The sequence below is a fragment of the Nocardia shimofusensis NBRC 100134 genome (genome assembly GCF_001613125.1).
Taxonomy (GTDB): Bacteria; Actinomycetota; Actinomycetes; order Mycobacteriales; family Mycobacteriaceae; genus Nocardia; species Nocardia shimofusensis.
Genome location: NZ_BDBT01000002.1, coordinates 225,614 through 283,284, shown reverse-complemented (window position 1 = coordinate 283,284; position 57,671 = coordinate 225,614). Strand labels below are relative to the sequence as shown.

Genomic DNA, 57,671 nt, shown 5'->3' with positions numbered 1-57,671 from the left:
CTCCGCCTCCGACGGCGCGTAGGCGGCCCGGATCACCTCGACCTGGCTGGGGTGGATGGCGACCTTGATGTCGAAGCCGGAGGCCACCGCGTCCTCGGATTCGGCGCGCAGGCCGTCGAGATCGCGGATGTTCAGGTAGACCGAGTCCAGGGCCAGCGTGCCGTGGGCCTTGGCGGCCAGCAGTGTGGTGGAACGGACGTGCTTGGCGACGTCGCGGTAGGTGCCGTCGGGGTGCCTGCTGCTGGTACCGCCCAATCCGGCGACGAGGTCCTCCGCGCCCCACATGACGCCGATGGCATTGCCGGCCCGCACCACCTGGTTCACCGCGAGCGCACCCAGGGGTGACTCGACCAGGGCGATGACCTCGAAATCGGCCAGGCCGGCGATCTGCTCGGCCGACTCGGCCTTGGGCAGCATGAGCCTGCGGTAGCGGGTACCGGCCAGGGCGAGCAGGTCCAGGGCGTGCTCGTCGGTGCCCGCGGCGTTCACCCGGATCACGGTGCGCTCGGGGTCCAGCGGCGTGTCCACCAGAGCCGCACGGGCGGCGGCCTTGTCGGCGGGCGCCACCCCGTCCTCGAGATCGAGGATCACCACATCGGCCACATCGGCCGCCTTCGCGAACCGCTCCGGACGGTCGGCGGGGCAGAACAGCCACGCCGGACCCGGCATCTCCCAGGTGCTTCCCGTACCCGACATCTACTACTCCGTTCCCGACCGGTCCGGCCGCAGCCGCACCAGGGTCTTGCGGGTGGCCGTCGCGACCACCTCGCCGTGCTGATTACGCGCTGTGTGCGCGAAGGTGACCACACCCTCGCCCGGCCGCGACGCGGATTCGCGTTTGCCGATCACCACGGTCTCGGCGTACATGGTGTCCCCGTGGAACAGGGGCTTGGGGAAGGCGATCTCGGAGAACCCGAGGTTGGCCACGATGGTGCCCTGGGTGAGCTGGGCGACCGACAGGCCGATCAGCGTCGAGAGCGTGAACATCGAATTCACCAGACGCTGGTTGAACGGCGGCAGCGCGTCGCTGAACGCGGCGTCCAGGTGCAGCGCCTGGGTGTTCATCGTCAGCGTGGTGAACAGGACGTTGTCGGCCTCGGTGATGGTGCGGCCCGGCTTGTGCTCGTAGACCACATCGGTCTCGAACTCCTCGAACCACAAGCCGCGCTGGACGATACGGCGCGGCTGCGCTGCCTCCTTCGGCCCCTGACCGCTCACAGGCTGTGTCTTCTGGGCCTGTGGCGGGGGGCCTGCGTGGTGATGCTGCGCTGCCTCCTCCGGCCCCTGACCGCTCACAGGCCGAGCTCCCGGCCGATCAGCATCAACTGCACCTCTGTCGTCCCCTCGCCGATTTCCAGGATCTTGCTGTCGCGGTAGTGCCTGGCGACAGCGTATTCGTTCATGAAGCCGTTGCCGCCGAAGATCTGGGTGGCATCGCGGGCATTGTCCATCGCGGCCTCGCTGGCGACCAGTTTGGCGATGGAGGCCTGCTTCTTGAACGGCTTGCCCGACAGCATGAGCGCGGCGGCGTCGTAGTAAGCGGCGCGGGCGGCGTGCGCGCGGGCCTCCATCCGGGCGATCTTGAAGGCGATGGCCTGGTAGGTGCCGATCGGCTTGCCGAAGGCCAGGCGCTCCTTGGCGTAGCGGACGCTCTCGTCCACGCAACCCTGCGCGGCGCCGACCGACAGCGCGGCGATGGCGATGCGCCCCTCGTCGAGGATGCGCAGGAAATTGGCATAGCCGCGACCGCGTTCACCGAGCAGGTTCTCCTGCGGTACCCGCACGTCGGTGAACGTGAGCGGGTGGGTGTCGGAGGCGTTCCAGCCGACCTTGTTGTAAGCGGGTTCGGCGACGAAACCGGGGGTGTCGGTGGGCACCAGGATGGTGGAGATCTCCTTCTTGCCCTCGGTCGTGCCGGTCACCGCGGTCACCGTCACCAGGGTGGTGATGTCGGTGCCGGAATTGGTGATGAACTGCTTGCGGCCGTTGATGACCCAGTCGTCGCCGTCCGGCACGGCGGTGGTTCTGGTGCCGCCCGCGTCGCTGCCCGCGTCCGGTTCGGTGAGGCCGAAGCCGGCCAGAGCACGACCGCTGGTGAGTTCGGGCAGCCAGCGCTGCTTCTGCTCCTCGTTGCCGAACCGGTAGATGGGCATGGCGCCGAGCGAGACACCTGCCTCCAGCGTGATCGCCACGCTCTGATCGACTTTGCCCAGTTCCTCCAGCGCGAGGCACAGCGCGAAGTAGTCGCCGCCCATGCCGCCGTACTCCTCCGGGAAGGGCAGGCCGAACAGGCCCATCTCGGCCATGCCCGCCACCACCTCGTAAGGGAAGGTGTGCGCGGCGTCGTGCTCGGCCGCGACCGGCGCGACCACCGACTGCGCGAAATCCCGCACGGTCAGGGCGAGATCGCGGTAGTCCTCGGGCAAGGTGCCGGTGGACAGGAAGTCGGTCATGCGGAAAGTCCTTCTCGATCGGCGGATTCGGAGGGGGGTGCGGTGGCGCTCTCGGGCGCCGCGACGATGCGGGCCAGCGGTTCGTCCAGGCGCACCTGGGCGCCCGCCTCGACGAGCACCTCGACGATGCCGCCAACGGGTGCGGTGAGCGTGTGCTCCATCTTCATGGCCTCCACGACGACGACCGGGGCGCCCGCGGCGACCCGTGTGCCGGAGGCGACCGGCACCGCGATCACCGACCCCGGCATGGGGCTGCGGATCTCGGCGTCGCCCACGTGCGCGTCGTCGCCGCGCACGCTGACCTCGGGGACCGCGCGCAGCGTCGTCACGCCGCCGCCGCAGACCCACAGCGTGTCGGCCTGTTCGGCGACCCGATAGGTGCGGCGTATCCCGTCGATGGTCAGCGCGAGCACACCGCGAGCACCCGGAGACCCGGCGGCCGGGCCGGACTCGGCGAACTCGAATTCGGCCCGCACCGTGTGGCTCTCGCCCTCACCGATCCGGACGACGGCGTCTTCCGGCACGCCGGTCAGGTACACGTGCTCGACGCGCTCACCGGCGGCCAAGCGGATGGGGGTCGGCGCGTGCGTACCCACTCGCCATCCGGAGGGCACATCCCACAGCGACCGCGATGCCCCGATACCCGGCTGTCCGGGTTCGCGGCGCAACCAGTGGTAGGCGGCGGCCACCACGAAATCGTCGTCGGAGGCGACGGCGGGCACGAAGTCGTCGACCCGCCGGTCCAGCAGTCCGGTGTCGAGCCTGCCCGCGCGGACATCCGGGTCGGCGAGCAGGAAGCGCAGGAATTCGATATTGCTGGTCACGCCGAGCACGGCGGTATCGGCCAGCGCGCGGTCCAGCCCCGCCAGCGCGGTGGCACGGTCGTCGGCGTGCACGATGACCTTCGACAGCATCGGGTCGTAGTCGCTGCCGACCACGGTGCCCACTCGCAGGCCCGAATCCACCCGCACGCCGGTGCCTTCGGGCTCGGACAGGTCCAGCACGGCTCCGCCGGTCGGCAGGAAGCCGCGACCGGGATCCTCGGCGTAGACGCGCGCTTCCACGGCGTGGCCGGTCAGCCGGATGTCGTTCTGCGTCAGGCCGAGTTCCTCGCCCGCGGCGATGCGCACCTGCGCCTCGACCAGGTCGACGCCGGTGACCATCTCGGTGACCGGGTGCTCGACCTGCAGGCGGGTGTTCATCTCCATGAAGAAGAACTCGTCGGGGCGGTCGGCGGAGACGATGAATTCGACGGTGCCCGCGCCCACGTAGTCGACGCTGCGGGCGGTGTCGCGGGCGGCGGCGCCGATCCTGGCGCGAGTCTCGGCGTCGAGCAGCGGTGAAGGGGCTTCCTCGATCACCTTCTGATGCCTGCGCTGCAGGCTGCACTCCCGCTCGCCCAGATGCACGACGGCGCCGTGGGTGTCGGCGAGGATCTGCACCTCGATGTGGCGGGGGCGGGTGACGAAACGTTCCAGGAACAGCGTGTCGTCACCGAAGGCCGAGCCGGCCTCCCGGCGCGCGCTGACCAGGGCGGCGGGCAGGTCGGCGGGATCGTCGACGCGGCGCATGCCCTTGCCGCCGCCGCCTGCCGAGGGCTTGACCAGCACCGGGTAGCCGATGTCGGCGGCGGCCGCGATCAGTTCGGCGTCGGTGAGCCCGGGCCGGGCGATGCCGGGGACGACGGGCACGCCGAAGGCCGAGACCGTGGTCTTGGCGGCGATCTTGTCGCCCATGATCTCGATGGCGCAGGCGGGCGGGCCGATGAAGACGATGCCCGCCTTCTCCAGCGCGGCGGCGAAGGCGGCGTTCTCGGACAGGAATCCGTAGCCGGGGTGTACGGCCCGGGCGCCGGTGCGCCGCGCGGCGTCGACCACCTTGTCGATGTCGAGGTAGCTCTGCCGGGCCGGGGCGGGACCGAGGCGGACGGCGACATCGGCCTCGCGCACATGGCGGGCGCCTGCGTCGGCATCGCTGTAGACGGCGACCGAGCGGATGCCCAGGGCGCGCAGGGTGCGGATGACGCGCACCGCGATCTCGCCGCGATTGGCGACGAGCACGGTGTCGAAGGTGCGGTTGTGTTCGGTCACTGCTCTCACATCCGGAAGACGCCGTAGGAGACCGGTTCCAGCGGCGCCTGTCCGCACACCGACAGAGCCAGGCCGAGCACGGTCCTGGTGTCGGCCGGATCGATCACGCCGTCGTCCCACAGTCGTGCGGTCGAGTAGTAGGGATTGCCCTGGTGTTCGTACTGCTCGCGGATCGGGGCCTTGAAGGCTTCCTCGTCCTCGGGCGACCAGGGGTTGCCCGCGCTGTCGAGCTGGTCGCCGCGCACGGTGGCCAGCACCGAGGCCGCCTGTTCGCCGCCCATCACCGAGATCCGGGCATTGGGCCACATCCACAGGAATCGCGGTGAATACGCGCGCCCGCACATGGAGTAGTTGCCCGCGCCGTAGGAGCCGCCGATCACCACGGTCAGCTTCGGCACCCGCGCGCACGCGACCGCGGTCACCATCTTCGCGCCGTGCTTGGCGATACCGCCCGCCTCGTAGTCGCGACCGACCATGAAGCCGGTGATGTTCTGCAGGAACAGCAGCGGGATCTCGCGCTTGTCGCACAACTCGATGAAATGCGCGCCCTTCATGGCCGATTCGGCGAACAGCACGCCGTTGTTGGCGACGATGCCGACCGGGTGCCCGTGGATACGCGCGAACCCGGTGACCAGGGTCGTGCCGTATTCGGCCTTGAACTCGTGGAAGCCCCCGCCGTCGTGAACCCCGCCGGGATGCCCGTCGACGAGCCGGTGGATCACCTCGCGGACGTCGTAGGGGGTGCGCGCGTCGACCGGCACCACGTCGTAGAGCTCCTCGGTGGGCAGGGCGGGCGCGACGGTCTCGCGGACCTCCCACGGTGAGCTCGGGCGCGGGCCGAGGGTGTCGACGATGCGGCGCACGATGCGCAGCGCGTCGCGGTCGTCCTCGGCGAGATGGTCGGTGACCCCGGAGGTGCGCGAATGCAGTGCGCCGCCGCCCAGTTCCTCGGCCGTCACGACCTCGCCGGTCGCGGCCTTCACCAGCGGCGGGCCGCCGAGGAAGATGGTGCCCTGATCGCGGACGATCACCGCCTCGTCGCTCATCGCGGGCACGTACGCCCCGCCCGCGGTGCAGGAACCGAGCACAGCCGCGATCTGTGCGATGCCCTTGGCGCTCATCGTCGCCTGGTTGTAGAAGATGCGGCCGAAGTGCTCGCGATCGGGGAAGACCTCGTCCTGGCGGGGCAGGAACGCACCGCCCGAATCCACCAGGTAGACGCACGGCAGGTTGTTCTGCAGCGCGACTTCCTGCGCGCGCAGGTGCTTCTTCACCGTGATCGGGTAGTAGGTGCCGCCCTTGACCGTGGCGTCGTTGGCGACGATCACGCATTCGCGCCCGGAGACCCGGCCGATGCCGGTGATGATTCCCGCGCCGGGGCACTGGTCGTCGTACATCCCGTCGGCCGCCAGCGGGGAGAGCTCCAGGAACGGGCTGCCCGGATCGAGCAGCTGGTCGACCCGCTCGCGGGGCAGCAGCTTGCCGCGCGCCACATGTCGCTCGCGCGCCTTCGCCGGCCCGCCGAGCGCGGCGGTCGCCAATCGCTCGCGCAGCTGCGCGGTGAGCGCCTGGTGCGCCGCGCGGTTGCCGACGTCGCGGTTGATCGTCATCCCGCCTCGCTTCTCGGAAGATACGTGGAGAGCCCCGGCCGGGCCGTTCCAGTTAGTCGCTGATAACTGGAACTCAGGTTAAACTCGATTAACTGAGTTGTCCAGAGTGGGAGCGAGGACGTGGTCGAAACCGAGCCTGCCGTCGAAACCGAAGCCGCCGTCGGAACCCGTCGGGAGCAGCTGAAGGCCGAACGGCGCAGGCAGCTGCTCGACGCGGGCGCGCGCCTGATCGCCGACCGCGGTTTCCTCGGTGTCCGGCTGGACGATCTCGGCGCGGCCGTCGGCATCAGCGGACCAGCCGTGTACCGGCACTTCGCCAGCAAGGAAGCGCTGCTCGTCGAGCTGCTGGTCGGGATCAGTCGGCGACTGCTCGCGGGCGGGCGCGCGGTTTTCGACGAGTACCTCGATTCCTCCGATGAGGCCGAGCCGCACGACGGCGGGCGGGTCGACGGCGGGCGGGTCGACGGCGGGCGGGGCGACGTCGCCTTCGGGGGCAGCCCGGCAGGCGGAGCCGGTCGTGGGGAGGACGGCGGCGGCCGGATGGACGTCGCCTTCCGTGGGGACCACGGCCGGGACGACGGCCGGGATGACGGTGGTGCGCGGGCGCATGCCGAGACCGCGCTCGCCGCGCTGGTGGACTTCCACCTCGACTTCGCGCTCGGCGAGCCGGAACTCATCCGCATCCAGGATCGTGACCTCGACAATCTGCCCGCCTCCGCCCGGCGGCAGGTGCGCAGGACCCAGCGCGAGTACGTCGAGATCTGGGTGGACGTGCTGCGCCGGTTGCTGCCCGCGCTGCCGGAGGAACAGGCCAGGGTGCGCGCGCACGCGGTGTTCGGTCTGCTGAACTCGACCCCGCACAGCGCCACCACGGCGACCGCCGCGCGCGCCAGACCGGTACTGCGCGACATGGCGTTGTCCGCGCTCGCGGTTGCGCCCCGGTGAGATCGGCGGGGCCGGGCCGGCGGGGCTAGGGTGAGATCCATGGCCTCGCTCTCGGATGATCGGGTTCGCGAATTCCTCACCTACGGCACCAGGACGGGCAAGCTCGCCTTCGTCGCCTCGGACGGGCGCCCGGTGGTCGTGCCGATCTGGTTCTTGGTCGAGGGCGAGGAGATCGTCTTCACCACCGGCGCGGACACCGCCAAGGCGAAGGCCTTCGCGCGTGACCCGCGAGCGGCGCTGTGCGTGGACCTCGAGGATCCGCCCTACGCCTTCGTGCAGATCCAGGGCACGGTGACGACCTCGGAAGAGCCCGGCGAGCTGTTGCGCACCGCGACCGCGCTCGGCGCTCGCTACATGGGTCCCGACCGCGCCGAGGAATTCGGCCGCCGCAACGGCGTGCCCGGCGAACTGGTCGTGCGGCTGCGCCCGGCCAAGGTGATGGCCGCCTTCGATGTGACGGCCTGAACCCCGGGTCGCCGTCCCGCATGCCGGACTCCCGGGCGTGCCGGACTGGTGACGGCGACGAAACCGCCGCCGTGCCAGACTCACGTCCATGACCGTGCACTTCATCGGGGCCGGACCGGGCGCCGCCGACCTGCTGACCGTGCGCGCGGTCGCGCTGCTGCGCGACTCGCCCGTGTGTCTCTACGCGGGCACCTATCTCGATCCCGAGGTGCTGGCGCACTGCGCGCCCGGCACGCAGTTGATCGACACCCAGCACCTCGATCTGGACGAGATCACCGCGCACCTGGTCGCCGCGCATCGCGAAGGCAAGGACGTCGCGAGGCTGTGCTCGGGCGACCCGTCCCTCTATTCGGCCCTCACCGAGCAGACCCGCCGCCTCGACGCGCACGACATCCCGTGGGACGTCACGCCCGGCGTGCCCGCCTATGCCGCGGCCGCCGCGCTGCTGGGAACCGAGCTCACCGTCCCCGAGGTCGTCCAGTCCGTCGTGCTGACCCGCACGCGCAAGCGTTCCACCGCCATGCCGGAGTCGGAGTCCTTGAGTGAGTTCGCCCGCACCGGGGCGACGCTGGTCCTGCACCTGGCGATCACTCGCGCTCGCGTCCTCGCCGAGGAGCTGGCGGCCCACTACGGCCCGGACTGCCCGGTCGCCGTCGTCCACCGCGCCTCGCAGCCCGATCAGCTCGTCCTGCGCGGCACCCTGGCCGATATCGCCGATCAGGTGGAGGCCGCCGAGCTGCGTCAGGCGGCCGTGATCCTCGTCGGCCGGGCCCTCGCTCCGGCCGTCACCTGCACCACCTCGCACCTCTACGATCCGGCCCGCGACCGGCGCCCGCAGCAGCCATCCGGTGTCTGACCGGGGATGTCACGGTGTGATGTCCGCAACACCGGATCTCGAGTCGGACATGCCCGATGCTGCCAGGCGTAATGCTCTCCGGCTATGGGGCTTGGTTGGTCGGGTGGCCGCCGCGACGGTAGATTGTTCCGGTGATCAGCAACGAACGTCTCGGCTCGGCCGGTCGGTGGGCAGATGGCACGGTCGGGCCGATGTAACGACGTCGGCTGAAGACAGATAGTGCCAGTGAACTTCTTTGCCCGAGGTCTTCACCGAGCACGGCAAGGATTCGAGAACTACAAGCATGGGACGCAGGCGCCACGACTCGCAGACGTGGGGTCGGCGTCCGGGTGTCGTCTGGGAGCGCTCAGTGTGGTGCTCCGGAAGCGAGGTTACGGTTGGACCGGCGGGATTTCGGCGCGAACGGCGAAGCACGTGGCGAGTACTTCCCACTGTCGCCCGCGCAGCTGGGTATCTGGTACGCCCAGCACGTCGATCCGCAGGTGCCGATCAATATCGCACAGTACGTCGACATCCGGGGCGAACTGGATCTCGACGCGCTGCAGCGTGCCAGCGCGGCCGCCGGCCTGGAGATGGGCTCGGGCTTCCTCCGGATCGTCGAGCGCGACGGTGAGCCGCTGCAGATCGTCGATCCCGGGCTGGACGCCACTCTCGAATACGTCGATCTGCGCGACGCCGACGACCCGGAGGCCGCGGCCGCCGAGTGGATGCGCGCGGAGTACAGCCGCCCGCTCGACATCGTCGAAGACCGTCTGATCCGCGCCGCCGCGCTGCGGCTGGCCGAGGACCGCTGGTACTGGTACTCGCGCGCCCATCACATCGTGCTCGACGGCTTCGCCGCGATGACCTTCCAGAACCGGATCGCCGAGCACTACACGGCCATGATGGCCGGCGCCGAGGCGAGCCCGTCCAAGGCCACCGATCTGCGCGCGCTCTACGAGTCGGAGCTGGCCTACCGCGACAGCTCTCGGTTCCGGAGCGACAAGGAGTACTGGGCCGAGCGGGTCGCGGGCCTGGAGGAAGGCTCCAGCCTCGCCGGCCGCTCCGCACCGCCGGCCTCGGTCAACGGCGTCACCAGCGCCGCGCTGAGCCCCGAGCAGGACGCCAGGCTGACCGAGGCGATCGCCCGCCACGACAACTCCCCGGCCGGACTGCTGATCGCCGCCTTCGCCGGTTACCTGGCGCAGATGACCGGCGTCGAGGACGTCATCCTGAGCCTGCCGGTCACCGCACGCACCACCGCGGCCATGCGTCGTTCCGGCGGCGCGGTGTCCAACATCGTGCCGCTGCGCCTGCGCGTGGCCCACGACACGACCGTGGCCGACCTGCTCGAGCAGGTGCGTCTGGCCGTTTCCGGCGCGCTGCGCCACCAGCGTTACCGCCACGAGGACATCCGCCGCGACGCCGCGGGCGACGGCGTGGTGACCACGGAATTCTTCGGTCCGTGGGTCAACATCATGCTGTTCCACAGCGAGGTGACCCTGGGACGCACCGAGGGGCAGCTCAACGTGCTGTCCACCGGCAGCATCGAGGATCTGGGCGTCAACTTCTACCAGTCGGTGGCGGGCAGCCGTTCGCACATCGACTTCGAGACCAACCCGAACCTCTACTCCGATGCCGAGGCCGCCGCCCACCACGGCCGCTTCCTGGAATTCTTCGATCGCTTCCTGGCCGCCGACGCCGACGCCGTCGTGTGGGATCTGCCGGTCGTCGGCGAGGCGGAGCGCGAACGCGCGCTGGTGGAGTGGAACGACTCCGCCGCCGAGGTGCCGGAGACCACCCTCACCGCGCTGCTGGACGCGCAGGCGCTGCGCACTCCCGACCGGATCGCGCTGGACTTCGAGGGCGAGACGCTGACCTACGGCGCGTTCGCCGCGCGGGTCAACCGGCTGGCCAGGTACCTGATCGACGACGGCGTGGGGCCGGAGTCGCTGGTGGCGCTCGGTATGCGCCGGTCGCTGGATCTGGTGATCGGCATGCACGCGGTGCTGGCCGCCGGTGGCGCGTATGTGCCGATCGACCCGGATCATCCGGCCGATCGCACCGCCTACATCCTCGACAGCGCCGACCCGGTGTGCGTGCTCACGGTCTCCGGCGACGAGCTGGAACTGCCGGACACGGTGCGCCGCGTCGAGATCGACACCCTGGACGTGGCGCGTTTCGCCGCCGCGCCGGTGACCGACGTGGAGCGGCTCGGCCCGCTACGTCCGGGCAACACCGCCTACGTCATCTACACCTCGGGTTCGACCGGCCGTCCCAAGGGCGTCGCGGTCACCCATCACGCGATCGTCAACCAGCAGCTGTGGATGCTCGACGAGTACCGGCTCACCGAGGACGACGTCTACCTGCAGAAGACCGCGACCACCTTCGACGTGTCGCTGTGGGGGTACTTCCTGCCGCTGATGGTCGGCGCCAAGCTGGTCGTCGCCTCGCCTGACGGGCATCGCGACCCGCTCTACGTCGCCGACATGATCGAGCGGCACGGGGTGACGGTCACCGACTTCGTGCCGTCCATGCTGACGGTGTTCGTCTCGCACGCCACCGCGGAGCAGGTGCGCAGCCTGCGCGCGGTGTTCGTCATCGGTGAGGCGCTGCCGCCGGAGACGGCCGCGCAGTTCCGCGCCCTGACCAGTGGTGCGAACGGGCAGGCCGCGGGCCTGCACAACCTCTACGGTCCCACCGAGGCCGCGGTCTCGGTGACCTACTGGGAGGCCACCCCGGCCGACACCGTGACCGTGCCGATCGGCATCCCGGAGTGGAATGTCGATGTCTACGTGCTGGATTCGCGGCTGCGTCCGGCCGCGATCGGCGCCCCGGGCGAGCTGTACCTGGGCGGGCGCCAGCTGGCGCGCGGCTACCGTGGCAGGCCCGATCTGACCTCGGACCGCTTCGTCGCCAATCCCTTCGGCGGAAGCGGTTCCGCCCCGGCCGGTTCGCGCATGTACCGCACCGGCGATCTGGTGCGCTGGAACGCCGCGGGCACGCTGGAGTACATCGGCCGCACCGACTTCCAGGTGAAGTTCCGCGGTCAGCGCATCGAGCTCGGCGAGATCGAGACCGTCACACTGGCCCATCCGTCGGTCAGCCAGTCCGCGGTGCTCGTGGTCGACACCGCTACCGGTCAGCAGCTGGTCGCCTACGTGGTGCCCGCGCCCGGCCAGAGCATCGACCCGGCCGAGCTGATCCGCTTCACCGCCGAGCAGCTACCGAGCTACATGGTGCCCGCCTCGGTGATGGTGCTCGAGGCGTTCCCGCTCAACACCTCCGGCAAGCTGGACCGCAAGGCGCTGCCGGAACCGGTGTTCGCCGCCGACGCGGGCTACCGCGCGCCGCGCACGCAGGCCGAGCAGATCGTGGCGAACATCTTCGCCGACGTGCTCGGCCAGGACCGGGTCGGTATCGACGACAACTTCTTCGACCTGGGCGGCAACTCGCTGGTCGCCACCCAGGTGGTCGCGCGCGTCGGCGCGGCGTTCGGCACCAGGATCGGTGTGCGCGCGCTGTTCGAGATGCCCACGGTCGCCGCCCTGGCGACGCGTGTCGCCGCCGAGGCGCACAACGCCGCGCCGCCGTTGGTCGCTCAGCAGCGGCCCGAACGAGTGCCGCTGTCGCTGGCCCAGCAGCGGATGTGGTTCATCAACCAGTTCGATCCCACGGTGCCCAGCTACAACCTGCCGTTCGTGCTGCGGATGCGCGGTCTGCTGGACGTGGACGCGATGCGCATGGCGCTGGCCGACGTGGTGGAGCGCCACGAGGTGCTGCGCACCTTGTTCCCCGAATCCGGCGACGGCGGCTACCAGTTCGTGGTTCCGATGGAGCAGGTGGAACTCGGTGTCGACCTGCTCGACACCGACGAGGCCGCGCTGCCCGCGGCGCTGACGGAATTCGCCTCGCGCGGTTTCGACGTCTCCCGTGAGCTACCGATCCGGGCCAGGATGTTCCGGTTGCTCGACCGGCAGGGCGCGGTCGCCGAGTTCGCGCTGGCGTTCGTCGTGCACCACATCGCCGCGGACGGATTCTCCTTCGGGCCGCTCTCGCGCGATATGACCGCCGCCTATCTGGCCAGGGCGGCCGGGCAGTCTCCGATGTGGGAGCCGCTGCCGGTCCAGTACCAGGACTACAGCATCTGGCAGCGGTCGCTGCTGGGTGACGAGCGGGACGAGAATTCCACCGCCGCTCGCGAGATCGCCTACTGGCGCTCGGCGCTGGCCGGCCTGCCCGACGAGCTGGAACTGCCCACCAGTCGCCGCCGCCCGGCCGAGCCGAGCTTCCAGGGCGGCCGGGTCCGGTTCGTCGTGGACGCCGAATTGCACAGCGCCCTGGCCGCGTTCGCGCGCGAGCGCAGCGTCAGCCTGTTCATGCTGCTGCACGCGACGCTGGCCGTGCTGCTGGCCCGCATGTCGGGCACCTCCGACATCGCCATCGGCACCCCGGTGGCCGGACGTGGCGAGCAGGCGCTGGACAACCTGATCGGCATGTTCGTCAACACCCTGGTGCTGCGCACCGAGGTCGACGGCGACGAGACCTTCTCCGAACTGCTCTCCCGCACCAGGGAGACCGACCTGTCCGCCTTCGCGAACGCCACCGTGCCGTTCGAGCGGCTGGTGGACGTGTTGAGCCCGGCGCGCTCGCGCTCGCGCTCGCCGCTGTTCCAGGTCGCGCTGTCGCTGCAGGAGATGTCGCAGGCGACTCTCGAACTGCCCGGCCTCACCGTCGAGGCCAAAGAGGTCGAGGTCGACATCGCGAAGTTCGACCTGCAGTGGACGCTGACCGAGCAGCGCGACACCGTCGGCAAGCCCGGCGGGATCGATGCCGTCGTGCAATACGCGGTCGATCTGTTCGACGAGGAAGCCGTGGTCGACCTGGCCGCCCGCTTCACCCGGCTGCTGGCCGAAGTGCTCGCCGCGCCGGGCAGCCGGGTGGGCGATCTGCCCCTGCTCTCGGCCGAAGAGCACCTGCGTCTCACCACGATGCGCGGCGGCGAGGTCGGCGAAACCGGCCTGCTGCCCGACGTTTTCGCCGCTGCCGCGGCGACGGCGCCCGAGCACGTCGCGGTCTGCGACAACGAGCGCGAGTGGACCTACCGAGAGCTCGACGACGCCGCCGCGCAGCTGGCGCGGCTGCTCATCGACCGCGGCGTCGGCCCCGACGACCTGGTCGCCGTGGGCATTCCGCGGTCGCTGGAATCGGTACTGGCCATCTGGGCAGTGGTGAAGACCGGCGCGGCTTGGCTGCCGGTCGACCCCGACTATCCGGCCGACCGCATCACCCACATCGTCACCGACTCCGGCGCGGTCCTCGGCCTCACGGTGGAATCGGTGCGCGCCGACCTGCCGGGGTCGCTGGAATGGCTGACCGTCGACAGCCCCGAGATCCACGACGCCTGCGCGGAGTACGCGACCGGGCCGGTGACCGACGCCGACCGGGTGCGACCGCTGCGGCCGGAGAATCCGGCCTACGCCATCTACACCTCCGGGTCGACCGGCAGGCCGAAGGGCGTGCTGGTGCGGCAGCGGGCGATGGCCGGGTTCGCGGCGGTGCAGACCGCGCGTTACCAGGGCGCCGCCGATGCCAGGGTGCTGCACTTCGCGTCGACCTCGTTCGACATCTCGGTCGCCGAGCTGCTGCTCGCGGTGGATTCGGCCGCCACGCTGGTGGTCGCGCCCGCGGGCACCCACGCGGGCCCCGACCTGACCGCCCTGATGCGGTCCCGGCGGGTCACCCACCTGATCATGACGCCGTCCGCGGTGGCCACGCTGGAACCGGCGGACCTGCCGGACGTGCGCGCGGTGATCGTCGGCGGCGAAGCCTGCCCGCCGGATCTGGTGCGGCGCTGGGCCGACGCGGGCCGGGTGTTCATCAACGCCTACGGCCCGACCGAGACCACCATCGTCGTCAACATCAGCGAACCGCTGCCCGCGGCGGGACCGGTGACGATCGGCGCGCCGATCGCGGGTATCGCCGAATGGGTGCTCGACGATCGCCTTCATCCGGTGCCGGTCGGCGCGATCGGTGAGCTGTATGTCGCGGGCGAGCAGTTGGCGCGCGGCTACCACGGCCGCGCCGCGCTCACCGCCGATCGTTTCGTGGCCTGCCCGTGGCTGCCCGGCGCCCGCATGTACCGCACCGGCGACCTGGTGCGCTGGGCCGCCGACGGCACCGTCGACTACATCGGCCGCAACGACTCGCAGGTCAAACTGCGTGGTTTCCGTATCGAACTCGGCGAGATCGAGGCCGCGCTGACCGGCCTGCCGAATATCCGGCAGGCGGTGGCGATCGTCCGCGCGGACGAGCGGCGCGGCGACCAGCTGGTGGCCTACCTGGTCGGCGAGGGCGACGACGTGGACACCGGCCAGGTGAAGGCGGCCGTGGCGCGGGTGCTCCCGCCGCACATGGTCCCGGTGGCGCTGGTGGTCCTCGACGCGATCCCGCTCACCCCCAACGGGAAGCTGGACCGGCGCGCGCTGCCCGCCCCCATCTTCGAGGTGCGCGAGTTCCAGGCGCCGACGACCCCGATCGAGGAGATCGTCGCCCAGGTCTTCGCCGAGGTGCTCGACCTGCCGCGCGTCGGCGTGGACGACGACTTCTTCGATCTCGGCGGCAACTCGCTCATCGCCACCCAGGTCGCCTCCCGGATCGGCATCGCGCTCGACACCCGTGTGCCGGTGCGGACCCTGTTCGAGGCGCCCACCGTCGCCGCGCTCGCCGCTCGCGTCGAATCGCAGGCCGGTGACGGCGCGCGCAAGGCCCTCGTCGCACGCGAACGGCCCGAGCAGGTTCCGTTGTCGCTGGCGCAGCAGCGCATGTGGTTCCTCAACCGGTTCGACACCTCCTCGGCGGTCAACAACATCCCGGTAGCGATCCGGCTGTCCGGTGAGCTGGACGTGGCCGCGTTGCAGGTCGCCGTCATCGATGTCATCGACCGGCACGAATCGCTGCGCACCGTGTTCCCCGCGACCGGGACCGGCCCCGTGCAGGTGGTGCTGGACGCCGCGCAGATCGTGCCCGACCTCACGCCCTACCGGGTCACCGAGAACACGCTGCTCGAGCACCTGATCAACCTGGCGGGCATGGCTTTCGACGTGACGAGCGAAGTGCCGCTGCACGCGCGTCTGTTCGAGATCAGCGAGACCGAGTTCGTGCTCGGCATGGTGGTGCACCACATCTCCGCCGACGGGTGGTCGATGGCGCCGCTCGCGCGCGACGTGATCGTCGCCTACGCCGCGCGCACCAGCTGGGAGGCGCCGGCGTGGTCCGAACTGCCGGTCCAGTACGCCGATTACGCGCTGTGGCAGCGGGAGGTGCTCGGCTCCGAGGACGACCCGGCCTCGCTCATCTCGAGCCAGATCCGGTTCTGGACGAAGGAACTGGCCGATCTGCCCGATGAGCTGGCGTTGCCCGTGGACCATCCGCGTCCCGCGGTGGCGTCCTACCGCGGCGGCACCTATTCCTTCGTGATCTCCGAGGAGACCCAGCGCGCGCTGGTCGACCTCGGCAGGCGCTACAACGCCTCGCTGTTCATGGTCATGCACAGCGCGCTGGCGGTGCTGCTGGCCCGCGCGAGCGGCAGCTCCGATATCGCCATCGGCACCCCGGTCGCCGGTCGCGGCGAGGCCGCCCTCGACGAGCTGATCGGCATGTTCGTCAACACCCTGGTGCTGCGCACCGAGGTCTCGGGCGCGGCGAGCTTCGCCGAACTGCTCGACCGGGCCCGCGAGGCCGACCTGCAGGCGTTCGCGCACGCCGACGTGCCGTTCGAGCGCCTCGTCGAGGTGCTCAACCCGGCGCGTTCGCAGGCGCGCCACCCGCTGTTCCAGGTGATGCTGGCGTTCCAGAACACCAAGCAGGCGTCGTTGCAGCTGCCCGGCCTGTCGGTCGAGGGCATCGACTACGACCCCGGCCTGGCGAAGTTCGACCTGCAGCTGACCCTGCAGGAGACCCACGACGAACACGGCGAGCTGGCCGGCATGGCAGCCGAGTTCTCCTACGCCCTCGACCTTTTCGAGGAGTCGACGATCGCGGCGCTGGCGCGTCGCCTGGATCGGGTGCTCGCCGCCGTCGTGGCCGACCCGGACGTGCCGATCGGCGATATCGACCTGCTCGCTCCCGAGGAGCACGCGCGGGTCCTGGCCGACTGGAACGACACCGCCCATCCGGTGCCGTCGGGAACGCTGGTCTCGCTGTTCGAGGCGCAGGCCGAGGCGACCCCCGACGAGATCGCGCTGGTCTACGGCGACGAGCGGCTGACCTACGCCGAACTGCGCGCTCGGGTGAACGACGTCGCGGGCGAGCTGATCGCCGCGGGCGTCGGCCCGGAGTCGATGGTGGCGCTGGGCATCCGCCGGTCGACCGAGCTGGTCGTGGCCATGTACGCGGTGCTGACCGCGGGCGGCGCGTACGTGCCGCTCGACCTGGACCAGCCCGCCGACCGTATCGCGCACATCCTCGGCACCGCCGTGCCCGCGCTGGTGCTGACCACCCGCCGTGACGGTTTCGCCGAGGTCGTCGGCGAGGCGGCGCGCACGCTGTTCGTCGAGGATCTGATCGCCGACGCTCGCCGCGGCGGTGCGCCGATCACCGACGCCGACCGGGTCGCCCCGCTGCGCCCGGGCAACACCGCCTACGTCATCTTCACCTCCGGATCGACCGGCCGCCCGAAGGGTGTGGCGGTCGGCCACGCGGCGATCGTGAACCGCCTGCTGTGGATGCAGGCGCAGTACCCGATCGACGCGACCGACGCCGTGCTGCAGAAGACGCCCGCCACCTTCGACGTGTCGGTGTGGGAGTTCTTCTGGCCCTTGCAGACCGGTGCGCGCCTGGTCGTGGCCAAGCCCGACGGGCACCGCGATCCGGTGTACCTCGCGCAGATCATCGCCGACGAGGGCATCACCACGGCGCACTTCGTGCCGTCGATGCTGTCGGTGTTCGTCGCCACGCTCAGCAGCGACACCCTCGGCAACGGCACAGACGGAGATGCGCCGCTGTCCGCCGTGCGCCTGCGGCAGGTCTTCGCCTCCGGCGAAGCGTTGCCCGCCCCGCCCGCGCAGCGCCTGCGCGAGCTGACCGGCGCGCGTGTGCACAACCTCTACGGCCCGACCGAGGCCGCTGTCGACGTGACGTACCACGAGGTCACCGCCGCCGATCAGGTGTCGGTGCCGATCGGCCGTCCGGTGTGGAACACTCGGGCGCTCGTTCTGGACGCGCGTCTGCACCCCGTCGCACCGGGTGTCGCGGGTGAGCTGTATCTGGCGGGCGATCAGCTGGCCCTGGGCTACCTGGGCCGCAGCGATCTGACCTCCGACCGGTTCGTCGCCGATCCCTACGGCGCCGCCGGGGCGCGGATGTACCGCACCGGTGACCTGGTGCGCTGGAACGCGGCCGGTGAGCTGGAGTACCTGGGCCGCACCGACTTCCAGGTGAAGCTGCGCGGTCTGCGCATCGAGCTCGGCGAGATCGAGGCGGCGCTGCTGGCCCAGCCCGGCGTCGCCCAGTCGGTCGTGGTCGTGCGCAACGATCCGCACGCGGGCGATCAGCTCGTCGGCTACGTGGTGGCGGACCCGGACGATCCGGTCGTGGCCGACACGGTGAAGTCCGGGCTGGCCGCGAGCCTGCCCGGCTACATGGTGCCCTCGGCGATCGTCGTGGTCGACGCGTTCCCGGTCAACGCCTCGGGCAAGCTGGACCGTAAGGCGCTGCCCGCGCCGGTTTTCGAGGCCAAGACCTTCCGCGCCCCGGCGACCCCGATCGAGGAGATCGTCGCCGGCATCTTCGCCGACCTGCTCGGCGTCGATCGCGTCGGCGTGGACGACGACTTCTTCGCCCTCGGCGGCAACTCGCTGGTCGCCACCCAGGTCGCCGCCCGGCTGAGCAACGCGCTCGACACCGAGATCGGCGTGCGCGCGCTGTTCGAGGCCCCGACCGTCGGCGCGCTGGCCGCGCGGGTCGAATCGCACGCCGGAACCGGTGTGCGCCAAGCGCTCACGGCGGGGCAGCGGCCCGAGCATCCGCCGCTGTCGCTGGCTCAGCAGCGCATGTGGTTCCTCAACCGCTTCGACACCGGCCCGGAGTCGGCGGGCGCGGCGAGCACCTACAACATCCCGGCCGTGGTGCGGCTGCGCGGTCTGCTCGACCTGGCCGCGCTGCGCGGCGCGGTCGCCGACGTGATCGCGCGGCACGAAACGCTGCGCACCGTGTACCCGTCCCACGACGGCGTGGCCTTCCAGCGGGTGCTGCCCGCCGCGCGGGCCATCCCGGAACTCGACGTGGTCGAGGTGGACGAGCGCGAACTGCTCGGCAAGCTCTACGAGTTCGTCAGCGGCGGCTTCGACGTGACCGCCGAGCCGCCGGTGCGCCTGCGCATCCACGAACTCGGTGAGCGCGACTACGTGCTGGCGCTGGTGGTCCACCACATCGCCGCCGACGGTTTCTCCATGCGACCGCTGGTGCGCGACCTGATGACCGCCTACGTCGCCCGCACCGGCAACACCGAGCCGGGCTGGCAACCGCTGGCCGTGCAGTACATCGATTTCGCGCTGTGGCAGCGCGAAACCCTCGGCGACGAGGACGACCGCACCTCGCTGATCTCCGAGCAGCTCGACTACTGGCGCACCGCGCTGGCCGATCTGCCCGAGGAACTGCGCCTGGTCAACAAACCGCGCCCGACGGTGGCGAGCTACCGGGCGGGCACGCACCGCTTCCGGGTGCCCGGCGCGCTGATCGACGAGCTCAACCGAGTCGCGCACGCGGGCGGCACCACGTTGTTCATGGTCGTGCACGGCGCCTTCGCCACGCTGCTGTCGCGGCTGTCCGGCGCTGGGGATTCTTCGGACATCGCCATCGGCATCCCGGTGGCCGGTCGTGGCGAGCAGGCGCTCGACGACCTGGTCGGCATGTTCGTCAACACCTTGGTGCTGCGGACCCAGGTCGACACCGCCGCCCCGTTCAGCGACCTGCTCGCGCAGGTCCGCGAGCGCGACCTGCAGGCATTCGCGCACGCCGACGTGCCGTTCGAGCGCCTGGTCGAGGTGCTCAACCCGACCCGTTCGCAGGCGCGGCACCCGCTGTTCCAGGTGATGCTGTCGTTCCAGAACCTCGGCCGCACCTCGCTGGAGCTGCCCGGCCTGACCGTCGAGGAACTGGGCATCGACCCGCCGACGGCCAAGTTCGACCTGCAGCTGACGCTCAGCGAGATCCCCGGCGCCGACGCCGAGATGGACGCCGAGCTCGTCTACGCCACCGACCTGTTCGATGCCGGCTACGCCGAGGCCTTCGCCGCCCGCTTCCTGCGCGTGCTGCGCGGTATCGCGGCCGCGCCGCGGACCCCGGTCGGCGATCTCGAGCTGCTCGACGTCGCCGAACGTGAACTCGTCGTCCGGCACTGGAACGACACCGAATTCGCCGTCGACGCCGCGCTCACCGCGTCGAGCATCGACTCCGCGGCGACCCTGGTCGCCATGTTCGAGGCGCAGGTCGCGCGGACCCCGGACTCCATCGCGCTCACGTTCGAGGGGACGAGTCTGTCCTACGCCGAGTTCGCGAGCCGGGTGCACCGCCTGGCCCGCTGGCTCAAGGACAACGGGGTCGGCCCGGAATCGTATGTGGGTCTGGGCATCCGGCGTTCGCTGGACCTGCTGGTCGGCATGTACGCGATCAGCGCGGCCGGTGGCGCCTACGTGCCGCTGGACCCCGACAACCCGGCCGAGCGCATCGAGCACATCCTGGAGACCGCGGGACCGGTCTGCGTGCTGACCTCCGGTTCGGACCTCGACGTGACGCTCTCGCGCCAGGTCCGCATCGACCAGCTCGACCTGTCCGGCTACTCCGACGAGCCGCTGACCGATGCCGACCGGCACCGGCCGCTGCGCACCGGCAACACCGCCTACGTCATCTTCACCTCCGGTTCCACCGGTCGCCCGAAGGGTGTGGCGGTCAGCCATGCCGCGATCGTCAACCGTCTGGTCTGGGGGCACGCCCAGTACGGGCTGTCCGCCGACGACGTGGTCCTGCAGAAGACCCCCGCCACCTTCGACGTGTCGGTGTGGGAGTTCTTCTGGCCGCTGCAGGTCGGCGCGCGCCTGGTGATCGCCCGACCCGACGGCCATCGCGACCCGGCCTACCTGGCGCAGCTGATCATCGACGAGCGCATCACCACCGCGCACTTCGTGCCGTCGATGATGTCGCTGTTCGTCACCGAGCCGCGCGCGGCCGAGTGCACCGGCCTGCGCAATGTCTTCGCCTCCGGTGAGGGACTACCCGCGGTCACCGCGCAGCGTCTGCGCGAGCTGACCGGTGCCCGCCTGCACAACCTGTACGGCCCGACGGAAGCCGCCGTCGAGGTGACCTTCCACGAGGTCACCGCCGCCGACACGGTGACCGTGCCGATCGGCGCCCCGGTGTTCAACACCCAGGTCTACGTGCTGGATTCGCGTCTGCGCCCGGTCCCGGTCGGCGTGCCCGGCGAGCTGTACCTGGCAGGAGCGCAGCTGGCCTACGGCTATGTCACCCGCCCCGACCTGACCACCGAGCGCTTCGTCGCCGATCCGTTCGCGCACGGCCTGCGCATGTACCGCACCGGCGACCTGGTGGCCTGGACCCCCGGCGGGGAACTGGAATACCTGGGCCGCACCGACTTCCAGGTGAAGCTGCGCGGTCAGCGCATCGAGCTCGGTGAGATCGAGTCCGCGCTCACCGCGCTGGCGCAGATCTCGCAGTCGGTCGTCGTGGTCCGCCACGACGAGCGCACCGGCGACCAGCTGGTGGCCTACCTGATCGCCGAACCGAACTTCACCATCCGGGTCGATGCGGTGAAGGCGGCGCTGGCCGAACAGCTTCCGGCCTACATGGTGCCCGCCGCGTTCGTGGTGCTCGACGCCTTCCCGCTCAACGCCTCCGGCAAGCTCGACCGCAAGGCGCTGCCGGAACCGGCCTTCGAGGCCAAGACGTTCCAGGCTCCGGTGACCCCGGTGCAGCAGATCGTGGCCAGCGCCTTCGGCGACATCCTCGGCCTGGAGCGGGTCGGCCTGGACGACGACTTCTTCGTCCTGGGCGGCAACTCGCTGGTCGCCACCCAGCTGGCGGCCCGGCTCGGCGCCGCGCTGGACACCCACATCCCGCTGCGCACCCTGTTCGAGGCCTCCACCGTCGCGGCGCTGGCCGCCAAGGTCGAGTCCGCGTCCGCGGGCCCTGGCAAGCCAGCCCTGAGCGCCCAGCCGCGTCCCGAGCCGGTCACCCTGGCCGACGGCGAGACCGTCGAGCTGGTGCCGCTCTCGCCGGCTCAGCAGCGGATGTGGTTCCTCAACCGCTTCGACAACCGCACCGCTGTCAACAACATCCCGGTCGCGGTCCGGCTGACCGGGGAGCTGGACGCGGTGGCGTTGCGCGCGGCGATCCGCGACGTGGTCGCCAGGCACGAGACCCTGCGCACCGTGTACCCCGAGGTGGACGGCGAGGGCTACCAGCGCGTGCTGGCCGCCGACGAGGCGCGGGTGGACCTGGACACCGAATGGGTGCCCGCGGCCGACGCGCCGCGGCGCGTGGTGGAACTGGCGAGCACGCACTTCGACGTCACCGCCGAGATCGCCTTCCGCGCGACCCTGCTGACCCTCGACCAGCGCAACAACCTGCTGGTGCTGGTCATGCACCACATCAGCGCCGACGGCTTCTCGCTGCGCCCGCTGCTGCGCGACATCGTCGTGGCCTACACCGAGCGTACCCGCGGCGAGTCCCCGAACTGGGCGCCGCTGGAGGTGCAGTACGCCGACTACACCCTGTGGCAGAGGTCTGTCCTGGGCAGCGAGGACGATCCGGAGTCGGTGGCCGCCGCGCAGCTGGCCTACTGGACCCGGCAGCTGGCCGATCTGCCCGATCAGATCGAGTTGCCCGCCGACCGGCCGCGCCCGGAGATCGCCTCCAACGCCGGTGGGCTGCACCACTTCACGGTCGACGCCGAACTGCATCGCGCGTTGAACGACGTGGCGCGCGCGCACGGCGTCACCCTGTTCATGGTGGTGCACGCCGCGCTGGCCACCTGGGCCGCGCGGCTGTCCAACAGCACCGACATCGCGATCGGCACCCCGATCGCCGGTCGCGGCGAACGCGCGCTCGACGACATCGTCGGCATGTTCGTCAACACCCTCGTGCTGCGCAGCCAGGTCGAACCGGGCACGACGTTCAGCGACCTGCTCGCGCAGGTGCGCCGCACCGACCTGGCCGCGTTCGCGCACGCAGACGTGCCGTTCGAGCAGTTGGTCGACGTGCTCAGCCCGGCCCGTTCGCAGGCCCACCACCCGCTGTTCCAGGTCGGCCTCACCTTCGAGGCGGCCTCGGCGAACGAGGCGGGCACCATCTCGCTGCCCGGCCTGGATCTCGACATCGTCGACTTCGACGCGGGCATCGCGAAATTCGACATCCAGCTGACCGTCGGCGAAGGCGCCGACGGCGCGCTGGCGCTGTCGTGGAACTACGCGAGCGAACTGTTCGACCCCGAGACGGTCGCCTCCTTCGCCGACCGCCTGGTGCGCATCCTGCGCGGCGTCGCCGAGGACGCCACCGCCGTGGTCGGTGACATCGATCTGCTCGGCGAGACCGAGCGCCTCGACCTGTCCCAGCGCTGGGTCTCGGCCGGGGAGGACGGCGGCGCGGGTCGCTTCGCCGACACCGGCGCGACCCTGACCTCGTTGTTCGACCAGATGGTCGCCGCGCACCCCGATCGGGTCGCGGGCCGCTTCGGCGCGGATTCGCTGACCTACGCCGAACTCGACCGGCGCGCGAATGTGCTGGCGCGCAGGCTGATCGAGGACGGCGCCGGGCCGGAGTCGCTGGTCGCGGTGATCCTGCCGCGCTCGCTGGACCTGGTGATCGCGCTGCTCGCGGTCGTCAAGACCGGCGCGGGCTACGTGCCGGTGGACCCGACCTACCCGGCCGACCGCATCGCCTACGTGCTGTCGGATTCCCGTCCCACCAGCGTCGTGCTGGACTCGACCGTCGAGGTCGAGGTGCCCGCGGGCCTGCCCGTGGTGGAGGTGGACGGCTACGGCGTGGAAACCGGCGACATGGAGGACGCCGACGACGCGCCGATCACCGACGCCGATCGCACCGCGCCGCTGTCTGCGGACAACATCGCCTACGTCATCTACACCTCGGGTTCGACCGGTCGCCCCAAGGGCGTGGCGGTCGCGCATCGCAATGTGGTGCGCCTGATGGCCAACACCGACCGCGACTTCGGTTTCGGTCCCGACGACGTGTGGACGCTGTTCCACTCCTACGCCTTCGACTTCTCGGTGTGGGAGCTGTGGGGTCCGCTGCTGTTCGGCGGCACCGTGGTGGTCGTCGACTACTACACCTCGCGCTCGCCCGAGCAGTTCCTGGAACTGCTGCGCGCCGAGCGGGTGACGGTGCTCAACCAGACGCCGTCGGCGTTCTACCAGCTGGCCGAGGCCGATCGCACCGCCGCGCCCGGCGCCGCGCCGCTCGCGCTGCGCTACGTGGTGTTCGGCGGCGAGGCGCTGGAGTTGCGCCGCCTGTCGGATTGGGTGGCCCGGCACGGTGATTCGTCGCCGCTGCTGGTGAACATGTACGGCATCACCGAGACCACGGTGCACGTGTCCTACCGTGCGCTGGACGCCAAGACGATCGCCGGTGCCGCGGGCAGCATCGTCGGCCGCGCGATCGCCGGTCTGAAGCTGTATGTGCTCGACAACCGGCTGCGGCCGGTGCCGGTCGGCGTCGCGGGCGAGATCTATGTCGCGGGCCCGCAGTTGGCGCGTGGCTATCTGGGCCGCCCCGATCTGTCGGCGGTCCGGTTCGTGGCGAACCCGCTGGCCGGTGCCGATGGTGCCGGAGAGCGGCTGTACCGCACCGGCGACCTGGCGCGCTGGAACCGTTCGGGCGAACTGGAGTACCTGGGTCGCGCCGACGATCAGGTGAAGGTGCGTGGTTTCCGCATCGAGCTCGGTGAGATCGAGTCGGCCGTGCTGGCCCAGCCCGGCATCGCCCAGGCGGCGGTCGTCGTGCGCGAGGACCAGCCGGGCGATCAGCGCATCGTCGCCTACGTCGTGGCCGAGCCGGGTGTCACTCCGGATCTGGATGCGGTGCGCGCCGGTGCGGGCGAGCGACTGCCGTCGTACATGGTGCCCTCGGCGCTGGTGCGGCTGGAGTGGATTCCGCTCACCGTCAACGGCAAGCTGGACCGTCGTTCACTGCCCGCGCCCGCGATGCAGGCCAAGGCGTTCCGCGCGCCGGTCACCCCGGTGCAGGAGGCTGTCGCGGCGGTCTTCGCCGAGGTGCTGGACCTGCCGCGCGTCGGCGTCGACGACGACTTCTTCGACCTGGGCGGCAACTCGCTGATCGCCACCCGGGTGGCCGCCCGGATCGGCGCGGCGCTGGGCACCACGGTGCCGGTGCGCACGCTGTTCGAGGCCTCCACCGTGGAAGCGCTGGCCGCGCGGGTGGAATCGCACACCGGCGGCCCGGCCGCGGTCGCGTTGACCGCGCGCCCGCGCACTGCCGGTGAGCTGGTGCCGCTGTCCTACGCGCAGCAGCGCATGTGGTTCCTCAACAAGTACGACACCTCCTCGGCGACCTACAACCTGCCCGTCGCCATCCGCCTGACCGGCGAGCTGGACGTGGCCGCCCTGCGTCTGGCGCTGGCCGACGTGGTGCGCAGGCACGAGTCGCTGCGCACCCGCTACCCCGAGCACGGCGGCACCCCGGTGCAGGTCGTGGTCCCGGCCGAGCAGATCGACATCGAGCTGCGTCCGGTGACCGTCGGCGCGGACCGGTTGGTCGAGGCGGTGACCGAGTTCGTCGGCGCCGGTTTCGATGTGGCCGAAGAGGTTCCGCTGCGCAGCAGGCTCTTCGCGATCGCGAACGACGGTGCGGACGAAGACGGCGCCGCCGAAGACAGCGCGCCCGAGCACGTGCTGGTCGTGGTCGTGCACCACATCGCGGCCGACGGCTTCTCCATGGGCCCGCTGACCCGCGACGTGATGACCGCCTACACCGCCCGCACCCAGGACAGCGTGCCCGGCTGGGCGCCGCTGCCGGTGCAGTACGCCGACTTCGCGCTCTGGCAGCGCGAGACCCTCGGCGACGAGTCCGATCCGGATTCGCTGATGGCGCGTCAGGTGGCGCACTGGCAGCGCGCGCTGTCGGGTATCGCCGACGAACTCGCGCTGCCCACCGACCGCCCGCGTCCCGCGGTGGCCTCCCACCGCGGCGCGACGCTGACCACCGAACTGCCCGCCGAGCTGATGGCGGCGCTGGACAAGGTGGCCCGCGCGCACGGCGCCTCGCTGTTCATGGTCGTGCACTCCGCGCTGGCGGTGCTGCTGGCCCGGCTGTCGGGCTCCGACGACATCACCGTCGGCACCCCCATCGCCGGTCGCGGTGAGGCCGCGCTCGACGACCTGGTCGGCATGTTCGTCAACACCTTGGTGCTGCGCACCGGCGTCGACGAGACCGAGTCCTTCACCGACCTGCTCGAGCGGGTGCGCCGCGCCGACCTGGACGCCTACGGCAATGCCGACGTCCCGTTCGAGCGACTGGTCGAACTGCTCGCGCCCGAGCGTTCACAGGCGCGCAACCCGCTGTTCCAGGTGATGCTGGCCTTCCAGAACCTGGACCGCACCACGCTGGAACTGCCCGGCCTTTCGGTGGCCGCGCTCGACCTCGAAGAGAACGTCGCGCGCTTCGACCTGCAGTTCACCCTGTCGGAGAACGTCTCGGCCGCAGGCGATTCCGGTGCGCGGGCCGATTCGGCCCATGGCGGCGCCGGGGCGATGACCTTGGCGATGACCTACGCCACCGAACTGTTCGACGCCGACACCGCCGAGCAGATCGTGCGCCGCTGGGAGCGCGTGCTCACCGCGATCGCCGCCGACCCCACCACGGCCGTCGGCGCGATCGACGTGCTGGACGCCGCGGAGCAGGCCGACCTGATCGCCCGCACCGGCGCGCCGGCCGTGCCCGCGCGCACCCTGCCCGAGCTGCTGGCCGAGGCCGCCGCGCACGATCCGGCCGCGCCCGCGGTCGTGTTCGAGGGGACAACTCTGTCCTACGGCGAGCTCGACGAGCGCTCCAACCGCCTGGCCAGGCTGCTCATCGCCGAGGGCATCGGCGCCGAGGATCTGGTCGCGGTCGGTGTGCCGCGCTCGGCGGACTCGGTGTTCGCCGCGTGGGCGGTGTCCAAGACCGGTGCGGCCTTCGTGCCGGTGGACCCGAACTACCCGCCCGAGCGCATCGCGCACATGGTCACCGACTCCGGTTCGCCGATCGGCCTGACCGTCGCCTCGATGCTCGACGGTCTGCCCGCGTCGACCCGCTGGCTGGTGCTCGACGACCTCGACCTGAGCGCCTTCGACGGCGGCCCGATCACCGACGCCGACCGGGTGCGCCCGACGCGGCCGGAGCAGCCCGCCTACGTCATCTACACCTCCGGTTCCACCGGTGTGCCCAAGGGCGTCGTGGTCACCCACGCCGGCCTGGCCAACTTCCGGGCCGAGCAGGTGCGGCGCTACGCCATCGACTCCGACACCCGCGCACTGCATTTCGCCTCGCCCAGCTTCGACGCCTCGATCCTCGAGCTGCTGCTGGCGCTCGGCGCGGGCGGCGCGCTGGTCGTGGTGCCGCCGGGCGTCTACGGCGGCGAGGAGCTGTCCGAGCTGATCCGCCGCGAGCGGGTCACGCACGCGTTCATCACCCCGGCCGCGCTGGCCACCTTCGACCCGGCCGGTCTGGACACCTTGCGGGTGCTGGTCGCGGGCGGCGAGGCCTGCCCGCCGGAACTGGTCGCGAAGTGGGCTGTCCCGCTGGGTGATTCCGGTGCGATCAGGGCCTTCCACAACGGTTACGGCCCGACCGAGACCACCATCATGACCAACATCAGCGACGCCCTCACCCCGGGCGAACTGGTGACCATCGGCGGACCGATCCGCGGCATGCGCTCGCTGATCCTGGACAACCGGCTGCGGCCGGTGCCGGTGGGCGTCGCGGGTGAGCTGTACCTGTCGGGCATCCAGCTGGCGCGCGGCTACCACGCCCGCCCCGGCCTGACCGCCGATCGTTTCGTCGCCGATCCCTTCTCCGGCGACAGCTCCGAGGCGGGCGCGCGTATGTACCGCACGGGCGACGTGGTCCGCTGGACCCGCACCGGCGAAGTCGAATATGTGGGCCGCTCCGACTTCCAGGTCAAGGTGCGTGGCTTCCGTATCGAACTCGGCGAGATCGACGCCGCGCTCGCCTCGCACGAGAGCGTCGACTTCGCGGTCACCGTCGGCCACGACAACGCCGCGGGCGCGACCGTGCTGGTGTCGTATGTCGTTGCCGCGCCGGGCCGTTCGATCGACGTGGCGACCCTGACCGGGCACGTCGAGCAGCGTCTGCCCGCCTACATGGTGCCCTCGTCGATCATGGTGATCGACCGGGTGCCGCTGACCCCGGTCGGCAAGCTGGATCGCAAGGCGCTGCCGGAGCCGGTGTTCGCGGCCGAGGTCGTCTTCCGTGCCGCGCGCACCCCGGTCGAGCAGATCATCGCCGAGGTGTTCGCCGAGGTGCTCGGCGTGCAGCGGGTCGGCGTGGACGATTCGTTCTTCGCGCTGGGGGGCGACTCCATCGTCTCCATCCAGCTGGTCTCGCGGGCCAAGGCGCGTGGCGTGGTGTTCACCCCGCGCCACGTCTTCGAGCAGAAGACCGTCGCCGGTCTGGCGGCGGTCGCCGAGACCGCCGAGGTCGGCGCGGCCACCGTGGCCAGGCTGGCCGAACCGGCGGGCGGCGGCGTCGGCGAGATGCCGCTGACCCCCGTGGTGCGGTTCATGGCCGAACGGCCCGGCTCGTTCGAGCGGTTCAACCAGACTCTCGCGCTGGAACTGCCCGCGGGCATCGACCGCGCGGGCATCGTCGCCACCGTCGGCGCGGTCGTCGACCGCCACGACATGCTGCGCGCGCGCCTGTACCGCACCGACGCCGTGCCGAACGGCGGGGACACCACGGGGGAGCGGGACGACGCCTCGTCGGTCGACAACCGCACCGCATGGGTGGTCGAGACCGCGGCGCCCGGCACCGTCGACGTCGACGCACTGGTCGAACGGGTCGAGTACCCGGCCGACGCCTCCGATGAGCAGCTGTTCGAGATCGCCTCCGCCGCATTGGATTCCGCGCTGGACCGGCTCGACCCGGCCGCCGGCGCGGTGATCAGGTTCGTGTGGCTGGACTCGGCCGTCCCGCATCGGATGGGCAGGCTGATCGTCGTGGCCCACCACCTGGTGGTCGACGGCGTCTCCTGGCGCATCCTGGTGCCCGACTTCGTCGCGGCCTGGGGTCAGCTCAGCGCCGGGCAACAGCCCGAACTCGTGGCCCCCGCGACCTCCATGCGGGCCTGGGCCCTCGCGCTGGCCGCCGAGGCGACCAGCCCCGAGCGGGTCGCCGAGCTGGGCTACTGGCGCGAGGTGGCGCACACCGCCGATCCGCTGCTGACCGAGCGTCCGATGGACCCGGCCGTGGACGTCTCCGGCACGATCGAGAAACTCGCCGTCGAGGTCTCGCCCGAGGTCACCAAGGCGCTGCTCACCACGGTGCCCGCGCTTTTCCACGGCGGCGTCAACGACGGCCTGCTCACCGCGCTGGCCCTGGCGACCGCGACCTGGCGGGCCCGCCGTACCGGCGCGGCCGCCGCCGACCCGGTGCTGATCCGCCTCGAAGGCCACGGCCGCGAGGAAGAGGTCGTGCCCGGCGCGGACCTGTCCCGCACGGTCGGCTGGTTCACCGCGATCTTCCCGGTCCGCTTCGACCTGTCCGGTGTGGACGTCGACGAGGCGATGACCGGCGGCGACGCGGTCGGCAAGGCCGTCAAGGCGGTCAAGGAGCAGTTGCTGTCGGTGCCGGACAAGGGCATCGGCTACGGCTTGCTGCGCTACCTCAACGAGCGGACCGCCGCCGAACTGCCCGAGGCGCTGCCCGGTCAGGTGAGCTTCAACTACCTGGGCCGTATCTCCGAGGGCGACGTGCCCGAGGCGCTGCGCGGCTTCGGCTGGACCCCGGCGCCGGAACTGGGCGCGCTCGGCGGCGCCTACGACGCCGACATGCCCGCCATGGCCCCGCTGGACGTGAACGCCATCGTGGTCGGGGAGAAGCTGACCGCCAACATCGGTTTCCCCAGCACACTGCTGTCGGCGGCCGAGGTGGAAGAGTTCGCGCAGCTGTGGATCGCCGCGCTGGAAGCCATTGCCCGGCACGCGCAGTCGGCCGATGCGGGCGGGCACACCCCGTCCGACTTCGCCCTGGTGCGCGCCACCCAGCACGACATCGACGTCTGGGAGAAGCGCTTCCCCGCGCTGACCGATGTGTGGCCGCTCTCGGCGCTGCAGTCCGGTCTGCACTTCCACGCCCGCATGGCCGAGCACTCGGTCGACGTCTACACCGCCCAGGCGGTGCTGACCCTGACCGGCCGTGTCGACTCGGTCCGCCTGCGCGCGGCCGCCCAGGCGCTGCTGGACCGCTACGAGAACCTGCGCACCGCGTTCGTCTCCGACCACGACGGCGCCGCCGTGCAGGTCGTGCTCGACAGCGTCCGGGTCGACTGGACCGAGCACGACCGCGCCGGTTCCGGCGAGGCGCAGGACCTGATCGAGGCCGACCGGATGCGCCGGTTCGACCTCACCGCTCCGCCGCTGATCCGGTTCACGCTGATCCAGGTGGCCGCCGACCGCTGGCAGTTCGTGGTGTCCAACCACCACATCCTGCTCGACGGCTGGTCCATGCCGCTGCTCATGCGCGACCTGCTCATGCTCTACGCCACCCACGCCGACGCCTCGGCGCTGCCCTCGGTACGCAGCTACCGCCACTTCCTGGAGTGGACCGCGCGCCAGGACAAGGCCGCCTCGCTGGCGGCGTGGAGCACGGCGCTGGATCGCGTCTCCGAGCCGACCCTGCTGGCCAAGGCCGACGCGAGTCACGAGATCACCGCGCTCTCGGGCGAGTACCTGTTCGAGCTGGACGAGGCCGCGACCGCGCGGCTGACCGGGCTGGCCGGTTCGCTCGGCGTCACGGCGAACACGGTGCTGCAGGTGGCCTGGGGCGTGCTGGTCGGCTACATGGCGGGTAGCGAGGACGTGCTGTTCGGCACCACGGTGTCCGGCCGTCCCGCGCAGCTGGCCGGTGTCGAGTCGATGGTGGGTCTGTTCATCAACACCGTTCCGGTGCGGGTGCGCTTCGATCCGGCCGAATCGGCGCGTGAGCTGCTGGTCCGCGTGCAGGGCGAGCAGGCCGACCTGCTCGACCACCACTACGTCGGCCTGGCCGAGATCCAGTCGGCCGTCGGCATCGGCGCGCTGTTCGACACCCTGGTGGTGTTCGAGTCCTACCCGGTCGACGCCGAGGGCATCCAGGCCCAGGCGGCCGACATCGACGGCATGGCCGTGGCCGACATCGACGCCGCCGACGCCACCCACTACCCGCTGACGCTGATCGCGCAGCTGGACTCGCGCCTGCGCATCCGCGCCGGCTACCAGGGCGGGCTGTTCGACGAGCAGACCGTGCGTCGCATCGCCGACCGTCTGGTGCGGGTGCTCGACGCCATCACCACCGACCCGGCGCGTCCTGTCGGCGACATCGAACTGCTCGACGCCGCCGAACGCGAACTCGTGGTCACCGGCTGGAACGCCACCGCGCACGAGATCGACGCGGACGCACTGCTTTCCGGCCTGTCCGGTCGCCCAGCGCTGACCCTGCCCTCGATGTTCCAGGCGCAGGTCGCGCGCACCCCCGACGCGCCCGCGCTCACCTTCGAGGGGACGAGTCTGTCCTATGCCGAGTTCGCCGACCGGGTGCACCAGCTGGCCCGCTGGCTGATCCAGCGCGGCGTCGGCCCGGAGTCCTACGTGGCACTGGGGATGCGGCGCTCGCTCGACCTCGTGATCGGCATGTACGCGGTGTCGGTCGCCGGCGCGGCGTATGTGCCGCTGGACCCGGATCATCCGGTCGAGCGCACCGAATACATCCTCGAGACCGTCGATCCGGTGTGTGTGCTCACCGCGGGCGCCGACCTTCCGGTCGACACCGCGCAGGTCCGCATCGACCTGCTCGACCTCGGCGGCCTGCCGACGACCCCGATCGCCGACGCCGACCGCCGCGCCCCGCTGCGCCCGTCGAACACCGCCTACGTCATCTTCACCTCCGGGTCCACCGGCCGGCCCAAGGGCGTGGCGGTCACCCACGAGGCGATCGTCAACCGCCTGGTGTGGATGCAGGCCGAGTACGGTCTCACCCCGGCCGACGCCGTGTTGCAGAAGACTCCGGCGACCTTCGACGTGTCGGTGTGGGAGTTCTTCTGGCCCTTGCAGATCGGCGCGCGCCTGGTCGTGGTCAAGCCGGACGGTCACCGCGACCCGGCCTACCTGGCCGAGATCATCGCCGCCGAGCGGATCACCACGGTCCACTTCGTGCCGTCGATGCTGGCGGTGTTCGTGGTAGCGCTCGCCGAGCGCGTCGCCGCGGGCGGGACCGGCTGCGACTCACTGCGCTTGGTGTTCGCCTCCGGTGAGGCGCTGCCGCCGCGCACCGCGCACCGCCTGCTGGAACTGACCGGCGCGCAGCTGCACAACCTCTACGGCCCCACCGAAGCCGCGGTCGACGTCACCTACCATCAGGTGACCGAGGCCGACACGGTGGCTGTGCCCATCGGCGCACCGGTGTTCAACACCCAGGTCTACGTGCTGGATTCGCGACTGCGGCCCAGCCCGGTGGGTGTCGCGGGCGAGCTGTACCTGGCGGGCGATCAGCTGGCCCGCGAGTACGTGCGTCGCGCCGACCTGACCGCCGACCGGTTCGTCGCCAACCCGTTCGCGGCCGGTCAGCGCATGTACCGCACCGGCGACCTGGTGGCCTGGACGGCCGACGGGGAACTGGAGTACCTGGGCCGCACCGACTTCCAGGTGAAGATGCGCGGTCTGCGCATCGAGCTCGGCGAGATCGAGGCCACGCTCACCGCGCTGCCCGAGATCGCGCAGTCGGTGGTCGTGCGGCACGTCGACCAGCGCGCCAACGAGAACCTGGTCGCCTACGTGGTCCTGGCTCCCGGCGTCACGCTGGACGTGGACCTGGTGCGCGAGGATCTCGGCGCCAAGCTGCCCGGCTACATGGTGCCCTCGCTGATCATCGCGCTCGAGGAGTTCCCGCTCAACGCCTCCGGCAAGCTGGATCGTCGCGCGCTGCCCGCGCCGAGCTTCGAGGCGGCGCAGTTCCGTGCCCCGACCACCCCGGTCGAGGAGATCGTGGCCCGCACCTTCGCCGAGGTGCTCGGCGTGGAGCGGGTCGGTCTCGACGACGACTTCTTCGCCCTCGGCGGCAACTCGCTGTCGGCCACCCAGGTCGCCGCGCGGTTGTCGGCCGCACTGAACACCGATTTCGGTGTGCGCGAACTGTTCGAGGTCTCCACCGTCGCCGCGCTCGCCGCCCGCACCGAATCACGGGCGGGCGCGGGGACCAGGGCGACGCTGACCCCGCAGCGCAGGCCGGAGCGGGTGCCGCTCTCGCTCGCCCAGCAGCGTATGTGGTTCCTCAACCGCTTCAACATCGGCAACGGGTCCGAACTGGGCGCCGGCGGGGATCACGACCTGGCCGCGGCCGCCGACAACATCCCGGTGGCGGTGCGGATGTCGGGTCTGCTCGACCGGCAGGCGCTGCAGGTCGCGGTCGCCGACGTGCTGGCCAGGCACGAGTCGCTGCGCACCTACTACCCCGAGATCGACGGCGTCGGCTACCAGCAGGTGGTCCCCACCGCGCAGGTCATCCCGGATCTCGCCCCGATCGAGACCACCGAACAGCAGCTGCCCCAGCGCATCGCCGAACTGGTGCTCACCGCGTTCGACGTGACCGCCGAGGTGCCCTTCCGCGCCCGGCTGTTCGAGATCAGCCCCACCGAGCACGTGCTGGCGCTGGTGGTGCACCACATCTCCGCGGACGGCTTCTCGATGGGCCCGCTGACCCGCGACGTGATGATCGCCTACGGCGCGCGCGTCGAGGGTGGCGAACCCGCCTGGGCGCCACTGGACGTCCAGTACGCCGACTACACGCTGTGGCAGCGTGCGGTGCTCGGCGACGAGTCCGATCCGGAATCGCTGATCGCGGGCCAGATCGAGTTCTGGAAGCGCGAACTCGGCGGTCTGGTCGAACAGCTCGATCTGCCCGCCGACCGCCCGCGTCCGGCCGTCACGTCCCATCGCGGCGACATCCACGGCTTCACCGTCGACGCCGAGGTGCACGCCGGGCTGCGCAAGCTGGCCGCCGACCACAATTCGACGCTGTTCATGGTCGTGCACGCCGCGCTCGCGGTGCTGCTGGCGCGCCTGTCCGGCAGCCGGGACATCGCGATCGGCACCCCGATCGCGGGCCGCGGCGAGCGCGCGCTCGACGACCTGATCGGCATGTTCGTCAACACCCTGGTGTTGCGGACCGAGATCGACCCGGCGGTGGCCTTCGCCGATCTGCTGCGCCAGGTGCGCCGCGTCGACGTGGACGCCTTCGGGCACGCCGACGTGCCGTTCGAGCGGCTGGTCGAGGTGCTCGACCCGGTGCGCTCGCCCTCGCGGCACCCGCTGTTCCAGGTGGCGCTGACCTTCCAGAACACCGCGCCCACCGAACTCGAGCTGCCCGGCCTGACCGTGTCCGGGGTGGACCCGGCGGTGCCGCCCGCCAAGTTCGACCTGCAGCTGACGCTGGTGGAGAACCTCGACGCCGACGGCGCCCCGGCGGGCATCTCGGCCGAGTTCTCCTACGCCACCGACCTGTTCGACGCGTCCACCGTCGGTGGCTTCGCCGAGCGGCTGACCCGGATCATGGGCGCGGTCTCGGCCGACGCGAACGCCGTCGTCGGCGACATCGACCTGCTCGCCGCGGGGGAGCGCGAGCTGGCGTTGCGTGCGTGGAACACCCCCGGCGTCGTCGATCCCGACGCGGCCGGGGCGACCCTGCCCGCGCTCATCGAGGCACGCGCCGCGAGCGCGCCGCAGGCCACCGCCATCCGCTTCGGCGACGCGAGCCTCACCTTCGGTGATCTCCAGCGCCGGGCGAGCCGGATCGCGCGCACCCTCATCGGGCGCGGCGTCGGACCGGAATCGCTGGTGGCCGTCGCGGTGTCGCGCAACGAGGAGCTGCCGGTCGCGCTGTACGCGGTGCTGCTGACCGGCGCCGCCTACGTGCCGGTGGACACCACCTACCCGGTGCAGCGTCTGGAGTTCATGCTCACCGACGCCGCCCCGGTCTGCGTGCTCACCACCGGCGCGGACGCGGGATCCGTTCCCGCCGTGGATGTTCCGGTCGTCCTGCTGGACGAGGCCGAAGCCGGGGCGGGCAGTGACGCGCCGGTGACCGATGCCGATCGCCTCGCCCCGCTGCGCCCGGACAACCTGGCCTACGTCATCTACACCTCCGGCTCCACCGGCGTGCCCAAGGGCGTCGCGGTCACCCACCGCGACGCGGTGCGGCTGTTCGCCAACACCCGGCCGCTGTTCGGGTTCGACTCCTCCGACGTGTGGACGCTGTTCCATTCCTACGCCTTCGACTTCTCGGTGTGGGAGCTGTGGTGCGCGCTGGCCTACGGCGGTTCGGTGGTCGTGGTCGACTACCTGACCTCGCGTTCGCCGGAGCTGTTCCGCGAACTGCTCGTTCGTGAGCGGGTCACCGTGCTCAACCAGACCCCCTCGGCGTTCTACCAGCTGGTGGAGGCCGATCGCGCCGCGGCGGCCGCCGCCGACGCCGGCGAAGGCGAATTCGCGCTGCGCTATGTGATCTTCGGCGGTGAGGCGCTGGATCTGCGCCAGCTGCGCCGCTGGTACGAGCGCCACCCGGCCGACGCCCCGCGCCTGGTCAACATGTACGGCATCACCGAGACCACGGTGCACGTGTCGTACCTGGCCCTGGACGAGGCGATCGCCGACAACCCGGCCAGCGTCATCGGACGCGCCCTGCCCGGCCTGTCGGCCTACGTGCTCGACGACCGGCTGGCCCCCGCGCCGATCGGCGTCGCGGGCGAGATCCACGTGACCGGCGAGCAGTTGGCCCGCGGCTATCTGGGCCGCCCCGGCCTGACCGCCGCCCGGTTCGTGGCCGACCCGTTCGGCGAGCCCGGTTCCCGCATGTACCGCTCCGGCGACGTCGGCCGGTGGAACGGCGACGCCGAGAACGCGAACATCGAATACGCGGGCCGCAGCGACCAACAGGTGCAGCTGCGCGGCTTCCGCATCGAGCTCGGCGAGATCGAGGCCGCGCTCGAGCAGGTGGCGGGCGTGCGGCAGGCCGTGGTGCTGGTCCGCGCCGACGAGCACGCCGGTGATCGCCTGGTCGGTTACGTCGTGCCCGACACCGGCGCGACCGTCGACCCGGCCGGGGTGCGTGACCAGGTCGCCGGGTTCCTGACCGCCTACATGGTCCCGGACGCGATCGTCGTGCTGGCGACGCTGCCGCTGACCCCGAACGGCAAGCTCGACCGCAGGGCGCTGCCGGAGCCGGAGTTCGTCTCCACAGCGAGTTTCCGCGCCCCGAGCACCCCCGTCGAGCAGGCCGTGGCGAACGTCTTCGCCGAACTGCTCGGCATCGACGAGGTCGGCCTCGACGACGACTTCTTCGCCCTCGGCGGCAACTCGCTGCTGGCCACCCGCGTGGTGGCCCGCGTCAACGAGGCGCTCGACGCCGGTCTGGCCGTCCGCGAGCTCTTCGAGGCGCCGACGGTGGCCGCGCTGGCCGCCCGCACCGCCGAACAAGCGGGCACCCGGGCGCGCCGCGCGCTGGTCGCGGGTCCGCGACCCGAGCGCATCCCGCTCTCGCTGGCCCAGCAGCGCATGTGGTTCCTCAACCGCTTCGACAGCGACACCGCGGTCAACAACATCCCGCTCGCGGTGCGCCTGGTCGGCGAACTCGACACCGAGGCGCTGCGGCTGGCCGTGGCCGACGTGATCGACCGGCACGAGGTGCTGCGCACCGTGTACCCGGAGACCGCCGACGGTCAGGGCGTGCAGGTCATCCTGCCCGCGGGCGATCCCGGCCACGCGCTGGATCTGACCCCGATCCTGGTCGAGGAGGCCGAGCTCGCCGAGAAGGTGAGCGAGCTGGTGCTCACCGGCTTCGACGTCACCAGCGCGGTGCCGGTGCGCGCGGCGCTGTTCCGCGTCGCCGGTTCGGTGGACGGCTCGCAGCCGGCCACCCACGTGCTCGTCTTCGTGGTGCACCACGTCTCCGGCGACGGCTGGTCGGTCGGCCCGCTGGCCCGCGACGTGATGGTCGCCTACGCCGCCCGCTCGCGCGGCGCGACGCCGGGCTGGGCCCCGCTGCCGGTGCAGTACGCCGACTACGCGCTGTGGCAGCGCGAGGTGCTCGGTTCGGAGGAGGACCCGGAGTCGGTCATCTCCGCACAGGTCGCCTACTGGTCGACGACCCTGGCCGGTCTGCCCGACCAGCTGGATCTGCCCGCCGATCGCTCCCGCCCCGCGGTGGCCTCCAACCGCGGCGCGGTGCACGAGTTCGAGCTGTCCGCCGAGTTGACGACCGGTCTCGACGAGCTGGGCCGCGCCCACGGCGCCAGCCTGTTCATGGTCGTGCACGCCGCCTTCGCGGCACTGCTGTCGCGACTGTCCGGCAGCGACGACATCGCCGTCGGTACCGTGGTCGCCGGTCGCGGCGAGGCCGCGCTCGACGACGCCATCGGCATGTTCGTCAACACGCTGGTACTGCGCAGCGCGATCGATCCGGCCGAGTCGTTCACCGGTCTGCTGGCCCGGATCAGGGAGATCGACCTGGGCGCCTTCGGGCACGCCGATCTGCCGTTCGAGCGGCTGGTCGAACTGCTCAACCCGGCCCGCTCGCAGGCGCGTCACCCGCTGTTCCAGGTGATGCTCTCGTTCCAGAACACCGGCGAGACCAGCTTCGAGCTGCCCGGCCTCGAGGTCTCCGGCCTGCCGCTGGACGTGGTGACCGCGAAGTTCGATCTGCATCTGAACTTCACCACCACCGCCGAGGGCACCAAGGCCGAGATCGCCTACGCCGCCGACATGTTCGACGCGCCGACGGTCGCCTCCTTCGCCGAGCGGCTGGTGCGGATGCTGTCGGCCGTGGTGGCCGACGCCGACGTCCCGGTCGGTGACGTGGAGCTGCTCGACGGCGTCGAGCGCACCCAGCTCGCGCAGTGGAACGCCACCGCCCGCCCGGTCGACACCGAGGCCACCCTGGTCTCGATGTTCGAGGCGCAGGCCCTGCGCACCCCGGACACCGTCGCGCTGACGTTCGAGGGGACGAGTCTGTCCTACGGCGAGTTCGCCGCCCGCGTGCACACCCTGGCCCGCCACCTGGTGGACCTGGGCGTGGGCCCGGAGTCGATGGTCGCGCTCGGTATGCGCCGCTCGCTGGAACTGGTGATCGGTATGTACGCGGTGAGCGCGGCGGGCGGCGCCTATGTGCCGCTCGACCCGGACCATCCGGCCGAGCGCATCGCCTACGTGCTCGACGTGGCCGCCCCGGTATGCGTGTTGACCACCAGCGGTGACGGTTTCGACGCGGGCGATTCGACCCCGACGATCGAGATCGACCGCCTGGCACTCGGCGGCTACGCCGACACCCCGCTCACCGACGCCGACCGCCGCGCCCCGCTGCGCCCGTCGAACACCGCCTACGTCATCTTCACCTCCGGGTCCACCGGCCGGCCCAAGGGCGTGGCGGTCACCCACGAGGCGATCGTCAACCGCCTGGTGTGGATGCAGTCCGAGTACGAGCTGTCGCGCACCGATGTGGTGTTGCAGAAGACGCCCGCGACCTTCGACGTGTCGGTGTGGGAGTTCTTCTGGCCCTTGCAGATCGGCGCGCGCCTGGTCGTGGCCAAGCCGGACGGTCATCGCGACCCGGCCTACCTGGCCGAGATCATCGCCGCCGAGCGGATCACCACCGCGCACTTCGTGCCGTCGATGATGTCGGTGTTCGTGGCCACCCTCACCGAGAGCGGCGGCGACGGCGCGTGCACGAGCCTGCGCAATGTCTTCGCCTCCGGCGAGGCGCTGCCGGCGGTCACCGCGCAGAAGCTGCGCGAGCTGACCGGCGCTCGCCTGCACAACCTGTACGGCCCCACCGAGGCCGCCGTCGACGTGACCTATCACGAGGTCACCGAGGACGACAGGCTGTCGGTGCCGATCGGCGCCCCGGTGTTCAACACCCGTGTGCACGTACTGGATGCGCGTCTGCATCCGGTGCCGGTGGGTGTCGCGGGCGAGCTGTACCTGGCCGGCGCGCAGCTGGCGCGCGGGTACGTGGCGCGGCCCGACCTGTCCGCCGACCGGTTCGTGGCGAACCCGTTCGGCACGGGGGAGCGGATGTACCGCACCGGTGACCTGGTGGCCTGGACGGCCGACGGGGAACTGGAGTACCTGGGCCGCACCGACTTCCAGGTGAAGCTGCGCGGTCTGCGCATCGAGCTCGGCGAGATCGAATCCGCGCTCACCGCACTGGATTCCGTCGCTCAGTCGGTGGTCGTGGTGCGCTCGGACGAGCGGCTCGGCGATCAGCTGGTCGGCTACCTCGTCCCCACGGCAGGCCGGTCGGTCGACACCGAGGCGGTCCGCGCCGAACTGGCCGGTGCGCTGCCCGGGTACATGGTGCCCTCGGCGTTCGTGGTGCTCGAGGAGTTCCCGCTCAACGCCTCCGGCAAGCTCGACCGCAAGGCGCTGCCCGCTCCGGTGTTCGAGGTCAAGGCGTTCCGCGCGCCCTCGACCCCGGTCGAGGAGATCGTGGCGAGCACCTTCGGTGAGGTGCTCGGGGTGGCCAGGGTCGGTCTCGACGACGACTTCTTCACCCTCGGCGGCAACTCGCTGCTGGCGACCCAGGTGATCGCCCGCCTGGGCAAGATGCTCGACACCCAGCTCGCGGTGCGCGATCTGTTCGACGCCTCCACGGTGGCCGCGCTGGCCGCCCGCGCCGAGTCGATCGCCGGAAGCGGCAGGGCCAGGCCGGAACTCGCCGCGGGCCCGCGGCCGGAGCGCATTCCGCTCTCGCCTGCCCAGCAGCGGTACTGGTTCCTCAACCAGTTCGACACCGCCACCTCCGCGGTGGACAACATCCCGCTCGCGGTGCGGCTGTCGGGCGCGCTCGACGTGGCCGCGCTGGAGCAGGCCATCGGCGATGTGATCGCCCGCCACGAGGTGCTGCGCACCGTCTACCCGAGCGCGCCGGAAGGCCCGCATCAGGTGATCCTGCCGGTCGACCGGCCGCGCCTGGAGCCGGTCGACATCGACGAATCCGAGCTGGTGGAGCGGGTCATCGCGTTCTCGATGACCACCTTCGACGCCTCCGTCGAGGTACCGCTGGCGGTCGGTCTGTTCCGTCTGGGCGCCGAGGAGCACGTGGTCACCTTCGTGGTGCACCACATCGCCGCCGACGGCTCCTCGATGGGCCCGCTGGCCCGCGATCTGATGGCCGCCTACGTGGCCAGGGTGGCCGGCGAGACGCCGCAGTGGACGCCGCTGCCGGTGCAGTACGCCGACTACGCGCTGTGGCAGCGCGACGTGCTCGGCACCGAGGACGATCCGGAATCGGTGGCCGCGCGCCAGGTCGAATACTGGAAGTCCGCGCTGGCCGGTCTGCCCGACCAGCTGGAACTGCCCGCCGACCGGCCGCGCCCGCCCGCGCAGTCGTTCCGCGGCGAGGCCGTCCGCTTCGACATCGCTCCCGAGCTGCACGCCAAGCTGCACGAGCTGGCGCGGGCGCACAACGCCTCGCTGTTCATGGTCGTGCACACCGCGCTCGCGGTGGTGCTGGCCAGGCTGTCGGGCACCGACGACATCGCGGTCGGCACCCCGATCGCGGGTCGTGGCGAACGCGAACTCGACGACCTGATCGGCATGTTCGTCAATACGCTGGTCTTCCGCACCCAGGTGGATCCGGGGCAGCGCTTCGCCGCCCTGCTGGCCGACGTGCGCGAGCGCGATCTGCAGGCCTTCGCCAACGCCGATGTGCCGTTCGAGCGCCTGGTGGAGGTGCTCAACCCGGTGCGTTCGACCGCGCGCAACCCGCTGTTCCAGGTGGGCCTGTCGTTCCAGAATCTCGGCGCGACCACGCTGACCCTGCCGGGTCTGCAGGTGAGCGCGGTCGACGTCGGTGCTCAGCTGGCCAAGACCGACCTCACGGTCACCCTCTACGACCTCTACGACGACAACGGCGACCCGGCCGAGATCGTCACCGAATTCAGCTACGCGACCGACCTGTTCGACGAGTCGACCGCGCAGAGCTTCGCGGATCGTTTCGTGCGCGTGCTCGAAGCCGCGGTCGCGAACCCGGACGTGCCGGTCTCCGAGATCGACCTGCTGGGCGCCGAGGAGTCCGAGCGGATCCTGCGGGCGTGGAACGACACCGCGCACGCCACCGATCGCGACGCCACCTTGGTGTCGCTGTTCGACGCCGCCGTGGCGAACGCCGATCCGGACGCGGTGGCCGTGGTCGCCGATGTGGCCGACGGCGCGCGGCAGGTCCTGACCTGGTCGGAGCTGGACGCACGGGTGAATCGCCTGGCGCGGTACCTGATCGCGCGCGGCGTGCGGCCCGAGGACCGGGTCGCGCTGGCCATGCGCCGCTCGCTCGACCTGGTCGTCGCGCTGTACGCGGTGGCCCGTTCCGGTGCGGCCTACGTGCCGATCGACCCGGATCAGCCCGCCGAGCGCGTCGGCTACATCCTCGACACCGCCGCGCCCGCGCTGGTGCTGACCACCACCATGGACGACGTGGACGACTTCGGGACCGACGTCGCCGAGCTGGTCGCGGTCGACGCGCTCGACCTCGACGGCCTGGCGGCGACGGCGATCACCGACGCCGATCGTCACGGCGCGCTGCTCGCGGGCAACACCGCCTACGTCATCTTCACCTCCGGTTCCACCGGCAGGCCGAAGGGCGTGGCGGTGCCGCACGGCGCGGCGGCCAACCAGTTGGCCTACATCACCGGGGAATTCGGTCTCGACGCCGAGAACGTGGTGCTGCTCAAGACGGCGGCCACCTTCGACGTGTCGGTCTGGGAGTTCTGGTCCTCGGTCGTCAGCGGCGGTCGCCTGGTCGTGGCCACCGCCGACGGTCATCGCGATCCGGCGTACCTGAACGCGCTGATCGCCGACACCGGCGTCACCACCCTGTGCGTGGTGCCCTCGGCGCTGGACGCGTTGCTGGTGGAATCCGGCGACCGGATGCCTGCCACTCTGCGCCGCATCCTGGCCATCGGCGAGGCGCTGCCGGTTGCGACCGCGCAGCGGTTCCGCCGCAACAACGCCGCGACCGTGTTCAACCTGTACGGCCCGACCGAGGCCGCGGTCTCGATCACCACCCACGAGGCGAACGACACCGACACCGTCACCGTCTCCATCGGCTCCCCGCAGTGGAACAGCCAGGTCTACGTGCTGGATTCGCGTCTGCGGCCGGTGCCGGTGGGCGTGGCCGGTGAGCTGTACCTGGGCGGCGTGCAGCTGGCCACCGGGTACTTCACCCGGCCGGATCTCACCGCCGACCGGTTCGTGGCCAACCCGTTCACACCGGGCGAGCGCATGTACCGCACCGGTGACCTGGTGGCGTGGACCGCGAACGGTGAACTCGACTACCGGGGCCGCACCGACTTCCAGGTGAAGATCCGCGGCTTCCGGATCGAGTTGGGTGAGATCGAATCCGCACTGCTGAACCAGGATTCGGTCGCGGCGGCCGCCGTACTGGCGCTGACCGATCCGAACCTGGGCGATCGCCTGGTCGCCTACCTGGTGCCCGCGACGGCGGGGCAGCAGATCGACACCCGCGCCTTGCAGGCCGCGCTGTCGGCGGAGATCCCGTCCTACATGGTCCCGTCGGTGTTCACGCAGCTCGACGAGCTGCCGCTGAACGTCAACGGCAAGCTCGACCGCAAGGCGTTGCCGGAACCCACCTTCGAGAAGGCGGTCTTCCGGGCGCCGACCACCCCGATCGAGCAGATCGTGGCCACGGTCTTCGCCGAGGTGCTCGGCCTCGACCGTGGTGCGCACAGCCACGACCAGAGCGCGCGGATCGGCCTGGACGACGACTTCTTCGCGTGGGGCGGCAACTCGCTGCTGGCCACACAGGTCGCCTCTCGTCTGGGCGCCGCGCTGAACACCCGCGTCCCGGTCCGGTTGCTGTTCGAGGCGCCGACCGTGGCCGCGCTGGCGGTGCGCGTGGAGCAGCAGGCGGGTGCGGGCAGGCTCGCCCTGACCGCCCGCCCGCGTCCGGAGCGCATCCCGCTGTCGCTGGCGCAGCAGCGCATGTGGTTCCTCAACCGGTTCGACTCCGACTCGGCCGCTTACAACGTGCCGATCGCGGTGCGCCTGAGCGGCGAACTGGACGCCGACGCGCTGCGTGCCGCCATCGCCGACCTGATCGCCCGCCACGAGGTGCTGCGGACGGTCTACCCGGAGGTGGACGGCGAGCCGGTGCAGCTGATCCTGGCCCCCGGTCAGGCGCAGGTGCCGCTGGAGACTCGGGCCATCGGTTCGGCCGAGATCGCCGGAGCCGTGGTGGAACTGGTCGGGCTGCCGTTCGATGTCACCGAGCGAGTGCCGGTGCGCGTGGCCCTGTTCGAGATCACCGACGCGGGCGAGGTGCCCGAGTTCGTGATCGCGATGGTCGTGCACCACATCGCCGGTGACGGTTCGTCGTTCGCGCCGCTGGTCCGCGACCTGATGACCGCCTACGTGGCGCGTCGTGCGGGCGAGGCCCCGAACTGGGCTCCGTTGGCGGTGCAGTACGCCGACTTCAGCATCTGGCAGCGCGAACTGCTGGGCAGCGAAGCCGATCCGAACTCGCTGATGTCCGGTCAGCTCGCCTACTGGCGGACCGCGCTGGCGGATCTGCCCGAGCAGTTGGATCTGCCCACGGACCGTCCTCGCCCGGCGACCCAGTCGTTCCGCGGCGGCATGGTGCCGGTGCGGATCGACGCCGACACCCACCGCGCCCTCATCGGCGTGGGCCAGGGCGCGAGCTCGACGCTGTTCATGGTCGTGCACACCGCGCTGGCGGTGCTGCTCTCGCGGCTGTCGGGTGCGCAGGATCTGGCCATCGGCACGCCCATCGCCGGTCGTGGCGAGGCGGCGCTCGAGGACCTGATCGGCACCTTCATCAACACGCTGGTGTTCCGCAGCCGGGTCGACGCGGGCGAACCGTTCGATGTGCTGCTGGCCCGTCAGCGCGAGATCGACATCCAGGCGTTCGCGCACGCGGATGTGCCGTTCGAGCGCCTCGTCGAGGTGCTCAACCCGGCCCGTTCGCAGGCGCGGCACCCGCTGTTCCAGGTGGGTCTGTCGTTCCAGAACCAGACCAAGGCCACGCTGGAACTGCCCGGCCTGACGGTCTCAGGGGTGGATTTCGACACCGAGATGTCGCAGTTCGACCTGCATCTGATCCTCACCGATCAGTACGACGAGCAGGGCGCGCCGACCGGTATCGCGGGTGTGTTCACCTATGCCAGCGATCTGTTCGACCGGGCGACGGTGGAGGTGTTCGCGCAGCGGTTCGGTCGTCTGCTCGACGCGGTGATCGCGGCTCCGGCGACCCCGGTGGGCGAGCTGCCGCTGCTGGCCGTCGACGAGCGGCGGGAACTGGTGTCGGGTCGCAACGACACCGCGCATCCGTTGGCGCCGTCGCTGCTGCTCGACGGTTACCGCACCGCGGTCGCCGAGCACGCCGACCGGGTGGCGCTGTCCTACGAGGGCGAGTCGCTGACCTACCGCGAGTTCGACGAGCGCGTGAATTCTCTGGCGCGCCTGCTGATCTCGCGCGGCGTCGGTGCGGAGTCGCTGGTGGGCCTCGCGGTCCGGCGTTCGCTGGATCTGGTGGTCGGCATGTACGCGATCGTGACCGCCGGTGGCGCGTACGTGCCGCTGGACCCGGATCATCCGGCCGAGCGCATCGCCCACATCCTCGACACGGCGCAGCCGGCCTGCGTGCTCTCGACCACGGCCGACGCGGTGCCGGTGCCCGAGGGCACCGACGTGGTGCTGCTCGATGCCGTCGATCTGGACGGCTACTCGACCGCGCCGGTCGAGGCGAACGAGCTGCTGCGTCCGGTGCGCCGCGACAACCCTGCGTATGTGATCTTCACGTCGGGTTCGACCGGTCGTCCGAAGGGTGTGGCGGTCTCGCACGGGGCGATCGACAACCAGACCGCCTGGATGCTCTCGGAGTACCCGATGGGTCCGGGGGATGTGTACCTGCAGAAGACCGCGACCACCTTCGACGTGTCGCTGTGGGGGTACTTCATGCCGCTGCGCACGGGCGCGAAGCTGGTCGTGGCCACCCACGACGGCCATCGTGACCCGGCGTATGTGGCGGACATGATCGCCCGCCACCAGGTCACGGTCACCGACTTCGTGCCGTCCATGCTCAGCGTGTTCGCCGCGAACCTGGCGACCGGTGCGGTGTCGTCGCTGCGGGATGTGTTCGTCATCGGTGAGGCGCTGCCGCCGGAGACGGTCACCGCCTGGTATCAGGTGTCGGACGCGGTGCTGCACAACTTGTACGGCCCGACCGAGGCGGCGGTGTCGGTGACCTACTGGCCCGCGCGTGGTGCGGACGAGCGGACTGTGCCGATCGGTCTGCCGCAGTGGAACGTCGGTGTGTACGTGCTGGATTCGCGCCTGCAGCCGGTTCCGGACGGTGTCGCCGGTGAGCTGTATCTGGCCGGTGAGCAGCTGGCGCGTGGTTATGTGGCGCGTCCGGATCTGTCGGCGGATCGGTTCGTGGCGAACCCGTTCGTACCGGGGCAGCGCATGTACCGCACCGGTGACCTGGTGCTGTGGCGCTCCGGCTCCGGCTCCGGCTCCGGCTCCGGTGAGCGGCAGCCGCGTCTGGAGTACATCGGCCGCACCGATTTCCAGGTGAAGTTCCGTGGTCAGCGCATCGAGCTGGGCGAGATCGAGACCGCGTTGCTGGCCCAGCCGTCGCTGAGCCAGGCCGTCGCGCTCGTGGTGCCGTCGTCGCTGGGTGACCAGCTGGTGGCGTATGTGGTGCCGCGTCCGGGCCAGGTGGCCGAGCAGAACGCGCTGCTGGCCGCGATCTCCGAATCGCTGCCCGCCTACATGGTTCCGGCCGCGATCGTGGTGCTCGACGCCTTCCCGCTCAACGCCTCCGGCAAGCTGGATCGCAAGGCACTGCCCGAACCGGTGTTCTCCAGCAAGGAGTTCCGCGCACCGGCCACGCCGATCGAGGAGATCGTCGCGGGCGTGTTCGCCGACGTGCTCGGCCTGGAACGGGTCGGCGCCGACGACGACTTCTTCGCTCTCGGCGGCAACTCGCTGGTGGCCACCCAGGTCACCGCGCGACTGGGCAAGGCGCTCGACACCCAGCTCGCCGTGCGCGATCTGTTCGAGGCGTCCTCGGTCGAGGCGCTGGCCGCCCGCGCCGAACGCAAGTCCGGCTCCGGCCGGGCCCGTCCCGCGCTGACCGCCGGGCCGCGTCCGGAGCACATCCCGCTCTCGCCGGCGCAGCAGCGCTACTGGTTCCTCAACCAGTTCGACACCAGCGCCTCGGCGGTCGACAACGTGCCGTTCGCGGTGCGCCTGACCGGCACGCTGGACGTGGCCGCGCTGGAGCGCGCGGTGGCCGACATCTTCGCCCGCCACGAATCGCTGCGCACCGTCTACCCGACCGTGAACGGCGAGCCGGTGCAGGTCGTGCTGCCCGCCTCGCAGTCGACCCCGTCGCTGCGGGCGGTGGACATCGACGAGTCCGAGCTGATCGCCACGGTGATCGAGTTCGTCATGACCACCTTCGATGTCACCGCCGAGGTGCCGCTGAAGGTCGCGCTGTACCGGTTGGCCTCGGATCAGCACGTGATCGCGTTCGTCTCCCACCACGTCTCCGCCGACGGCGCGTCGATGGGTCCGCTCGCGCGCGACCTGATGACCGCCTACATGGCGCGCGCGGCGGGCGAGGCGCCGCAGTGGTCGCCGTTGCCGGTGCAGTACGCCGACTACGCGCTGTGGCAGCGCGAGGTGCTCGGCACCGAGGACGATCCGGAATCGGTGGCCGCGCAGCAGGTCGAGTACTGGAAGTCCGCGCTGTCGGGTCTGCCCGATCAGCTGGAACTCCCGGCCGACCGGCCGCGTCCGCCGATGCAGTCCTTCCGCGGCGACGCGGTGCGCTTCGAGATCGATCCCGAGCGGCACGCCAGGCTGCACGAGGTGGCGCGGGCCAACAACGCCTCGCTGTTCATGGTCGTGCACGCGGCCCTGGCGGTGCTGCTGGCCAGGCTGTCGGGCACCGAGGACATCGCGGTCGGCACCCCGATCGCCGGTCGCGGTGAGCGCGAGCTCGACGACATGATCGGCATGTTCGTCAACACGCTGGTCTTCCGCACCCAGGTCCGGCCCGGGGACACCTTCACCGACCTGCTCGCCGAGGTCAGGGACCGCGACCTGCAGGCGTTCGCGCACGCCGACGTGCCGTTCGAGCGTCTGGTCGAGGTGCTCAACCCGGTGCGCTCGACCGCGCGCAACCCGCTGTTCCAGATGGGGCTGTCGTTCCAGAACCTGGCCGAGCAGGCGTTCGAGCTGCCCGGTCTGTCGGTGAGCGCGGTCGACTTCGGCGCGCAGCTGGCCAAGACCGACCTGCACGTCACCGTGTTCGACCGGTACGCCGCCGACGGCGCCCCGGCCGAGATCGTGGCCGAATTCGGTTACGCGACCGACCTGTTCGACGAGTCGACGGTGCGCGGTTTCGTGGATCGGTTCCTGCGGGTGCTCGACACCGTGATCGCCGACCAGACGGTGCCGGTGGGCGACATCGACCTGCTGGCCGCCGACGAATCAGAGCGGATCCTGCGGGCGTGGAACGACACCGCGCACGCCACCGACCGCGACGCGACCCTCGTCTCGCTGTTCGACGCGGCGGTGGCGGCCGCACGCCCGGACGCTGTCGCGGTAATCGCAGAGGAGGCCGGGACCGCCGGACTCGCTGCAGCTGTGACCGCCGAGGTAGGCGACTCGGCCACCGCCGGCGCCGCCGATGTGGCCGGGGCGAGGGCGACCCTGACCTGGGCCGAGCTGGACGCGCGGGTGAACCGCCTGGCGCGGCACCTGATCGCATCGGGTATCGGGACCGAGGACCGGGTCGCGCTGGCGATCCGCCGCAGCGCCGATCTGGTGATCGCGATGTACGCGGTGGCTCGGGCGGGTGCGGCGTACGTGCCGATCGACCCGGATCAGCCTGCCGAGCGCGTCGGTTACATCCTCGACACGGCAGCCCCGGTGCGGGTGCTCACCACCGCGCGGGACGCCTTCGAGCACGAGGCCGCGCCGTCGATGCGCATCGACGAGCTGGATCTGTCCGGCTACGCCGACAGGCCGATCGCCGCCGACGAGCGGGTCCGCCCGCTGGTCCCGGCGAACACCGCCTACGTCATCTTCACCTCCGGCTCGACCGGTGTGCCGAAGGGCGTCGCGGTGCCGCACGCGGCGATCGCGAACCAGTTGCAGTGGAAGACGGCCGAATTCGGTCTCGGCGCGGGCGACGTGGTGTTGCTCAAGACCGCGGCGACCTTCGACCTCTCGGTCTGGGAGTTCTGGTCGGCGGCGGTCAGCGGCGGCACGCTGGTGATCGCCACCGCCGACGGTCATCGCGACCCGTCGTACCTGAACACGCTCATGCGGGAGACCGGCGTCACCACGCTGCACGTGGTGCCGTCCATGCTCGACGCGCTGCTCACCGAGTCCGGTGATCAGCTGCCCGGGTCCCTGCGTCGTGTCCTGGCCATCGGTGAGGCGCTGCCCGCCGCGACCGCGCAGCGCTTCCGCGCGGCCGGCTCCGGCGAGCTGTTCAACCTGTACGGCCCGACCGAGGCCGCGGTCTCGATCACCAGCCACCGCGTCGACGAGCACGACACCGCCTCGGTGTCCATCGGTGCGCCGGAGTGGAACAGCCGGGTCTACGTGCTGGATTCGCGTCTGCGGCCGGTGCCGGTGGGCGTGGCCGGTGAGCTGTACCTGGCAGGCGAGCAGCTGGCGCGCGGCTACTTCGCGCGACCGGATCTGACCGCCGACCGGTTCGTGGCCGACCCGTTCGGCGCGGCGGGCGAGCGCATGTACCGCACCGGCGACCTGGTCGCCTGGACCGCGAACGGTGAACTCGACTACCGGGGCCGCACCGACTTCCAGGTGAAGATCCGCGGCTTCCGCATCGAGCTCGGCGACATCGAAGCCGCGCTGCTGCGCCAGGATTCGGTATCGGCGGCGGCGGTGCTGGCGCACAACGACCCGAACCTGGGCGATCGCCTGGTCGCCTACGTGGTCCCCGGCGGCGTCGCCACCGGCGAATTCGACAAGCGGGCGCTGCAGTCGGCGCTGTCGGAGGATCTGCCGTCCTACATGGTGCCCAGCGCCTTCGTGGTGCTCGACGCCCTGCCGCTCAACGCCAACGGCAAGCTCGACCGCAAGGCGCTGCCCGTGCCGAGCTTCGAGCAGGCCGCCTTCCGCGCGCCGGCGACCCCGGCCGAACGGATCGTGGCCGAGGTGTTCGCCGATGTCCTGGGCATCGAGAAGAGCGAGTCCGGCCGGATCGGCGCGGACGACGACTTCTTCGCCCTGGGCGGCAACAGCATCCTGTCCATTCAGCTGGTGGCTCGCGCCAAGGCCGCGGGCGTGGCGTTCAGCGTCCGCGAGGTCTTCGACCAGCGCACCGTGGCGGCACTGGCCGAGGTGGCGACCCTCACCGACGCCACCGACACCGAGCTGCGGGAACTGCCCGGCGGCGGTGTCGGCGAGATCCCGATCTCCCCGGCGATGGCCGCGCTGCTGGCGCAGGGCCGCTTCGACGGCCTGGCCGAGGCCACGACGTTGGAGATGCCGCAGGCACTGGACTGGTGGACGTTGCTCGAAGCGCTCGAGGCGATCTTCGAACGCCACGACGCGCTGCGCACCCGTGTGCGTGACAACGGCGGCGTCTGGGAGTTCGAGGCGCTGGCGGTGGTCGACGTCGAACCGCTGGTTCGAGAAGTCCGGGTCGCCCGCGGAACCGACGGCGACTGGCTGCGCGAGGACGAGCTGGCCGCGGCGGTGGATCGGCTGGATCCGGTCGCCGGGGTGATGACCCAGTTCGTGCTGTTCACCTTCGAGGACGACCGCACCGACGAACTGCTCGTCGTGGCGCATCGTTTCGTGGTCGACGGGCCGTCCTGGCGCATTCTCGGCGCCGAGATCACCGAGGCGGTCGCCCGTCTCGGCGTCGACGCGCCGCTGGAGCTGCCCGCGATCGGCACCACGCTGCGCCGCTGGGCGCACCGCGCCGCCGAACTCGACCACAGCGCGGAACTGCCGTACTGGCAGGGTGTCTCGGCTGCCGACGAGGCGCCGATCGGCGACCGGCCGTTCGACCCGGCCGTCGACACCGCCGCGACCGTGCGCCGGGTGCGGGTCGAGATCCCTGCCGAAACCGGCGCGCTGGTGCTCGGCAGCGACGCGAGCACCGACCCGAGCGCAGGCGGTGTCATGGGCAAGGGCGGCACGAGCAGTGTCGCGGACAAGCGCAGTGTCGCCGACAAGCGCAGTGTCGCCGACAAGCGCAGTGTCGCCGACAAGTACCGGAGCACCACGCACGACGTGCTGGTGGCCGCCCTCGCCCTGGCGCTGGCGCGCTGGAGCGGCACGACGGAGCTGCCGGTGCTGCGCCTGGACGCGCGTGGCCGCGCCGACGAGTCGGTGCCCGGCGCGAACGTGGCAGGCACCGTCGGCTGGTTCGACACCGCCTACCCGGCGCGTCTCGACCTGGCCGCGGCCGGACTGTCGGCGGCCGACCTCGACGACGCCTTCGCCGGTGGGCCCGCCCTCGGCCGGCTCGTCAAGACCGTCAAGGAGCAGTTGCTCGCGGTGCCCGATCACGGCGCGGGCCACGCGCTGCTCGGCCTGCCCGACCGCGCGCAGGTCGGGTTCCGCTACCGCGGCGAGCTGCCCGCCGAGATCGTCGACGCGCGCGCGGGCGACCTGCCCGCCGCGGGCGTCCTGGACATCGAGGCGACCACGCTGGGCGCGGATCTGGTCACCACCTTCGCCTTCCCGGCGGGCGTGCTGACCGAGCAGCGGGTGGGCGAGCTCGCGGGGCTGTGGACCGAGGCGCTCGACGCGTTCGCGAAGCACGCACAGCGTCCGGACGCGGGCGGGTTCACCCCGTCGGACATGCCGCTGGTGCGCGTCGGCCAGACCGACATCGACATGTGGGAGCGGACCTACCCCGGCATGACCGAGGTGTGGCCGCTGACGCCGCTGCAGTCCGGCCTGCTCTTCCACGCGCTGATGAGCACCGCCACGGTGGACGTCTACACCATGCAGGCCGTGGTCGACCTCTCCGGCACGGTGGACGCCGACCGCCTGCACGCCTCGGCGCAGGCGATCCTGGACCGCTACCCGAACCTGCGCACCGCTTTCGTCACCGACTCCGACGGTCAGGCGGTGCAGGTCGTCCTCGACGACGTCGAGGTGCCGTGGCAGGAAGTGGATCTCACCGATCTGCCGCAGGACGAGCGGATGGACCAGCTGCGCAAGCTGCTGGCCCAGGACCAGGCCGAACGGTTCGACATGGCCACCCCGCCGCTGGTGCGCTACGCCCTGTACCGCACCGAGGCCGACCAGTGGCACCTGTCCATCACCACCCATCACGTGCTGCTGGACGGCTGGTCGATGCCGCTGCTCATGCAGGACCTGCTGGTGCTCTACGCGGTGCGCGGCGACATCGCCGCACTGCCGCCGGTGGCCTCCTACCGCACCTTCCTGGAGTGGCTGGACGGCCGCGATCCGCAAACCTCCCTGCGGATCTGGACGCAGGCCTTCGAGGGACTGACCGAGCCGACCGAGTTCGCGCCGCCCGCCAAGGGCGTCGAGCAGTACGAGACCGGCAAGGTCACCGTCGAGCTCGACGAGGAGCGGACCCGCAGGCTCGGCAAGCACTGCGCCGAGCTGGGGATCACCGTGAACACGCTGGTCTCCTCGGCCTGGGGCATCCTGGTCGGCCGGCTCGTCGGCCGCTCGGACGTGGTGTTCGGCACCACTGTTTCCGGTCGCCCCGCCGAACTGCCCGGCGTCGAGACGATGGTGGGTCTGTTCATCAACACCCTGCCGGTGCGCATGCGCATCGACGAGCACGCCGCCATCGGCGACCAGCTGCGGCGCGTGCAGCGCGAACAGGCCGACCTGCTCGACCACCACTACATCGGTCTGGCCGACATCCAGCGCGCCGCCGGGGTGGCCTCGCAGTTCGACACCCTGTACGTGTTCGAGTCCTACCCGGTGGATCGCGCGGCCATCGCCGCGGCGTCCGACATCGACGGCATGTCGGTGACCGGCGTCGGGGTCAGCAACTCCACGCACTACCCGCTGACCCTGCAGGTGCTGCTGGAAAGCACGCTCGAGATCACCTTCGAGTACCTGACCAGCCGCTACACCGAGGACGAGGTCCGCACCCTGGCCAAGCGCATGATGCGGGTACTCGACGCGCTGCTCGGCGATCCGGTCGGCGCGGTCGGCGACATCGACATCCTCGACGAGACCGAACGCGCTGCGCTGCTGGGTGATTCGGGGGCGGCGCAGGCTGCCGAAGCCGGTCGCCTCGGCGCCAGGACGGTCGCGAAGGTGCTCGCCGAGGTCGTCGAAGCCGATCCGGAGGCCCCGGCGCTGCTCGACGGCGACAACGAGATCGCCTACCACGTGCTGGACCGGCGCTCCTCGCAGCTCGCGCGCGTGCTCATCGGGCGCGGTGTCGGCCCCGGCGACGTGGTCGCGGTGGCGCTGCCCCGGTCGGTGGACTCGGTGGTCGCGGTCTGGGCGGCCCAGAAGGCCGGTGCGGCAGTGCTGTTCGCCGCCGGACTCGACGCGGCGGCACTGGCGTCGGCGGGTGCCCGCTTCGGCGTCACCCGCGAGGTCCGTGAGGACGCCGGGATCACCTGGGTGGCACTGGGCGAGCAGCAGGTGCGCGACGAGATCGCCGCCGCGGCGGGCCATCCGGTGTCCTACGCCGACCGGGTCCGCCCGCTCGGCGAGGAGCACCCGGCGTTCGTGGAACTGGTCGAGGGTGCCGCGGTGCCGCTGAACCAGGAGCAGGCGCTCGATCTGGGCGACAGCCTGCGGCGCAGCGAGGACATCGACTACGAGTCGACGACCTACACCACCGCCGCCGCGGGCCGGGCCGCGCTGACCGAGTTCCTGGCGACCTCCATCGCGGGCGCGCTCTCGGTGCTGCCCACCGGTTCGGTCGCCGACGATCTGGCCGAAGGCGAGGTCACCCACTGGTTCCTCGCCGCCGGTGAGAGCTCCGCCGCGGCCGACGACGCGGTCCGGGTGATCCCCGAGAAGTAGGGCGCGCACGGATGATCGTGGGCCGCTGCCGGTGATCGGCAGCGGCCCACGCCTTTTCCTTCATCGTGTACGCCGGCGTTCATCACGGCGTGTCGGCGACCGGGCTCCCGCACCATCGCTCCCACAGACGGTTGCGAAGAAAAGGGGTCGCCGTGAGCGAACCGTGGCGGATGTCGGACGGGCACCGGGAGAACTTCTGGCGGCGGTGCGGGTGGTCTCCTGAGCTGCCCGACGCCGAGCGTGAGCGCATCGAGCGGCGCTGGGACGACGAATCCATCGACCTGGCCGAACTTTTCGGGTGGTAGCGGAGCTTTCCGGGTGGTAGCGGAGCTTTCCGGGTGGTAGCGGACGCGGGCGGCTCACACGGTAGCGGCGGATGTCAGAGCGTGATGCCTGTCGCCGACAAGTCGTGTCGCAGCGTGTCGATCCGGTGTAGTTCGTGGATCCATGTCGGTGCGGTGATTCGGCGGCGCATCAGTTCCCGGATGGTGGCGGCGGCGACCGCGGCCGTCGCCAGGGATTGTCCACGCCCGGTGGCCCACCGCACCGGTCCATCGGCGGCTCGGGCCAGCACCACCCATCTGTCGCTGCCGGGCATGTGCCGTGGCGCCAACGGCCGCAGTGCCGGCGCCCACGTGAGCGCGGCCAGGCCGACGGTGGCAAGACGGGAGTCCAGCCTCAGGTAGGTGCGGACGGGGACCGCGAATTCGCGGGTGAGCCGGTGCTGGTCGGCGAAGTCGGCGCGCAGCGCGGGAAACGGCTTGTACCCGGCCTGTTCGGGAATCGTGAACCGTGCGGGTGTGGTGAAGTTGCGGACGTCGGTGCCGTCGGGGTCGGCGAAGCGCTGTCCCAGCAGTCCGTAGGTCCAGGCCGTGGCGGCGGGACCGTGGTGCTCCCCGGAGCCGAGCCCGATCATGATGTCCACCGGGCCGGGGTGGCTCGCCAGCGCGTCGACGGCGAGCAGGGTGGTCAGCCCGGGCGCCAACCCGACGCCGAGCACCACCGGCCCTTCGACGTGCTCCAATGCCCGCACGTATGCGGAGGTCGCCGAGATCTCGATGAATACGATGCCGCGGCGGGCACACGCCTCGGCGAGCCGGACATTCTCGACCCCTGCGCAATTCACCACGATCGAGACCCCGGCCAGCGCGGTCTCGACACTGTCCGGCATGGTCACATCGACTACCCGGTCCGCGCGCGCGGCGTCGCGTCCGGCCGCGAGCACCGGGATGTCGTGCGCGCGCAGCAGTTGCACCAGGTGAGCGCCGACGGCTCCGTATCCGCCCAGCACCAGCACACTCATCGAGCCTGCTTCGGGGTGGGCGTTGCGATGGCGTCCCCGCCGGACGATCCCGCCGGGAGCAGATGCAGCGTGAGCGCATCGGTGGCCCAGGACTCCCACTCCGCGCCGGTCCAGCCGCGCTCGTGGACGAGTAGCCGGTAGGTCTCGGGGGCGAGCGTAGCGAGCGCGATGTCGGCGGCGCGGGCGGCCGTGATGCCCGCACGCAGCGGTGTCTTGGCGGCGAGGGCCTCGGCCAAGTGGAGCTGGACCAGATGCCGCTGGGCGATATTGGTCTGCCAGAGTTCGGCGAGTTCGGTGTCGGTCGACGCGGCCGACCGGATCACCTCGAGCAGCCGGCCGGCGCGGGCGTAGATTCTTGTCGCGGCGGCGACCTGGAGCCGGATCTGCTCGGCCGGCGCCGCCGCGAGCGCCGCCGCGAACCAGGGTCGGTCCATGGTGGCGACCGGTTCGGTGTCGCCCGCGATCTCGATGTCGAGGAGTTCGGACAGGATCGCGCGCTTGGTGGCGAAGGTGAAGTACAGCGTCTGCACCGCCATTCCCGCCTCATCGGCGATGGCCTTCATCGTGGTCTGCGAGTAGCCGCGGGTGGTGAACAGTTCCCGCGCCGCCGCGAGCATCTTGGCTCGGTTCGCTGTTGTTCTGGCCGCCCGTACGCCAGAGCCTCTTCCTGTCATGCCCCGATCCTACTTGACTAGAGTAAGACTCCAATGAAATCCGAATGTGCGACCGACGATCTGGACCACGCGATGCGGTTCACGCTCCAGCCGCTTGGGGTCCGGCTCGACGCCCGCGATCGCGGCGGTAGCCGCGGGCGCGACGTGCGAGGCGAAGCCCGGATCGTTGCTCCGTGTAGCGGGCGCCGTGATGCGCACCAGGTAGCGCGGCAGTCGTCATGGGCGCTCTTCTTTCGGTGCGCGGTCGCTCCCGGTGAGCAACGTGCCCCAGGTGAGCAGGACGAATGCGGCTACAGCGCAAGCGGTTCTGGTGAAGTGGAACGCTTCCCAGCGCGCCAGGAGGGTGCGATAGTTCTCCGGCGGGGTCGCCACCGCCCACTGCTCGATCTGCTGGTTGATGGGGACGTTGCCGAGCCGGGTGATGGTGAACACGGCGAGTGCGAGAACCGCCGCGGTGACCGCGATCCGGCGGCTGTTGCCGCGCTCGCGCACGGCGAGGAGTACGCAGCTGAAGAAGGTGACTCCCATCAGGGCCTGCATGACAACACCGTTGACCTCCATCAAGGCGGAGTGGAAGGTGAACCGGGTCTGCGGATCGACGCGCCGGAAGGCGTAGACGACGTTGACAGCGCCGTAGAAGAAGGCCCCCGCCAGCAGTCCGCTGGACAGCAGTGCGCTCGCCCGCACCGGGCCTGGTCCGATCATCGGGCCGAGTGGCCGACGGGCGCGAGCGACAGCAACTCGTCGACCGACCACTGATCGTCGGCGTGGGCGCCGTGCTTGGCCGCGAGTACGCGTCCGTCCGGTGCGATGAGGAAATCGGCGGGCAGTCCGAGGCTGCCGCCGTCGGGGCGCAGTGGAGGGGCCGGGCGACGCCTGCGCGCCATGGCGACAGCGGCGTGGGCGACCCCGCGGACGATGCCCGGCCAGGCACGCGGATCGAGAACGGCGCGTGCCGCGGTCTCCACGCCGAATTCGCGGTAGAGGACTCGCTGCGGGTCGGCGATCACATCCAGTGGCAGGTCGGCTTCGTACTCGAGCAATGCGGCGGCGCTGGAATGGAAAACGATCACCTCGTGGATGCCGGCGGCCTCGATCTCGTCTTTGCGGGCGACGATCGAGCGTAGATGCAGGGTGCAGACCGGGCAGCCCGCGAAGCGGCGGAACTGGAGGTGAACGAGCCGGCCGGAGTCCGGGACGGGCACGTCGACGCCGGTGATGCTGGTCAGCGTCCGTGGCGGCACTGTCGAAATCAGGGACATGGCGGACTCCTTCGTTAGTGTACGCAGTACGCCTAACAAGTATGCGCGTATCTTGTACGCTGTCAATTCGTGCCCCGCCCTCGTTCCCTGACCAGCGGCGATCTCGCTGCCGCGGCGCTCGCGGTGATCGACCGCGACGGCCTGTCCGCGCTCACCATGCGCGCCGTCGCCAAAGAACTGGGCATGGCGACGATGGCGCTCTACCGCTACGTCCCCGATCGCGAGGGACTCGAAGTGCTCGTGGTGGAAAGCGTTTTCGATGTGGTCGACGTGGCGTTGCCCGCCGGCCTGCCGTGGATGCAGCGCATCGAGACGCTGGCCGAGCGCGTGTGCGCGGCGGTCGGCACGCATCCGCAGACCGTGCCGCTGCTGCTAGCGCACCGGCAGTCCGCGCGCAGCGGGTTGCGTTGGATGGAGGCCATGCTGGGCGTGCTCACGGACGCCGGTTTCGACGGCGCCGATCGAGTGATCGCCCAGCGCACTGTCGTCGGCTTCCTGTTCGGCTTCTTGCAGAACGCCCACTACGCCGCGCTGGGCGGGCAGGGCACAGCTGCTCTCGCCGCGTTGTCCGCCGACGAATTCCCGCACCTGGTCGCGACCGCCCGATCGGCGACGACGGTGTCGGCCGAGGAAGAGTTCCGCGGCGGCTTGGCGATCGTGCTGCGCGGGCTGCGTCCGGACTGAACAGGCCGACCGACCGATCGGCGGGCGTGCTTTCATGCTGCGGGTCGGCGCACGAGAACGGCCGCGCCGAGGGTCTCGACGCGGCCGTTTCGGCGTGGAATGCCGGTCAGTCCTTGCCGCGACCGGCCTTGAAACCGAAGTCCCAGTGGTAGCGCTGGGCGATCTCGATGATGCCCCCGCCCGGTCGTCCGGCGGGCGGGCGGATGAAGGTGCCCTCGCGGCGGACCACGAGTTCGCCGTTGATGTTCTCGATGTGGGCGAGCACGGCGTCGCGGGAGTCGTCCATGCAGCCGTCGAGGGTCATCTCGATCGGCGGGCAGTTCAGCGGGTACAGGGTGGCGGTGGCGTGCACGCCGCGGAAATCGTTGGCGCCCTCGTAGATCGAGGTGAATACCAGGATGCGGCGCAGCTGGCCGGCGAAATCCAGATTGATGTCGAGGTTTTCGCCGGTCGTGCTGGAACCGGTGCGGTCGTCCTGGTCGAGCCGGATGAACGGCGGCCGGTCCAGGGCGCCGAAGGAGCGGTCCAGCGCGCGCACCGAGCCGATCCGGCCGTCGGCGAGCTCGAAGAAGCAGCTCAGGTCCAGGTCAAGACCACCGCCGCCGCGCCTGCGGCCGAACAGGCCGCCGCGCTGCGGCTGGTGCTGGGAGGTCCAGTTCAGGTTGATCCGCATGGTGCCGCCGGTGGCGCCCTGCTTGGTGAGCGAGACCGAGGGCGATTCCTTGGTCAGCGAGATCTTGCTCAGGTTCACCGGCGCGCCACCGCCGGTGGGGGGCGGCGGCGCGAACTGCTGCTGCGGCGGAGGCGGCGGCGCGAACTGTTGCGGGGGCGGCGGCGGTGCGAACTGCTGGTTCGGCGGTGGGGGCGCGAACTGCTGGTTCGGCGGCGGCGCGTACTGCTGCGGGGGCGGCGGCGGTGCGAACTGCTGGTTCGGCGGTGGGGGCGCGAACTGCTGCTGTTGCGGCGGTGCGAATTGCTGCGTCGGCGGGG

16 protein-coding genes (2 of these 16 running past the window's edge) are annotated in these 57,671 nt (G+C 71.0%); 6 read left to right on the top strand and 10 right to left on the bottom strand.

Annotated features, from left to right (window positions below):
• The 5 genes from NS3_RS03405 to NS3_RS03385 form a co-directional block, all read right to left on the bottom strand.
• A protein-coding gene (locus tag NS3_RS03405; RefSeq protein WP_067853323.1) for an HpcH/HpaI aldolase/citrate lyase family protein crosses the window boundary here: on the bottom strand, nucleotides 1-696 show its 5' portion. 132 nt of this gene lie to the left of the window's left edge; only the first 696 of its 828 coding nucleotides appear in the window; its start codon is at nucleotides 694-696; its stop codon lies off the left edge, out of view.
• A gap of 3 nt (nucleotides 697-699) precedes the next feature.
• Nucleotides 700-1,218: a MaoC family dehydratase gene (locus NS3_RS03400; protein ID WP_067853320.1), complete on the bottom strand. Its 519-nt coding sequence runs from the start codon at nucleotides 1,216-1,218 to the stop codon at nucleotides 700-702.
• A gap of 74 nt (nucleotides 1,219-1,292) precedes the next feature.
• Nucleotides 1,293-2,453 carry an acyl-CoA dehydrogenase family protein gene (locus NS3_RS03395; protein ID WP_067853317.1) on the bottom strand — a complete coding sequence of 387 codons (1,161 nt, stop codon included), beginning with the start codon at nucleotides 2,451-2,453 and terminating at the stop codon, nucleotides 1,293-1,295.
• Entirely contained in the window at nucleotides 2,450-4,543 is a 2,094-nt protein-coding gene (locus NS3_RS03390; RefSeq protein ID WP_067853314.1) for an acetyl/propionyl/methylcrotonyl-CoA carboxylase subunit alpha, read from the bottom strand. Before NS3_RS03390 ends, NS3_RS03395 begins: the two co-directional genes overlap by 4 nt.
• Nucleotides 4,544-4,548: 5 nt before the next feature.
• Complete coding sequence (locus NS3_RS03385; protein ID WP_067853311.1) at nucleotides 4,549-6,153, bottom strand: carboxyl transferase domain-containing protein; 1,605 nt, start codon at nucleotides 6,151-6,153, stop codon at nucleotides 4,549-4,551.
• A gap of 120 nt (nucleotides 6,154-6,273) precedes the next feature.
• Between NS3_RS03385 and NS3_RS29900 the strand changes: the two genes are divergently transcribed.
• The 5 genes from NS3_RS29900 (at nucleotide 6,274) to NS3_RS28860 (ending at nucleotide 53,063) form a co-directional block, all read left to right on the top strand.
• Entirely contained in the window at nucleotides 6,274-7,098 is an 825-nt protein-coding gene (locus tag NS3_RS29900; protein WP_067853308.1) for a TetR/AcrR family transcriptional regulator, read from the top strand.
• Nucleotides 7,099-7,137: 39 nt separating this feature from the next.
• Nucleotides 7,138-7,563: a PPOX class F420-dependent oxidoreductase gene (locus NS3_RS03375; protein ID WP_067853305.1), complete on the top strand. Its 426-nt coding sequence runs from the start codon at nucleotides 7,138-7,140 to the stop codon at nucleotides 7,561-7,563.
• Nucleotides 7,564-7,651: 88 nt separating this feature from the next.
• Nucleotides 7,652-8,419 carry a precorrin-4 C(11)-methyltransferase gene (cobM, locus tag NS3_RS03370; protein WP_067853303.1) on the top strand — a complete coding sequence of 256 codons (768 nt, stop codon included), beginning with the start codon at nucleotides 7,652-7,654 and terminating at the stop codon, nucleotides 8,417-8,419.
• A gap of 377 nt (nucleotides 8,420-8,796) precedes the next feature.
• The gene (locus tag NS3_RS03365; RefSeq protein WP_067853301.1) at nucleotides 8,797-52,758 is read left to right on the top strand and encodes a non-ribosomal peptide synthetase; all 43,962 of its coding nucleotides are present in this window, start codon (nucleotides 8,797-8,799) and stop codon (nucleotides 52,756-52,758) included.
• A gap of 152 nt (nucleotides 52,759-52,910) precedes the next feature.
• Complete coding sequence (locus tag NS3_RS28860) at nucleotides 52,911-53,063, top strand: hypothetical protein (protein ID WP_157101149.1); 153 nt, start codon at nucleotides 52,911-52,913, stop codon at nucleotides 53,061-53,063.
• Between the two features lie 74 nt (nucleotides 53,064-53,137).
• On the opposite strand, the gene NS3_RS03360 is transcribed toward NS3_RS28860, so the two are convergent.
• From NS3_RS03360 to NS3_RS03345, 4 genes are all read right to left on the bottom strand, one after another.
• Nucleotides 53,138-54,061, bottom strand: coding sequence for an NAD-dependent epimerase/dehydratase family protein (locus tag NS3_RS03360; RefSeq protein WP_067853299.1), 924 nt, complete (start codon nucleotides 54,059-54,061; stop codon nucleotides 53,138-53,140).
• Entirely contained in the window at nucleotides 54,058-54,735 is a 678-nt protein-coding gene (locus tag NS3_RS03355) for a TetR/AcrR family transcriptional regulator (RefSeq protein ID WP_067853297.1), read from the bottom strand. Before NS3_RS03355 ends, NS3_RS03360 begins: the two co-directional genes overlap by 4 nt.
• A 216-nt stretch (nucleotides 54,736-54,951) precedes the next feature.
• Nucleotides 54,952-55,440 (bottom strand): anthrone oxygenase family protein, encoded by a 489-nt coding sequence (locus NS3_RS03350; protein ID WP_067853295.1) that lies wholly within the window; start codon nucleotides 55,438-55,440, stop codon nucleotides 54,952-54,954.
• The gene (locus NS3_RS03345) at nucleotides 55,437-55,997 is read right to left on the bottom strand and encodes a peroxiredoxin-like family protein (RefSeq protein ID WP_067853293.1); all 561 of its coding nucleotides are present in this window, start codon (nucleotides 55,995-55,997) and stop codon (nucleotides 55,437-55,439) included. Before NS3_RS03345 ends, NS3_RS03350 begins: the two co-directional genes overlap by 4 nt.
• Before the next feature lie 69 nt (nucleotides 55,998-56,066).
• Here NS3_RS03345 and NS3_RS03340 point away from each other — a divergent pair, with 69 nt between their 5' ends.
• The gene (locus tag NS3_RS03340) at nucleotides 56,067-56,681 is read left to right on the top strand and encodes a TetR/AcrR family transcriptional regulator (protein WP_067853290.1); all 615 of its coding nucleotides are present in this window, start codon (nucleotides 56,067-56,069) and stop codon (nucleotides 56,679-56,681) included.
• A 106-nt stretch (nucleotides 56,682-56,787) separates the two neighbouring features.
• Here the strand turns inward: NS3_RS03340 and NS3_RS03335 are convergent, their stop codons facing one another.
• A protein-coding gene (locus NS3_RS03335; protein WP_169811586.1) for a TerD family protein crosses the window boundary here: on the bottom strand, nucleotides 56,788-57,671 show its 3' portion. It continues 571 nt past the right edge of the window; only the last 884 of its 1,455 coding nucleotides appear in the window; its start codon lies off the right edge, out of view — the gene reads right to left on this strand; it ends in the stop codon at nucleotides 56,788-56,790.

Coding starts and splice junctions, on each gene's coding strand:
- NS3_RS03395 (WP_067853317.1), bottom strand. CDS start 2,453: ATGACCGACTTCCTGTCCACCGGCACCTTGCCCGAGGACTACCGCGAT.
- NS3_RS03385 (WP_067853311.1), bottom strand. CDS start 6,153: ATGACGATCAACCGCGACGTCGGCAACCGCGCGGCGCACCAGGCGCTC.
- NS3_RS03375 (WP_067853305.1), top strand. CDS start 7,138: ATGGCCTCGCTCTCGGATGATCGGGTTCGCGAATTCCTCACCTACGGC.
- cobM (WP_067853303.1), top strand. CDS start 7,652: ATGACCGTGCACTTCATCGGGGCCGGACCGGGCGCCGCCGACCTGCTG.
- NS3_RS03360 (WP_067853299.1), bottom strand. CDS start 54,061: ATGAGTGTGCTGGTGCTGGGCGGATACGGAGCCGTCGGCGCTCACCTG.
- NS3_RS03355 (WP_067853297.1), bottom strand. CDS start 54,735: ATGACAGGAAGAGGCTCTGGCGTACGGGCGGCCAGAACAACAGCGAAC.
- NS3_RS03350 (WP_067853295.1), bottom strand. CDS start 55,440: ATGATCGGACCAGGCCCGGTGCGGGCGAGCGCACTGCTGTCCAGCGGA.
- NS3_RS03345 (WP_067853293.1), bottom strand. CDS start 55,997: ATGTCCCTGATTTCGACAGTGCCGCCACGGACGCTGACCAGCATCACC.